Raw genomic sequence first — 57,671 nt, 5'->3', positions numbered from 1 at the left:
TGCAGTAGTCATTCCTAATGTTTTAAAAAGATTTGCTATCTCTACAGTACTTTTAACTTTAGAGTTTCATACTGCAGCTAGGAGAAACACATGATAGGTAATTTTATTTTTGCACTATTCATTATAATTATCGGATTATTTTTTGGTAGATACTTAAGAGCTCTTTTAGATAAAGGGAAAATACAGTCAGCAACAAAAACACATGAAATGTTAAAATTATGTACAATGACTGCATTATTGGTCGTGAATCCGGTAATTATATTAGGGGCATTTTGGAATGTACAGCTAGACGAAGTCCGTCTTCTTACAGTACCTCTGTTAGGTGTCCTTACTCTGGGCCTCGGTGGTGTACTGGCTGTTTTAGCATCAAGAATGCTTAAACTGAAAAAAGCTCAGGAAGGATCTATGTTTGCATCAGGAACCTTTTCTAACTTAGGAAGCTTTGGCAACTTGTTTTGCTTCGTATTGTTAGGAGAAGCTAGTCTTGTTTTTGTTGCCATGTTCCGATTATTTGAGGAATTAGTTTATTATACGATTGGTTTTCCGATAGCTGAAACATATGGAGAAAAAAAGGAACAAGGGAAAAGAATATCACATATAAAAAGAATCGTCACAAATCCTTTAATAATTGTAACTTTTTTAACGATTGTTGTTGGAACTATGTTGAATCTATCACCGTTCGATAGACCTGACTATTATTCATCAATCATAAATGTTTTAGTTCCTATTTTTACGATATTGTTAATTGTACCTACTGGTTTTAATATGAAAATTAGTGCTGTAAAAGGTTATTTAAAGGAAAGCTTTATAATTACAGCTATAAAATATGCAATTATCCCAGTTACAATTACGTCCATCGCTTTACTTTTCGGTCTAAAGGATATATATGATGGCATCGTTTTAAAGGTCATTATCATTTTGTCTGCAATGCCTCCAGGCTTTACATCATTAGTACCGCCACAATTGTATAAACTTGATATAGATTTAGCAAATTCTAGTTGGCTACTTAATACAATCATATTCTTTTTTATTTTGCCAATTCTTTATTTTATTGTCATGCTGCTCTAATAGTTCAGTATCATATGATAGTATAGTAATGAAAGAAATTATTATTCGCTTTAATGAAGATGTAGGAAGGGTTTGGTCATGTTTAAGAAGGACAAATATTTATTACAAAATTACAATAAAACAGATTTAACACATGATGTTATTTCTGGATTAACACTATTCGTCATGCTAATTCCACAGGGGATGGCTTATGCTATGTTAGCGGGCCTTCCTCCAGTGATGGGATTATATGCTTCCACTATACCATTGTTTATCTATGCTTTCTTTGCCTCCTCTCGGCATCTATCTGTTGGACCAGTGGCCATTACATCGTTACTCGTCTATTCAGGTGTATCTGTATATGCCTCCCCCCGATCGGAGGAATTTATTAGTCTAGCCATCACACTAGCACTCATGGTAGGAGTAATTCAATTGCTATTAGGTGTCTTTAAGGTAGGCTTTGTTACAAAGTTCATTTCTCACGCTGTCATGAGTGCCTATACCTCTGCGGCAGCAATTGTAATAGGGCTAAGTCAATTAAAGCATTTTTTAGGAATTGATTTAGGTAGCTATTTACATATTCACATGTTATTTTACGAATTGTTTGGAAAAATAAATGAACTTCACCTTATAACTCTTCTAGTTGGTGCAGGAAGCATCATCCTTCTTATCACACTTAAAAAATTAACTCCAAGTATACCACCGGGTTTAACAGTAATTATTGTATCCATTATTTCAGTATATTTCTTTCAATTAGATCAGACTGGACTCCAAATTGTAGGGAATGTCCCTCAAGGGTTTCCATCCCTAACACTTCCTTCGATTACAATAGAGGCAGTTCAACAATTATGGCCAATTGCCTTAACGATTGCCCTCCTTGGATTTATGGAATCACTAGCTATCGGAAAAGCAATTGCAGATAAAGAAAACTATTGTATACACCCCAATCATGAGTTTAAAGCATTAGGATTAGCGAATATAACAGCCTCCTTAGTACATGCATTACCGATTAATGGGAGCTTCTCTCGGAGTGCAGTAAATTATCAAACTGGAGGACATACACAGCTTGCTTCTGTATTTACTGGAATGTTAGTTATCTTGACATTGCTTTTCTTTACATCATTTTTTTATTATCTACCAAATGCTGTTTTAGCTTCCATCATTATTATGGCAGTATATAAACTAGTGAATGTAAAGCAAGTGGTGCATTTATTTAAAATTAAACCAACAGATGGCTGGTGTTGGGTTGTAACATTTGTCTCGACATTATTTATTGGCATGCAATGGGGTATACTCATTGGTATTATTTTGTCCCTTCTATTTTTATTAAAAAGAAGTTCTAAGCCAAATGTGGTGGAGTTAGGATACATAGAAAAGGAAAATGTTTTTCGGGATGTTAAGAGATTCCCACAGGCAAAAACGGTAGATGAATTTATGATGATCAGAATTGATGCTAGTATTCATTTTGCTAATATAGGATATTTAGAAAACAAGATAGCAGTATTTATTCAACAAAAGCCTGCTATTAAATGGGTTGTCTTAGATATGTCAGGAGTGAATGATATTGATACTATCTCAATTGAGGTCCTAGAAAAAATAATGAATAAATATAAGAAGGCAAAGGAGATAACCTTTTTATTTTGTAATATGAAAGGTCCAGTCAGGGAAACAGTAAAAAAAAGCAGGCTGGGACGAAAAGTATAAGGATATCATTTTTGGAGAAACAATGGAACAAGTGTTGAAGGATAATCGATTACTAAAAACAAAGGGTTCTATATTCACAAATAATAAAATTTTGTCATGGCATAGTAAAGGAAGCACGGAATGACGGGAATGTAATCTCCCAAAAAGATTGTAAAAAGGTTTCTATTATAGTACTCTATTATGGTACTTAAAGAAAAATAAAATTGAAAAGATTGGTTACTTTAACGTTAGAGGTGATAATATGTGTGGTTTCGTGGGCTCTTTTGGAGGAGCACTTCCTACTGATGAATCCCTTGAGAAAATTACTACGATGATTACACATCGTGGACCGGATGCAGTAGGTTATTATAAGGATGATTATATAAAGCTAGGCTTTCGCCGTTTAAGTATTATTGATATAGAAAACGGTCATCAGCCATTATCATATGAAAATCACCGTTACATTATCATATTTAATGGTGAAATTTATAATCACGTTGAAATACGGGAACGTTTAAAAAAAGAAGGACTATCCTTTGAAACGGAATCTGATACAGAAACAATCCTAGCATTGTATAGTATTATGAAAGAGGATGCTGTTAAAGAGCTTAGAGGAATGTTTGCTTTTGTCATTTGGGACAAGGTGGAACAAGAAATCTTCGCAGCAAGGGATTATTTTGGTATTAAGCCGTTCTTTTACAGTATTATAAATGATACGCTATTTATGGCCTCTGAGGCAAAGTCCTTGTATGATAAAACAGAAAAGCTGGAAGTAAATGTTGAGCATCTGCAGCATTATTTAACCTTCCAATATTATCCTGAGCCAAATACTGTAGTTAAATCGATTAAAAAATTGGAGCCAGGTCATTATATTAAGCAAAAGTGGAATGAAAAAATGGTGATTAAGCCATATTGGAAACCAACTTTTGCACCTTCTAATGATTCTTATAATAAACAAAAGGAAAAAATCCTCGATGTTTTAAGAGACTCTGTTAAAATTCACATGAGAAGTGATGTGCCAGTTGGTTCATTTTTATCTGGAGGAATAGATTCTACAGCGATTGTTGCGTTAGCTAGAGAGGTTAATCCTAAAATTAAAACATTTAGTGTTGGATTTGAGCAAGATGGTTTTAGTGAAATTGATGTAGCGAAAGAAACTGCAGAAAGTTTAAATGTAGAAAACATTGAATATGTCATTACCCCAGAGGAATATTTAAAGGAACTGCCAAAGATTATATGGCATATGGACGAACCAATGGCTGATCCAGCAGCTGTACCACTCTATTTTGTGGCACGGGAAGCAAGTAAGCATGTAACAGTTGTTTTATCTGGTGAAGGATCGGACGAGCTATTTGGGGGATATAATATATATCGTGAACCACAATCATTAAAGCCATTTTCCTATGTTCCAAGTGTAGGAAAAAAAATGCTTCATTCGATTGCAAGGCAATTACCTGAAGGAATGAAAGGTAAAAGCTTTATTGAACGAGGAAGTACGCCTTTAGAGGAACGGTATTTTGGGAATGCAAAAATAATGTCTGAGGAGGAAAAAGCATCCTTCTTATATACGTATGACAAAAATGATCCATCAACGAATAAGACGAAGGCTTTTTATGATCAAATAACTACTTACGATGATGTAACGAAAATGCAGTATATTGACATAAATACGTGGCTTAGAGGAGATATTTTAGTAAAAGCAGATAAAATGACGATGGCCCATTCCTTAGAGCTTCGTGTTCCATTTTTAGATAAAGAAGTATTTCGAGTAGCAAGCCAGCTTCAAACAGATCATAAGATTAGTCATGGTACAACGAAATACATCCTACGAGATGCGTTAAAAGAAGTAGTACCTGAACATATTTTCATGAGAAAGAAGCTAGGTTTTCCAGTTCCAATTCGCCATTGGTTAAAAAATGAATGGTACGAATGGGCTGAGAAATTGATTAAAAATAGTGAAACGGATTACTTGTTTAACAAAAACTATTTATTAAATATGCTAGAAGGACACCGACAAAATAAAGGTGACTATAGCCGAAAGCTTTGGACCGTGTTTATCTTTATGATTTGGCACCAAATCTATATTGAAGGTAAAAGTCCATTTTCAGAATCAAAAACAAAAAAGGAAGAAACACCTATATCTTCCACATTGTAACAAAATATATAACAAAGGCAGCCTCTACCATGAGGCTGCCTACTTTAATCTAAAATAAAAATTGCTTGTTGTCCCATTTGATTCCATGCATCAATGAAAGACTTTTTGTCAATCTTTCTATTCTTATTTTCACCTAAAGGATCATTAAAATAAATAGACTTTTCATCAAAGCCAGTTACTACAACAGAGTGTAAGCGATATGTGATATCAAGTTCACCATTAGGAGTAATCCACGTTTCAAATTCACTCTCAGGTAATTCTTGATACCATGTATTAATGATAATCCAAACAGGCCGTCCTTTGGAAACTTGGGCTAGCACATGGTCGAAAGTTCCTCCTGTAATGTTTACAACTTTCTCTCCTAAATACTCTTTAGCCAGTTGTTCAATGGGTTTATGGTATACACCATAACCAGGGTTGTTTAAGTCATACATATCTCCAACAAAGCCTTTATACGGGTCTCCAAAATAAATCTCACCATTTTTTACTTCATAAGGAGTTTTGTCTTTTTTTATTTCCTCAGCTAATGCCATTTTATCTGTATTAACATTATAATATTGTAACAGCATGGCTAAGCTAGTAACCTCGCATCCTCTTGGGAGCTCAGGTAATTGGTTTATAAATGGTGCATCTAATAAAACTTTTTTTGCTCTTCTCATATTTGAATTCCAAATGATATTTCCTTTTTCTAAATAATGTATGGATGCAGCTACTTCTTCCTCAGTTAAAAAATCAACAGCGTCCCGATACAATGAAAAATCGTTTATTATTACATTACTTTCGTCTACTACAAGAAATGCCTCTCTATCCTTATTTTCTTCATCTAGCTCCTCAGAGTATACGAGCTGATTTGTGAATAGTGAAAAATCAATGACAAGGTCATTTTCAGAAACATAGTAAAAAATGGCAATGGAGGTTAACATACTAGTTGTAAACAAAAAAACTAGTAAACTTCTAATGACTAAACCTTTTTTACTAGATAGAAAATAATAGATAATAAAAAATAAAGTAAATGTAAGAAAAGCTAAAAGAAATCCATACAATGGAGTCACAGAAAGTACCTCCTAACCAGTGTTCTAAATAGTGGAATAAATCTAGTTAACTATATTTTATCATGAAATCTCCCCCTATCCTAGACGACTTTCTACTATTTACACATCGAATCTCATAGGTCTATCGCCCATACATGTCAGAGAAAAGAAAAATAGTGCAGGTTTTAAGCTGCACTATTTTTCTTTTGGTTCATATGGAGTAATTTCTTTAAAAATATATGTCTTCGTTGTATTTATACGTGGGTTAAAATGCTCGAAAGCTTTTATTGGGTGGACGTGTTCCATATTCATAGAAAAGAGCTTGTCCCTTTCTAAAATAATACTGTAGATGTATTGGTCTACATCATAGCCAGTAGAATCGTCCTTTATTTGGTTGTAACCTGATACGACTGTTCGTTTAATTGTTGGCAAATATTTAAAGAAGAAGCTGGCTAAATTAAGTGCTGTTCCTCCAACTAGAATGGCGTAGTTTTCTCTTTGTTCCCGTTGTGTTTTTGTTTCTACCTTTAAACGGCCAGTTTTTAAGATTTTTGCCTTGTTTAAAGGGATTTCGTCTATAGTCGGTAGGTCAATATCTATATATATTTCATCACTTGTTGTAATGTTAAAGTCCACATCCGTTTCTATTGGAAAGTCAAGTTCATCTAAAAATAGACTAACCCAATCCTCCATGGCAGCCGTATCACCTTCTAGTGTTTTTTTTACTAATTCTTTACGATAAAGTTTTTCATCCGAAATGGCTGTCTGTTCTCGTTCAAAATTTCTTAATTCTTTCGTATATATGTTATTAGAGAGGGTTTCGACTTCTTTAACGAATGCTTTTTTTGGGGATGGAAGAAATAATTTAACTTTTTGAATGATATTTAATTTGTTTTTATTCATGGTATAAGTTTCATTATAAATCTGTTTACTAGATGGTTCAGGTACATTGGATGTAACAGATTCTTCTGCTAGTTCGTATAAGTTATCTTCAGCAGAAAATAACTGATGATGTAAATCCAACAAACGTTCAGTTTGAATATTTATTTCCCTAGCTTTATCATGATACATTTTTCCTAAATCATTTTTATAGGTTCTACGGACTTCTTTTTCTTCTAGTGCAGACAGTGGTCTTCCGTCTTCTGTAAAAAAGATGAAATCGTTCTCGTTACTATTCCAGTCTATAGTAAGAGATTGTTGTCCCTTAGAATGTTGAGTTCTTCCTGTTTGTTTTGATGAAGTAGCTGATTTTCTATTGGAACTAGCCTTATCTAATCGTGTGCGATAAGATAGACCACTTCCTGGAACACCCGTATTACCATAAATTCCTCTACGACCAACTGTTACAGTTGCACCACGACGGCCGATAGAGGAACTTACCCTACGTTTACTAAAATTTAATCGGACACCAGGAGCAACTCTTACTCGTTTTTGAAAACGAAAGCTCAATACAATTCCTCCTTTATCTTTTCGTACAACACAAAAAGGTCCACTTTATATTAAAAGAAACGACAAGTGAACCTTTTTATACTGTTACATTTTCCTTTTGTTTCCATGTAAAAAGCCATTTAAATAGGCTAATAGTTTACTACGTGTAATAATACCAAGAAAGGATCCTTCATTACTTTCTACACATATAAATGGATGATTAATAGAGAATGATAGTACCTTTTCAAACCGTTCTGTATCTTTTACACGGGCAATATCGGAAGTCATTACATCTGATACCAATGTTTTCTGTAAACGTTCTGGTTCAATTTTTTCAATTCCTAAAATAGAATCAAGAATTTGAGCTTTACTAATTAATCCATGAAGTCTAAAGCTAGTATCCAATACAGGAATAGCTGTATAACCTGACTTAATTAAAATCAATAAAGCATGTTCAATGTTGTTGTTTGGCTGGACATGTGCGACCTTCTCCACAGAAATAATAAAATTCATAATGGAACTGTCTAAAATGTTCATGTCATCAAGTTTTTGCATAGGCATGCACACTTTCTTTTGTAAGATTGGGTTACCAAAAAATAATAATTTTATCCAATACAATTTCTCTCCACTTACTATGGTAGTTCGAACTTGAAAAAATGTCAATGGACTCTGAAAGCGCTTACAATAATATTTTTATGTCATTTCCTTAAAAACAGTGTTTGTCCATTGTTTATGTTTTTTAAACTTCACCCATACTAAGGTTGAGGTGAGGATTATGCATAGTAAGCAAACAGTAAAGTATATTTGTGAACAATATCCATCAGGAAATTGCTATTATTTCAAGCAAGAAATGATAACGACGGAATCCTGGGACGATGTGTCATCCTTACAATGGGGTAGAAAAAGGCCAATAACTCAAAAAACCTTCGAAAAACGAAAACAAGAAGGATACCGAATAATCGAAACGTTCATACAACAGGAGCCCGCAGTTGTTCTTCCTTTTAGAAAACTTACATAAATTAATTAATAAACCACACCAATAATTTTTCTTCATAATCTTCAATAAAGGATATCTACACTCATTTATCGAAGGTTTTAAAAGCAAAGAGAAAAGGCATGGTGGAGGTTGGTATGCATGGATAAATGGCAAACGAAGGATGGTTTAAAAGATCTTACGACTGCCCTTGTAGAATTTGGGAGTGTTACAGGTTCCAGTGAAGAAATAGAGATTATGGAATTTGTAGAAAAGGAGCTTCAATCCCTTCTTTATTTTCAAAAAAATAAAGATTTCTTGCAAACATACTTTACGGATGACGGAAGAAAATTTGTCTCAGCCCTGGTGAAATCGAAAACAGTAACGAAGAAAACAGTCATTTTAATAGGGCACTTAGATATAGTGGATATTGACGATTACGGGCAATTAAAACATTTAGCATTTCGCCCTAAGGAATTAACAAAACAAATGATAAAACAAAAGAAAGAACTACCAATATCTGTCCAAAATGATTTAGATTTTAATATAGATGACTGGTTGTTTGGACGTGGTGTAATGGACATGAAAGCAGGAGTTGCTGTGTCTATGTCTATAATTGAAGCAGCTACGAAAGAAGAATTTGATGGGAATATATTATTTCTCGCTGTACCAGATGAAGAAGTTGATTCGGTAGGTATGAGGTCTGCGGTTCCTATATTAGTGGAATTGGCAAATAAGTACAACCTACAATATAATGTTATTTGGAATACAGAGCCTATGTTCGGGAAATATCCTGGAGATGAACAGCTTTATATTTACCAAGGATCACTTGGGAAAATTATGCCTGGCTTTTATTGTTTTGGAAAAGAAACCCATGTAGCACAGCCTTTTTCTGGATTGAACGGAAATTTCATGGCCTCTTATATTACTAAAGAGCTCGAACTAAACCCTACTTTTTCAGAAAAAATAGGGGAAGAAAAAACACCACCTCCTAGTACTCTTTTACAAAAGGATTTAAAAGAGGGATATTCTGTCCAAATTCCTCATGAAGCTGTTGCTATCTATAACATAATGACGATGAAAAAAAGTGTAGAGGACATAACGGAGGAATTAGTTGATTTAGCAAAAAATGCTGCCAAAAACGTAGCTAAGGCTTACAGAGAAAGGGAAATATCATTTTCTGATCACCATGAACCAAAGGAGCTAGCTATTTCGGTTATGACTTTTCAAGAGCTTATGGAGGTGGCTGTGAAAAAACTAGGAGAGACTGAGGTGGAAAACCTCCTATCATCAGCTATTAACACTCATAGTTCAGGAGATGATCGAGAATTGTCTTTTCAAGCTATTCGCGAAATAGCGGCTGTGTGTAAAGAGTTAGGACCGATGATTATATTGTTTTATGCACCACCCTTTTATCCTCCGGTTTCATCCGTAGACAATAAAGTAGTGGATCATTTAACAAAATCGTTAATAAAGGTAGCCAACGACGAGTTTGACATACACCTCCAAAGCCTTCAGTACTTTCCAGGCTTATCAGATTTAAGCTATACTTCTTTGCATGAGGAAACATCTTCATTTATCTCTCTAATTAGCAATATGCCCGTTTGGCAGCAAACATATGAATTGCCTTTTGAAGCAATGAAGCAATTAAATGCTCCCGTAATTAATTTTGGACCACTAGGAAAGGATGCACACAGCTGGACGGAACGTTTAAATCTTAGTTTTTCCTTTGAAAGATTGCCTTATATGATAAAGGAAGGAATTAATCATGTGTTTTCAGATTAACATTGTGAAAAGAAATAGAAGAGGAGTATGAGGGAGAATGAGAGAGAATGAAGGAGATTGAACTAGGGGGAAATGAAGCAGGTACAGTTGAAGCAGGTACAAAAGTAACCGGTTCAATCCGGGAGAATGAGGGAGAATGAGAGAGCTTGAACTAGGGAAAATTAAACCGGATAAGTAGAAAAACCTATTATTCAAATTCCACTTGCATGAGAGGTCTACCCTGAAAATACGAAAGAAGACTCGATATTGTTTCCGCAAATAATGGAAAATCAAAAATGCAGGAAGAATGAAGCCGCTTTTGTTCCCACAAATGGTGGAAAATCAAAAATGCGGGAAGAATGAAGCCGCTTTTGTTCCCACAAACGGTGGAAAAACGAGTATGCGGTGAGAATGAAGCCGCTAGATAGAAATATTTTCATCTCCCATGGTGCAAATCTTCACTTGCATCGGCGGTCTACCCTGAAAATATAAACGGTTAAGCAGTGGAAGGCGGCGACTCCAGCGACAAGATTATGCTTCACGAATCCACTACGAGTTGTCACTACTGATGAAGCTTTAGAGAAACACTTGCACAGGTAGAGAAATAAGCTTTTTAGACTAGCAAAGTATTATCTTGATGTTTCACTATGGTGTATCTTCATTAACTCCTTCTTGCCAAAAGGATCCAGGCTTTTTCTCAATTTTTGTCTTTAGAAGGTGTGAAACTGGAACAATGGAAACATTTTTCTCTTCAAAATGGGGTAATGCATCATTAATTCCATGAAAGGTATCTATTCCTTTAACACCTACATGACCAATAGCAATTGCAGAGCCACGACTTTTGGCTATATTACATAAGTGGAGCATTTGCTTATATACATGATCTCTAGAAGAGAAGCTATCGTCTAAAAAGGAGTCTCTTACGGCAAAAGGTATGTCTAGCTCCTTTGCAATTGTCGGAAGAACCGAATCACCACTGGTGCCACTATCAATGACATATAAGTTATGTTCCTTCGCTACTTCCAATATTGCTCGAACAATTCGTTCATTTCCTACAATTTTAGAACCCATATGATTATTTAATCCTTTTGCATTTGGAACGTCCTCAATCGCTTTTCTTACACGTCTTTTTACTTCCTGTGTATCTAAATCTGATGTTATTGGTAAAGGACCTAACCACGACTTCTTTCCTTTCTTAGGTTCAAGAGGAAGGTGAATCATTACCTCTAGACCAAGGGTATTAGCTAAATTTGCTTGTTCGGTAGATCCATCTAAAAAAGGCATGATTGCAACCGTAATTGGAATATCTGCCTCAAAGAATTTCTTGACTCCCCCTGTATTTCCCCCAAAATCATCAATAATAATTGCTGCTTTCCCTTCCTTCTCTATTTCTTCAGCAAAAGTAATGGAGGGAATGCAATAAACAATTAGTAGATAAAAAAACAACAGAGCAATAAGAAGAATATTTATAGAAGGGTGAAAGCATCTGTTCCTTGTAATAGTATTTACAATAGGTAACTTTTTAAATAAGACAAACATGTATATACCTCCATCTGTAGTTGGTGTATTTTTAGTATGTCTTATAATAAAGGACTAATGAGTAAATTGATCTAATTTTTTTTAGATAGAAGAGCAGTGTAGACTTACCAATGACGATATTTTTGTAATGAAGTAATAAGGAAAGTCTAGAAAAACAGAAAAGTAGCCAAGAAAAAACTTTTCTTAGCTACTTTTTACCTTAAGGATGTATGAATTTTTAATAGCATTGCTTACACAACAATAAAATCTACCTACTTAATAATTCTTATTTCCGCATTCTAAAGGCAGCATTTAACTGACCGCGTAGCATTTTTTCTCTAATATCCGCTTGCTTCATTTCCTCGCGACGGATTTCAAATGTTTGCATACCATCTTCAATTTTGTTGGCAATTTCCACTAATCTTTCAACGTCATGGAAGGAATACTTCCTTGTGCCACCCTTACTCCGTTCTGGAAAAACTAACTTTCGTTCTTCATAGTAACGAATTTGACGTTCAGATAAGCCTGTTAATTCACTTGTGATCCCAATACTAATAACTTTTTTTTCTTTATATGTTGACAAAGGAAATCCCTTCCTTCTTACAAATATTTTGTGATTAGTAATACTATATCACGATTTTTTTTTAGGATGATAAAACTTGTAAGATAATCTGACAAGGGATTATTTCTAATAATCAATATTTTCTAAAACTTTACTGGTGTGGAGCAAAGTAAAGTCACGTATCTTTTTGATTGAACTGATTTTCTATCAATGCTTTTAATTCACGTACTTCTTGGCGTAATTCTACAACTTCCTTATGGGTATTTTCTTCCTCTTCGTCTGCAGATTCTGTTTTCTCTACATTATTAACAATGACTCCAATAAATAAGTTGAAAATAACAAATGTTCCTACGAGTACAAATGCTACAAAATATACCCAAGACCATGGTAGTTGTTCAAAAATAGGTCGCATAACCTCACTGGCCCATGATTCTAATGTAACAACCTGAAAAAGAGTAAGTAATGATAGCTCTAATGATCCAAAGTATTCAGGTGCTACTTCACGGAAGAGCATTGTTCCTGTGACAGCAAAAATATAGAAAATAATACTCATTAGAAGCATAATATTGCCTAATGCTGGTATGGTCATTAATAAGGCATCTACAAGACGTCTTAAGGATGGGATGACTGATATGGCCCGGAAAACACGGAGTACCCGTAATATTCTAAGGACAGTAACAAAGTGTGCTCCAGCAAAGATATGCCCAGCTGATACGATTAGAATATCAAACCAGTTCCAACTACTTTTAAAAAAATCCTTTATATTTGGGGATGCAAAAAGACGTAGTAATATCTCAATGGAGAAAATCCATAAAAGAGTCACATCAATTCTGAAGAAAAGCATAGAATTCCCTTCATATATGGAAGGGTAGGTTTCTAAACCAACGATAACAGCATTAAACATAATTAAAAATATAATAATTCGTGAGAAGTATCGATGATTTACTATGAGTTGAAGCTTCTTTTTCCAAGAAGGTATATTCGTATCTTTTGTCATATTACGTGCCTCCACTATTTCAGCATTTCCTAATTAAATAAAGATATAAAATCGATTTTTGTCATTCTGTGAACTTTTCTTTACTCCTCTATTATTCTACTAAAAAGTTAAGTAAGAATAAATAAATCCCCCTCTCCAACTTATTCCAGGAGAAGGGGAATGGTAAATAGTGGTGAATATCTGATATAAGATCTTAAGCGCCTTGTTGCTCTGCTTGTTTTTTTAATATTTGCTGACAAACATTGTATGCACTTGAAAAGGAGAGTTCTGAAAGCTGTCCAGTTCCTTGACACCAATCTCCAGCAAAATAAGCATTCTTGATTCCGGGGAAGGATGTTGGTAATCCTCGCTGGTTCATTGTCCATTTAATTGCTTGAACAACAGCTACCTTTGATACACGAGGAACGACTAATTCCTTTCGCCATCCATCAAAGTGTTTATCATAAAAGTCTTCAATCCTATTCTTTATGTGTTCATGTGATTGAGTACTGTCCACTTCATTTGCTTTTAGATAAGCTACTGCTTGGAGCAACTGGCCTCCTGGAGGAGCAGCTTCCATATCATAATAGGATATGTCTGATATAAATATTTGTCGGTCTTTATCGAAAATATATGTGTATGGTGATTCAATTCTTCTTTTTAAGCCAACATCGTAAAACATGACGTAAGTTGGTTCATAAGAATTATAACTTTCTAAATCAGATTGTAGTGGCGTACTGTTAAATAAAACCTTCAACTCATCTGGTGGTATGGCAAAAATAAAATCATCTGCAACGAATGTATGTTTACTGGTGTGTATTTTTGTTACGGTCGATTTCTCTGTAGTAATACCAGTCACTTTCGTTTTAGTAATAATTTCACCATTATTTTGTTCTATTACACGGACAAATTCGTCGATGAGTTTTCTCCAGCCACCCTGAATATAGCTGACTGGAATATTCGTTTTAAAAAGACGTTTATAATACCCAAAAAAAACATCTGAAGGGATGCTCTCTGGTTCACCTGTAAAAAAGTTAGAGGATGCTAGGTTTAACATCATTTCCTTTACAGCTGGACTCACTTTTTTTCGATCGAGCCACTGTTGTATAGATAAGGTAGGGTCTCCTTTTTCAAAACCAAGCATGGTAAATAAAACGTGGTATGCAAAACGAAATTTATCCATACCCTTTAAAAGCTTTGTTTGCAAGAGGCCGCCAATATTTGAAGGGACAACAGAAACTTCTTCCCCTAAGTCATATTTGGCTTTCATCTGTGTGAATTCTGACCAATAAAGCTTTAGGTTTAATTCTTTCTCCATTAATGCTAAATAAGATTTGTCTCTACCGTAAATAGCGTGTGCCCCAAAATTGAATTGGAACCCTTTCATGTTGATGGTCATAGCACGACCACCGAGCTTACCTCGTTCTATAACTGCAACTTTTTTCCCGCTATGCGAAAGATAAGCAGCAGCTGATAACCCGGCTAAGCCACCTCCGACGATAATGACGTCGTATTGGCTTTTTTTCATATTCATACCTCCTAAATTAGGTGGAAAAGGTTAAGAGTAGTATTAATTAAGTAAGAAAACACTATCAAATAATGGTTTAATTATAGCCTATTCTTACTAGAATGAAAAGGTATGATTATTATACTCAGGTGTGAATTCTGAAAATTCAATAAATTATTAACGTTTATTATAATTCATTAACTCTTGAGGGTTCTTTAAATCCTTAAGTTCTCCTAGCTCAAAAGAACGTTCCCAGGCTCTTAATATACAGGAGATAAGGGATTGTTGTACATTATTTGCTTCTAGAACTTGAAACCCAGCTTCCGTTGTTCCACCTGGGCTCATGATCTGTTTATATAGTTGAGCTGGCTGTTGATCACTGTCTTGTACTCGTATACTTGCTCCCAATAATGTTTGAGAAACGAGCTTTTTGGCTAAGGCTGGTTCAATTCCCATGTTTTCAGCTGCCATTTCCATAGCCTCCATTAAATAATAAATGTAAGCAGGTCCACTTCCTGTTAGAGCAGTTGCAGCGTCCATTTGATGTTCTGCAATAACTGCTGTTTCACCTACTCCTTGAAAAAGTCCTTCAACTTTCTTAGCTATTTCAGAACTTACTTCTTTTCCAAAGGCAATTGTAGTCATAGATGCTCCAACAGATGCGGAGGTATTAGGCATCGTTCGGATGACAGGAATCTTTTCTTTCTCCACTTCTTTTTCAATAGCATCTGTAGACACTCCTGCCATAACAGAAATAATTGGAGTATTCTTTGTAAAGGAGGATAAATACGGTTGAATAGCACTTTTCCAATCCTTTGGCTTACATGCAAGAATAATAAATGTATCTTCCTTAATAAGTTCCTTTTCGGATCTTGTTGTTTGTATTCCATAAAATTCTTTTAGTTCATTAAGTCTACGATCATTTGAACGATTCGTGACAGTAATTTGTTCCCCTGTTAAGTGGTTATTTTTCAACCACCCGCTAATTAATGCTTCTGCCATAGCTCCGGCACCGATAAAGCTTATTTGTAGTTGTTTCATGTAGTGATGGCCTACCTTTCTATTTGAAATTTGGTTATTGTTTATAAAATAGCATTTTCAGTCTATATAAAAGAAATGATTCCAATCTATAGTGGTATTAAATGTCCCTAATTATGAAAGTGTTCATCGCATCTGTCAATACTTTATTAAATAAAAATTTTTATCTTCGACCAGTTTACCCCCATTCGTTATAATAAACAATAGATATGAATAGTGAAATAGAGAGGAAAGTGTGTAATGAATAAATTGCAAGGATTAAACGTGGTTATAACTGGAGCATCAAGTGGAATAGGGGAACAGCTTTCTTATGAAGTTGCGAAGAGGGGCGGTACCCCCATTATGCTAGCTCGATCGTATGATAAGCTAGTGGATCTTGCTGATCAAATTGAGAAGGAAACGGACGTAAAACCGATTGTATATAGGGTGGATGTTGCAGAGGAAGAATCGGTAAAGGGCGTGTTTGCAAAAGTAGAAAAAGAAAATGGCCCTATTGACGTCCTAATTAATAATGCCGGCTTTGGAGTTTTCGAACCTGCTCACGAATCTTCCTTAGGAGATGTGAAATTAATGTTCAATGTAAATGTTTTTGGGGCAATAGGATGTACACAGGCAGTATTACCATCTATGATGAACAGAAAAAAAGGACACATAATATTTGTAGCTTCTCAGGCAGGTAAACTGGCAACACCAAAATCCAGTGCCTATTCAGCTACTAAGCATGCTGTTTTAGGCTATGCAAATAGTTTACGAATGGAGATGCAGGAAGAAAGCATTTATGTAAGTGTTGTAAATCCTGGACCAGTTAAGACGCAATTTTTTGACTTGGCAGATCGTACAGGAGACTATAAGAAAAGTGTAGCAAGATTCATGATTACTGCAGAAGAAGTTGCCAAAAAAACAGTGAATCTAATTGAAAAACCAAAGAGGGAACTTAATTTACCAGCTTGGATGAATGTTGGGACGAAATTTTATCAAGTATTTCCAAGTCTAGTAGAAAAAATAGCAGGGAACCAGCTTCGAAAAAAATAACGAATTAAGAAAAGCGCAAGGTACCCCAATTCCGCCTAAGTACAGCCTACGTCCTGTAGGCAACGGCGTAATATCAACATCCTGTCTCCCAGACAATGTTAGAAAAAAATTTATAAATTCCTTTAAAAAAAAGAGGAGAAGTCTTTAATTGGTAAGATTAAAGACTTCTCCTTATATGGGGGGCTTTCTACGAAAGAAATTTATTATTTATGATGTTATTTTAAACAACACCTTGAGATATCATTGCATCTGCTACCTTTTTAAAGCCAGCAATGTTAGCCCCAAGAACGAGGTTACCAGGTGCATTATAATTTTCAGCAGCTTCCATACTTTCTTTATAGATATTTTTCATAATATCTTTAAGCTTCGCATCAACCTCTTCAAAGCTCCAAGATAATCTTGCACTATTTTGAGCCATTTCTAAAGCAGAAACAGATACACCACCTGCGTTAGCTGCTTTTGCCGGTCCAAAAAGAACGTTATTTTCTTGGAATACGGAGATAGCTTCTAATGTTGACGGCATATTTGCACCTTCACCAACAGCTACTACACCATTTGAAACAAGCGTTTTTGCTGAATTTTCATCAATTTCATTTTGTGTTGCACACGGTAGAGCAATATCACAAGGAATAGACCAAATACCAGAGAATTCCTCCACGTACTTTGCATGTGGATGAATCTCAACGTATTCCTTAATTCGTTTTCTCTCCACTTCCTTCAGTTGCTTGACAGTTTCTAAATTAATACCCTTTTCGTCGTAAATATATCCACTAGAGTCACTACATGCTACTACTTTAGCACCTAGCTCCATAGCTTTTTCCATAGCATAAATAGATACATTTCCAGAACCAGACACGACCACAGTGCTGTCCTTAAAGCTACGACCTTTATCCTTCAACATTTCTTCTACAAAGTAAACAGTCCCGTACCCAGTTGCCTCCGTACGAACGAGGCTTCCACCGTATCCGACACCTTTTCCTGTTAAAACACCAGCTTCATATCCACCACGAAGTCTTTTGTATTGGCCGAACATATAGCCAATTTCTCGACTACCTACACCAATGTCCCCAGCAGGAACATCCTTATCTGGACCAATATAATTACAAAGCTCTGTCATAAAGCTTTGGGTAAAACGCATAATTTCTCCGTCAGATTTCCCTTTTGGATCGAAATCAGATCCACCTTTTCCTCCACCAATAGGCTGACCTGTTAAGGCATTTTTAAAGATTTGTTCGAAGCCTAGAAACTTAATGATACTTGCATTAACAGATGGATGGAATCTTAGTCCCCCTTTGTAAGGACCAATTGCACTGTTATACTGGACTCTGAATCCTCTGTTAACTTTTACGTTACCTTTATCATCTACCCATGGTACTCTAAAAGAAATGATTCTTTCCGGTTCAACAATTCTTTCAAGAATTCCTTGACTAATATATTGAGGTTCTTTTGCAAGAATAGGAATTAAGGATTCAAATACTTCCTTCACCGCTTGTAAAAATTCATTTTCGTTTTGATTACGTTTTTTGACAGTTTCAAAAACCTCATTAACATAATCTCTTGCAAATTGTGTTTCTGTTGTATTTACTTCTTTTACTATCGGCATCAAATTTCCCCTTTCAAATTTACAAATGTTACGTCCTATTGTTAGATTTTGTCCTATGTTGTATTTTATAATTATTTAATGATCTAAACAATATAAAAAATAGATAGTAATAATGCCGAAATGAGATTGATTTAGGAGGTAGCAGATGGAACTAAGGCAAATTAAGTACTTTATGGAGGTTGCAAAGCGTGAACATGTGACTGAAGCTGCAGATGCACTTCATGTAGCTCAGTCTGCAGTTAGTAGGCAAATCTATAATTTAGAGTCGGAACTAGGGGTTGATTTGTTTATTCGAGAAGGTCGTAGTGTAAGGTTGACTCCCATGGGACGTATTTTTTTGGAACGGATGAAGCAGGCCATGAATGTGATTGATGATGCGAAACGTGAAGTGGAGGAATATTTAGATCCAGAGAGGGGGACGGTCCGAATTGCTTTTCCTATTAGTATGGCAGCATATACGTTGCCAACTGCAATTTCGGCATTTAGAGAACAATACCCTCATGCAAAATTTCAGCTTAAACAATCTCTTTATTATGATTTAATTGATCGAGTCATCAGAGGGGATTATAATATGGCACTTATAGGTCCTGTTCCTAAGGAGAGGAAAAAAGTAAATTGTAGCATCTTATTCACGGAAAATGTGGTTGCTTTATTACCTCTCAATCATCCCTTATCGGACCGCCATTCAATTAGATTAAGTGAATTAAAGGATGATTCCTTTATCTTGCTACCAGAGGGGTTTGTCTTTAGAGATATAGTCGTAAATGCATGTAGTAGGGTAGGTTTTAAGCCACAAGTATCATTTGAGGGAGATGATATCGATGCTTTGAAAGGTTTAGTTTCTGCTGGTTTAGGTATTGCTCTTATGCCGGAAATGACACTAGTAGATAACTTACCTCGTTCTACAGTTAAAATTCCAATTATTGAACCGAATGTGACGAGAACAGTTGGTGTAATTACTCCTAGTGAACGCCAGCTTCTTCCTACAGAGAAGCTTTTTTATGATTTCCTTAAAAAGTTTTTTTCCAAGCTAGATCGCTTTCAAAATTAAGTTTCATTTTAAACGCTATCTAAGTATCTTTTAACATAGACCTCTATGCAAGCGAAGTGAAACTTGCCCCATGTGGGATGAAAATAAGCATTTTTGTCTATACTTCGTTGAACTTTTATACCGCGTATTTTCATGGTAGATGAAAGAAAGAGTCGGCCATTGTTCCTGCAATAGGATAAACAGCTTTTACAGGAACATAGGAAGAAAAAAGCAAATTTGCAGGCACATAGAAGGCGCCAATGATCCTGCTGCATTCCACTCCTGACCCAATACTTATTTTCAGTCAATTTGAAAAGGAGTTAATTTCCAGTTGATCAAAGACTATATTTTTCATATAATAAGCCTACATAAATAGAACGTATGTTCTTTTTTGGGGGCGGGAATATGGAATTATCCTACGATTCTTTACCGAAGCGTACCATTTTGTGCATTGATATGAAAAGTTTTTACGCTAGTTGTGCAGCGGTCTCCTTAGGACTAGACCCTTTAAGGTGTCATTTGGCGGTTGTGGGAGATCGAAATCGTCAAGGGAGTGTAATTCTTGCAGCAACTCCAGCATTAAAAAAAGATTTTGGTATAAAAACAGGGAATCGTCTTTTTGAAGTTCCTGATGACTCAAGAATCCATTTAGTAAATGCAACCATGGCTACTTATCTATCTGTATCTGTTCAAGTAACAGAGCTGTTTCATCAGTACGTCCCACTGGAAGCAATTCATACGTACAGTGTAGATGAAAGTTTTTTAGATATTCGTGGAACAGAAAGGTTATGGGGAACGGAGTGGGATTTGGCGAAAAAAATCCAAAGAGATTTGCGTAATCGCTTTGGCCTTTCCTGTGCTATTGGTATAGGACCTAACATGTTGATGTCAAAGGTATGTCTTGATATTGAAGCAAAAACTAGGAGCTCAGGAATTGCCAAATGGACTTATGATGATGTGGAAAGGAAACTTTGGCCCATTATGCCATTACAAAAAATGTGGGGAATTGGTTCACAGGTGGAGAAACGACTTCACCGTATGGGAATATTTACAATTGGACACCTAGCACGCTATCCATTAAAAAGCTTAGAAAAAGCCTTTGGCATCATGGGAAATCAGCTCTATTATCACGCATGGGGTATTGATTTTTCTGAGGTAGGTGCACCTATATTAAGCGGTCAAATTAGCTATGGAAAGAGTCAAATTTTATTTGAGGATTATCATGATCCAGTAAAAATTAAACGGGTCATTTTAGAAATGTGTGAGGAGGTTGCGGCACGAACGCGAAAAGCTCATAAGGTAGGACAAACAGTGTGTTTGGGAATTGGATATAGTAAGAATGCTAGCCACGGGGGCTTTTCCCGTCAGTTAACGATGGTAGAGCCTACCAATATTACGATGGAAATTTATAGAGCTTCCATGGAGATTTTTGATAAATATTATGATGGAAACGTTGTTCGCCGTATTTCTGTAGCACTTGCAAACATTTATAGTGATGAATCCATGCAGCTAAATTTGTTTGATGAAAGTCGTCCAAAGCAACGAGAGCTAGGCTATGTCATGGATAATATTCGTAACAAATATGGGACTAATGCCATATTGCGAGCAGTCTCCTATGCAGAAGGAGGAACAGCAAGACACCGCAATACTCTCGTAGGAGGACATAAGAAATAATTAGTCATCATTTGTGGTGAAAAAAATGAAAAAGTAATAAAAGGAGGAGCCCCCTTATTTAGGAGCTCCTATTCGTCATACTCAAATTCTGATGCTACATTGATTTCCGTAATGTCATGAAGGGAAAGGGTTGTTTTTTCATGAGCTAGATTTAAAAGGGTAATCGTTCGGTGTAGTTGATCGATTCGGTGCACAAATCCTTCAACATTCTCCTCGATTCCATCCTTAATGGTTGTTACGGATAAAATCATTTCATGATGATATGCTTTTGCTAAAAGTCTGCTCCATTCTTCGAGCTGTTGTCCATCAAAATGTGGAGTTGATTTTTTTTCGTGCTTTTTAGCCATTTCCTTTAATTGTTGGACGTGCTCAGGAAGCATCATGGAAGTCCATTTTATAACTCCGCGATCACGATTCATTGATATGTCACCTCACGTTATTTCTACACATGTCAGTATCTTTTTGAGAACACATGTTCTATTTTATCTGAAAAGTGACGGTGAAACAAGTGAGAAAGAAATAAAAGGTTTTTCAGGATTTTTGCTACGGATAACTGTAAAACAATAGTCACAATTCAGGTGTCAAAAAAGTCTTGAGAAGGTGTATAGTTAGTGCTGTAATTAGTAAATTACGTGATTAATTTCACAAAATAATTTATTACTAAGAAGGAGCGTTTGTCATGATCGTTAAAGACTTAGTAGAGACGAGAGAATTGATGATCGAAGAAACAGGGGACGATGTTGTTGTTGTTTATGAACGATTTGATAATGTAGATTGTCACTGTGAAGGAAAGAATGTAGAAACAATCGAATGTGACCCAGAAGAAGTGGTACAAATTTTAACTGGATGCATGGATGATTCATTAACAAGTGTAAAAAAGTATCAAGTAGGTGAACAATTTTCATCTTTAGATGAAATTATTAAAGATATTCAAAGTAACTATGGTCATCTTTTAAAAGACTGTGCTTCACTTACAGCCGCTTTAAAATAATCTTACTTCTTCATTACAAGGTAAAGATAGATTGATGTAGGGAAAAACATGATTTTCTTCGGGAAATCATGTTTTTTTGTGCAAAGGTAATTTATAAATTTTTTTCTAACGTTGTCTAGGAGACAGGATGTCGATGATTTAACCTTTGCCCACAGGACGTGGGCGTTCTTAGGTTAAATTGAGGCGCTATCGGCTCGAGGTCAAATAACCTGCCCGGATTAAAAATATAAGATCGCACTTTTTATCGGCCAGAACATTTGCATATCGGTGATGAGACAGGATGTGGATATTACGCCGTTGCCTACAGGACGTAGGCTATACTTAGGCGTAATTGGGGCGCCTTGCGCTTTTCTTATTTTCGAGTGTGAAGATTCTTTGGAAAAAAGGTCTGCAGTTTGGAAGGGGTGGTAACACCCATACGAGAAATAGTAGTAATACCCTACACAAAAAGTTTAAAGAAAACTGCGACGAACACTAAGCACATTGCGTCTCAATATAGAATACGTCCTAGAAGAGGGGGGATGGTGATGCCCGACATGTCTCATGATAGAAAAAAAGAGGAGATTTCCGATTGGTATTTTACACATAGTGATGCCATATTAAAATTTATTTTACTAATAGTTCGAGACTACCAGCAAGCGGAGGATTTAACCCAAGAAACCTTTGTGAAGGCGTATAAGCACTATGAGTCATTTAAAGGGACATCAACACCGAAGACGTGGCTCTTTTCAGTAGCTCATAACGTAACGGTAGATTATTTAAGAAGGAACAAACCGATTGTATTATTTAAAGATTTTTTTGGTTCGTACTCAGTAGATAAAAATCCTTTACCTGAAGACATTGTTGAAATAAAGGAAGAATCAAAGGAATTATATGATGCCATTAGTAATCTTAAATACTCTTATCGTAAGATTATTATTTTAAGGAAAATGAAAGAATTCTCCACTCGTGAAGCTGGTGAAATCTTAAATTGGTCAGAGAGTAAAGTGAAGTCCACATTATCGAGAGCAATGGTAGCTTTAGAGAAGGAGCTAAATAAAGGGGGGAATTCAAATGAAGCCATTTCAAAGACAGCTAAAAGATCATGACATAAAGAAATTAGACAATGACATCGTGTGGAAAAATGAACGTCAGCACCATGTGCATTCGAAAGTCATGAATGATATCCATGACATAGGGAGTAAGAAAAAAGGAAAGGTCTCTTATTTATACGCAGCTAGTATTGCCTTATTTCTTATGTTTGTTTTCGTAGGCTACTCTTTAATTACGCAAGAGGAAAGAAGCTTATCACCAGAAAATTCCCTTCCTATTTTAGATCGAGAACGTGAAGAAATTGATGAGAATCTCCCTGAAAAAAACGATCATTTCCTTACTTATAATGGTACGTATGATGAAACGAATGAATATTATTCCATAGGACTAACGGATGAAAGGTATCGGTATTTAATTCAAGGAAGCGTTCCAAATGTTAACATAGATGTGGTACAGCAGATTAATTTTAATGCAACAGAAGAGATGAATCAGGAATTTATTTTCACCTATGGATTAAGAACTGCATGGTCGGGTCTCCATATGGAAGACTTTCGTGTAATAGATGATCATCTTCAATTAGACTTTTATGAAGAAGGATTACTTGAATTTAGAGGTTCTACAGGTGTAAGAATGGGGGTGTTTAGTGTAGATGCTTTTGCTGCAAACTTTCGTTGGCAAGCAGATCATTACACCGCCTATGGTGACGGAGTTCCCTTTTACCATTCTGGGGAAGATTTTCATTTAGAAAACCGTCAGATTCAATCAAACCGTTTTTTCTTTCCTGTCACAACAGATAAAAGTATATTTCTAGCACAGGAAATACATGTACATGAAAGTGAAGAGGAATTGTTCGATGCCTTTTTCTCTGAGCATAGAGCCCCTGATGGTGACCAGGAGCTAATGGTCAATTTGTCTATGCTTTCTTTTAACTATGTTGAAAGAAATGAGGAGCAAACGATTATTTATTTAGAAGGGGACATGGAGGAGGTTAATGAACAAAATGAAAAGATAAAGGAAGAAAGTATGAAAAAGTTAATTGCTCATGGTGTTGGAATGAATATTTTATGGAATCCAGAGTTGCTCCAGATTAGTGATGAGGAAGTAAAAATTATGTTGAATAATGAAGTGATTTTCGAAGGAATGCTTTCAAATATTCGCTTTAACATGATTGATTGGCTAGAAGATAATAGTAAACAAGAGGAAAAGATCATAGCAACGATAGGTAATGTCATGACCTTTGAAGGGAATATGAACGAAGATCTAAAAGATATATTAACAAATGAACAATTAATGATAGAAGTAGCAACGATTGAAGGAGTTCAAGAAGATCCAATTATAGAATTTCATTATAATGATTCGATCTATAAGCTGTATGAGAGTGTGAATATAATCATGATAGATGACTACTACTATGAGGTAATTGGAGAGCAAACTTATACCGACTTATTGTCATTAACCTTTGCTACCTTAGACGATCTAAAGACTATGCAGCTACACGGAAATGATTATGTTCTTCGTTTTTCAGATCATGATCAGGAAGTTGAACTGACTAATGAGGAGAGAGAGCTTCTTGAGGAGTCTTTTTCATTAGCAGAGGAACATGATTCTCAGTTTTATGGCTTTCCATACCCAGGTGCCAGTATTTTAGTAGATTCTATCCTAAATATTGAGTTATATGAGGATAAGGAAATATGGATTTGGATGGACGGATTCCTTTCAAAAAGCTTTCAAATAGATAGTGCAGTATACGAATTACTCCAAGCAAATTATCGAGACATGTTTGAACGGAGAGGGATCTTCGACTCATATGAACTAAGCGTAACACTTCCCGAGTATGATAACGAAGTGATAATGGATAACTGGAATTATCGGAATGATTCCCTCTTAAGGCTTTTCGATTTTGAAAGCGAACAGGTAAACGGGAATAATATTGAGATTTTGAAGGAAATGGATAAAATTGAAATTAAACTAGATAACGATCTAAATCGGATGATTATTATATATGAAAACGACTACTGGCTATATGATGGAACGTATTATATACAAGAAAATATATTTGAAACGTTTGTGAATAACATGTTAGCTGGATAAAAAGTTATGTTTTACAACGAAGGGGGAGGACTCAGGCGTATCCATTAAATGGGATAGAGACAAGAAAGAAGGTCGTGTATTCACTTGGCATACAAGATAAGTACAGAACTCAGTATAATTATTGAGGCAGTACACAACTTATATTCGTATAATAAGCTATTTTTTGTGTTAATTTCGTTGTATCATAGGCTATAATAAATGTGAAAAATGAGAAAGTGTTTAAAGGGGAGAAGTTGTGTGATTAAAGTTTTGTTCGTATGTTTAGGGAATATATGTCGGTCTCCAATGGCGGAAGCAATTTTTCGTCAAAAAGTAAAAGAGGCTGGTTTAGAAAATGAAATTATAGTTGATTCCGCTGGTACTGGAAGTTGGCATATAGGCAATCGCCCCCATGAAGGTACATTAGCTATTTTAGAGGAAAATAATGTGAGACATGAAGGGATTATTGCGAGACAAGTGGAGTCAAAAGATTTAACAGAGTATGATTATATTATTGCAATGGATGCTTCAAATTTAGGGAATTTAAATAAATTAAAAGGAATGGCAACGAATACAGGTGAGATTTTACGTTTATTAGATTTTACACCTTCCAAAGGGATCCAGGATGTGCCTGATCCGTATTTTACTGGAGATTTTGATGAAGTATATGATTTAGTAGCTGATGGCTGTGATAAGTTACTTGAGTACGTTAAGAGTAAAATGTAAAACAGAATACACGAAAAACAGGACATTCTTCATGAATGTCCTGTTTTTTTGGTATATAAAGGTGTTATTTTCATTTGCATACTATCAAACAAATGTTTGATCAATCATTTTTTTGTTCGTTTAAAAGAACAGGAAGGGCCTGAAAGTGAATTCTTTATAGAGAATAAAAAGTGAAATTCTAAGATATCATAAGGTATTTGAAGATATTTAGAGTATTTTTGTTCTTAATATGGAATTTAACGAAAAAATGAAGGTTTTCATCATGTTTTATTTTTCTTATACTGAACTTGTTAGTTCGATAAAACGAATAAATACCTTTGTTTTGTTCTTTATAAAGATTTGAAAACATTGGAATTTTTTAAAAGACCTAACAAATTTTAAAAATACAACAAGGATATTTGCTCCATTAGATTCTTTTTGGTTGATATCTTTGCAGTAGCAAAGGTTCACATAAAATACATACCCGTTAAGGGTGAAAGGGAGGAATTATTTTGAGTATTAAGAAGAAACTTGGAATGGGAATTATGTCAGCCACATTAGGATTAGCGTTAATTGGAGGAGGAACATTCGCCTATTTTAGTGATCAAGCTGTACAAACGAACACATTTGCTTCAGGGACAATTGACTTAGAAGTAGATCCAACTGTCCAAGTTCCAATGGAAAACATTAAACCCGGTGATTGGATGCCAAGAAGCTTTGAACTTCAAAATAATGGTTCTTTAGACATTAAATATGTAGACCTTAACACAGAATACACAGTAAGAGATGAAGATGGAGACGTAGTAGTACCTGGACTTGCTGATGCATATGCTGAACAGCTTTATGTACAGTTTTTGAATAACACAACTGGTGATGAAGATTACGAAGTGTTATTTGAAGTATCTTTATATGATTTAGCTAATTTAACACCAGAAGACTTAGCTACAAAAATTGATATTGAAACTGTTATGACACAACCAGGTGTAATCTGGCTTCCAATTATTGGATGGGTTGGACCGCCTCAATATGAAGATATTCCTGAAGAAGTAACTGGTATTGCTGCTGGTGACACAGCTGACTTCGATGTTCAGTTCCGATTCAATGATACTGGTGAAAGACAAAATGAGCTTCAAGGTTTAAATTTAGATCTTACTTGGACGTTTGAAGGATTCCAAACTGATGGTGAAGAAAGATAAATTAGTTTTAAAAGGAAAGGTGAGTTTTACTCACCTTTCCACCTATTTATTTTTTATCATAAATACACAAAATTTTTTGTACATTTATGATAGAAAGTAAATAAATATAACCATTTATGGGGTGTATACATAGAGGAGGAATGAATGGTGAGAAGTTCACGATTCAAAATGTATCGAAGAAAGTACAGCAAGTTAGTTATCTGCACCAAATTATTAATCATTTGGTATGCACTAGTAGTATCCATGTCGTTATTAACCTCCGGAACAGAAGCATATTATAGTAATTACTCAGAAACAAAAACAATTATTTCTTCAGCTGAGTATTGGTGGGATAAAAGTAATTTAGACTTTATCAATGAAGATGACCAGCAAATTAACGAATGTAATCCTATTATTATCACTTTATTAAAAAATGTTGGAGCAGACATGACAGGTGAAACGGAATATGAAGTATATTTTGTTGAAGATGGAGACCCTCAACAAAACGGTACGATCATACACAGTGGTGAATTTGATCCTCTTGATGAAGGGGCTGTAACAGAATTAATGTTAGAAGTTGAAGAAGATGGAATTTACCAATTTAAGGTGTATCAACGTAAAGGGTACAATCATGATTATGATAATAGAACAGAAATTTGGAGTGAAAAGGTATACGTAACTTGTAGTATTGAAACGATTGATTCAATAGAGGTTGAAGAAGACATCGAACAGTCTCAGAATGATTCATCAGAAAGTAAAGAACAAAAAGAGGAAGAGGTAGATACTTCTTCAGAATCTAGAGATGATGAACAAATGATAGATGAAAAGCAAGAAGAACAGAATAAGAAAGAGGAAAATAAAGAGACAGAAGCTGATCAAGAATTAGAAGAGAAGGCTGAAAAGAAAGAAAATAAGAAACATGAAGATAAGCAGGTTGAAATTGTAGATGAAGATAATGAACATTCAGAACAGGATAAACAGGAAGAGAAAAAGGAAAAACAAGAAAAGGAACAGGAGGGTGAATAATCGATGAAGCATTGGAAAGTAGTAAGAAAAATAGCAGGTGGATTAATAAGTTTTACTCTATATGTTTCTCTCATATTCATGGCTTTTGTCGTTATCACTACACAAGCTTCTGGTGGTGAGCCTGAACTGTTTGGATATCAAATAAAGACGGTCCTATCTGGATCCATGGAGCCTGAATTTAAAACAGGATCAATCATCGCAGTAAAGCCTGGAGGAGATATGACAAGGTTTCAAGAAGGTGATGTCATTACCTTCATGCAAGAACGTGACATTTTAATTACACATAGAGTCGTGGATGTTATTCATAGTGGCGACAATGTCATGTATGAAACAAAGGGTGATAATAATGCTGCAGCGGACAGAGATTTGGTTTTATCTGATAATATTGTAGCGGAATATTCGGGATTTACAATTCCTTATGCAGGGTATTTAGCAAGCTTTGCTCAATCTAGAGAAGGTAGCGCACTTTTGTTAATTGTCCCAGGGTTAATCCTATTACTATATGCAGGAATTACGATTTGGCAAGGAGTTAGCCAATTAGAAAGTGATAAAAAAGCACTGAAAAGATTAGAGAGGGAAGAAGAGCTAAAAGAGCTGTCTAAACATTTATAAATAAAAAAGATGGTGAAATAATCCACAGAAGGTGATAATATGCAAAACAAAATTAGATTAATATTTGTTTTAGGCAGTGGTTTAGCAGTATTTCTTTTATTTTTCTTGAGTGTACAATATAGTAAAAATACTTTTGCAGATGATGAACCTATTTCAATTTCCACAACTCCAGATAGTATTTTATTTTCTGTTTCGAATATGAAGCCAGGGGATTGGGCGCAAAGAGAGTTAACTATTCAAAATAGAGGAGAACAAGATTTTGTTTATAATATGGAAGTAGAACTAACTAGTGGATCAGAAAAGCTGTTCAACGGTCTAACACTAGAAATAAATGATGCTAATGGTCTTTTATTTGAAGGTAGTTTAGAAGAATTTAACGGTATAGAATCGAGACTTCTTAGAACATTGCATGAGGAAGTGCTCAATATGCTAGTGAAGTTTCCTTCCCACCTAGGAAATGAATATCAAGGACTAGAAGTGGAGGTTGAATTCTTATATTTTGTAGAAGAGTTTATTTCAGATGATTCACAAGATACTCAGGTTGGGGGAGGACAATATATTCCTCCAATAATAATTGATAGTGATACATTTGAATTCGACCCTGACGAAGAAAATGTCATTCTTCCGTCTACTGCAACAAACTCATTTAATTACCTTTTCATTGGTATTATCACTTTCTTAACTGGTGTATCATTCTATCTATTTCATCGAAGAAAAAAGATTTTTTCCTAATAGGTATTTTGAAAAAATTTGAAAAGTTATTAAAAAAGAGGCTATCCTAAAGGTCATTTAAATAATGACTTATAGAGGGGTAGCCTTTTTTTTCTTGGCAAAATACATCTAGGAATTGGGATTTCCATTACACAAAAATAGATCGAGTGTAACAGACAGCGACTGCAGTTTAAAAGTAATGGATAAAGAGGAAAAGAAATTATTTTTGTGATTCTATAATTGTAAACGCTACCAGAGGCACATTGGACATGGGCTATTGAATAGCATAGTAAAAAGTGAAATACATGACTAATCTATTTTTGAAATGAGGGATCATTTTTTATGTGTGGAATCACTGGTTGGGTGGACTTCCATCGCCCTTTAAAAAATGAACACGAGACGATTGAGAAAATGGCAAAAACGTTAAATCGTAGAGGTCCAGATAAGACGAATAGTTGGATGGGCGAAAATGTATCCTTTGGACATACACGACTAATTGTGGTGGATCCGTCAGGTGGAGCTCAGCCAATGGTTCGGAAGCATGAAGGGCATACATTTACAATCTGCTACAATGGTGAGCTATATAATACGGAGGATATTAGACAAGAGCTTTTACAACAAGGGTATACATTTGAGTCTCATTCTGATACAGAGGTTTTACTAGTAGCATACATTCATTGGCGGGAGCAGTGTGTAGATAAATTAAATGGTATTTATGCCTTTGCCATTTGGGATGAGGAAAAAGAGCACGTATTTTTAGTTCGAGATCGATTAGGGGTAAAACCGCTGTTTATTTATAAGCATGGGGAAGGAATGCTCTTTGGTTCAGAAATGAAAGCAATTTTAGAACACCCTGAAGTGAAAGCGGAAATTGGTGAGGGTGGATTACAAGAAGTATTTGGTTTAAGTCCTTCACGAACACCAGGTCATGGAATATATGAAGGAATGGAAGAGCTTCGCCCAGCTCATTGGATGCGTATATGTAAGGGCGGAGTAGAAAAAAGAAGATACTGGCAAGTAAAAAGTAAACCGCACACGGACTCTCTCGAGGAGACCGCAGAAATGGTAAGAACCTTGTTCATTGATACTGTTCAACGACAGCTTGTTGCGGATGTACCAGTTTGTACATTCTTATCAGGAGGAGTAGATTCCAGTGCCATTACAGCTGTGGCATCAAATTACTTCGAAAAAGAAAATAGAGGGACATTAAAAACATACTCTATTGACTACGATGAGAATGAGCAATATTTTGAAGCAAGCAAGTTTCAGCCTAACTCAGATGGGCCATGGATTGAAAAAATGCGTAAAGCTTTTCAAACAGAGCATCATCCGTGTGTTATTACAAATGAAGATTTATTTGATTATTTAAGAGGGGCAACATTAGCGCGAGATCTACCTGGCATGGCTGATATTGATTCATCTCTATTATGGTTTTGTGAACAAATAAAAACGGATGTAACGGTGGGACTTTCTGGGGAATGTGCGGATGAAATTTTCGGTGGCTACCCTTGGTTTCATGATGAAAGTATGATGAATCAACCTACTTTTCCATGGATGAGTTCTGTAACTGAACGTCAAGGAATGCTAAAGCCTACTTGGAAGGACCGATTACAGCTAACGGATTATGTGGAACAACGGTATCGGGAAACGCTAGAAGAAGTTCCGCACCTTGATGGAGAAGAAGGTATTGACAAAAAGCGTCGCGAGCTATTTTATATTAATATGATTTGGTTTATGACCACCCTATTAGATAGAAAGGACCGTATGAGTATGTCAGCAAGCTTAGAGGTCCGAGTACCATTCGCAGATCATCGTCTCGTTGAATACGTATGGAATATACCTTGGGACATGAAAATGCATGGAGGAAGAGAAAAAGGAATTTTACGAAAAGCACTAGAAGGGGTATTACCAAACGAAGTTCTATATCGAAAGAAGAGCCCTTATCCGAAAACGCACCATCCTGTATACACAAGGTTAGTAACGGAAGGCTTAGAGAAAATCATTAATGACGGCGATTCTCCATTATTTGAATTTTTTGATCGAAATGCGTTGCAGCAGCTAGTTGAAACGAAGGGTGCCTCCTTTAAACGGCCGTATTTCGGTCAGTTAATGACAGGGACACAGTTAATTGCCCACCTTATCCAAGTTCACATTTGGCTTTCAGAATATGGAGTGAAAATAAAAGGATAAAGTTATAAGGACGCCTATCAAATTCCTCATTTGATAGGTGTTTTTAATGATGAAATGTAGAGTTATGTAAATAAAAAAGTGCTGAATCTTCTGATATAATTTAATTAGTAAGACAACCTTAAAAAGAGGTGATTTAGTTGGTCAAAAAATGGAACAATAAAAGTGTTCTAGTAACAGGTGCAGCAAACGGAATAGGAAAGGCTCTAGCAGAAGGGTATAGCAACATTGGCGCCCATGTTTATCTAATCGACACTGATGAGAAGGTAGGAAAAAAACTTGAAGCATCCATATTGGACAAGGGGCAAGAGGCAACGTTTATAAAAGGGGATGTATCAAAGGAACAAGATGTACTCCATGTAATGGATTACCTGAAGCAACGTGGAGAGTCGCTTCATGTGATTATCAATAATGCAGGAGTTTCAAAGTTTGCACCTATTGATGAAGTATCCTTTTCAGATTGGGAAAAGATTATACATACTAATTTAAGTAGTGTATTTCTATTTTCAAAATACGGTTCACGATTCATGAATGAAGGTGGATCCATCGTTAATATTGCTTCTACAAGAGCAACGATGTCTGAACCTCATTCGGAAGCTTACGCTGCTTCGAAAGGAGGAATTGTGGCACTTACACATGCGTTAGCTGCAAGCTTAGCAGAAAAGAAAATTAGAGTGAATGCCATTAGTCCTGGTTGGATTATGACTGGTGATTATGATTCCTTAAGAAAGGTGGATCATGATCAGCATTTATCAAAGAGAGTCGGGAAGCCAGAAGATATTTTTAGAGCATGTTTATATTTAACAGACCCAGAAAACGATTTTGTGACAGGGGAAAATATAGTGGTGGATGGTGGCATGACTCGAAAAATGATTTATCATCATTAATAATGGTGTAGCACAAGTGATCAATCGTTTATTTTAATAGTGAACGGAAAAAGGCTAGTGAGGTAAATAACCATCCTCACTAGCCTTTTCATTTATTATTTTATGCTGCAGTATTCGTTTTTACTTTTTCTCTCTCTTGTGCAGTTACTTTTACATTCTTTAGCCAGTAAGCTCCAAAGAATACACCAATTAGTACATAACCGATGGCAAATTCACTTGCTGCTCCAAAGCTAAGCTGAGGTGCATGCATGAGTCCAATAAAGCTTAAGAAGGCAGCAATGAATGAGAAAATAGCAGCTTTATGGAATTCATGGTCAATTAAAAATACGGTAATAGCACCAAAAATGATTGCTGTAAACATTGCTCCTTGACCTAATGGAACAATTCCTTCAGAAAGATTTGCAATCATTTCTGGATTGTTTCCATTGAAACGAGTCATAAGGTAGTTTGCAAAGTAAGGTAGCATAGCGATTGCAACTGCAATATAGTATTTTTTCTCGTTTGTAGCAAAAGCCGATGAAACCATGGAAATACCCACGTAAACTAAGATTGGGGCAACGACAGCTACAGGGATAATAGCTGATAATGCTGCGATAATACCGAACATAGCAGCAATGAAAAATACACCAGCATTTAATATACTATAACCACGACCAGCACCCATCCATTTCGATCCAACAGATGCAATATACACAGTAGTTGGGAACATACCACCGAATACAGCACCTAGCATTGTACCTACACCGTCAACAGCTTGACATTCACGAACATCGTAAGAGTCTCCTTCAGCAGACATTGCTTCAACGTTATTCATCGTTTCCACAGCATTATAAATCGTAATTGGTAAAATGACAGCAAGTAATGCAATCATCGTACCGAATAAAAATTGGAATCCTTCGAACACAGCTAGTGAAGGTAATATTGGGTAAAAACCAAGATTGCTTAATCCTTCGTTAATGGCAGATACATCTGCGTAACCTAGACCAAAAGCTAGAACTGTACCGATGACGATGGCAAACAAGGATGCAGGAATTTTAAAAGGTAATGCGACTTTCCCAACTATCCCTAGTAAAATGACAGCTAGAACGAAAAGACCGACAACAGGCATCTCTAATGTCATAAAAAGCATTTCCCCGGCAATAAATGCTAGGGCTACCCCAGCAAGTGCTCCAAGCATTGCTGCACGAGGTAAATTTCGTTGTATCCAGTTTCCAGAAAAGCTTGCTAAAACTTCAATCACACCACTTAGAAAAGCGGCAGCTAATGCAATTCTCCAAGCAAGCTCAGGATCTCCTGTTAATGCGTTTGCTGGAACTAACACCCCAAATAAGAATACGAACATAACAGGAGTACTAATTCCATAGGATAAAGCAGTGACATTTGTACGATTTTCTTTTTTAGCTAGTCGATTTGCCATGTAAGCATAGTATAAATTACCAAAGATAACAGCAACAGCGGCTCCAGGAATTACCTTTCCAAATACAATACTTGCTGGAAACCCTAAACCGAGCATTGTTACCGCAATAATAACAAAGTTAGCTAAGTTGTTTTGAAATAGTGCAAAAAATGCATCTGTATCTTCTTTTTTAAACCATGGATAGTGAACAGTTTTTTCTGACATGATTCATAATCTCCTTTTTTGCCTTTGCTTAAGATCCTTTAAGCATAAACATTAATTTATGTTGGTTTTTAAAAATCAATAACTTCTATCGAATCCAATTTGTTTATTGTGAAACTGTTTTTGAATTTTCGTTTACAAATGTAACTTTATTATTTTCTAAAGAAGCGATTCGTGCTAAAGATTCAACACGATAACCATTTTCTAACAGTTTTTCACGACCAGGTTGAAATGATTTTTCAATAACGATTCCAATTCCTGCAATGGAAGCATTTCCTTGTTTAACAATGTCAATTAAACCTAGAGCAGCTTGACCATTTGCGAGAAAATCATCAATGATTAATACGTTATCATGCTCATTAATAAATTCCTTCGATATAGAAATTTCACTATTTTGTTGTTTTGTAAAAGAGTACACATTCGCTGTATACATATGATCAACCATCGTTAATGACTTTCTTTTTCGTGCAAAAACTAATTCACAATCCATTGCTAAAGAGGTCATTAATGCAGGAGCAATGCCTGAAGATTCTAAAGTAACAATCTTAGTTATTTTTTCATCCTGAAAGGTTTCAGCAAATGAATTTCCGATTTCTTTCATCAATTTTGGATCAATAGCATGATTTAAAAATGCATCCACTTTTAACACACCATCAGAAAGAACGGTCCCGTATTTTAAAATATAATCTTCAAGTAATTTCACGATTAAGTCCTCCTAAAAAAATTAGTATTCTAGATTAGTAATAGATCATAAATATAAAAAAACTCGAGACGAACGTTCACAGCATGTTGAATACAAGTGAACAATCGGCTCGAGTTTTTTAAACATAAAATGGAAAATATACTAGAATAGCAGAATTTATCAGCCCAATAGTAGATCCATTCGAGTCATTCACTCGTAGTCAAACAATTTACGGTCGTTTGGTAGAAACGCGTGAGCCCTATTCTCACAGTTATACGAGAGTCATGTATGAAATTATATTTAAGAACGAGATTGATTATAGCATAAATAATAAAGCTAGGAAATACTTTTTTCCGAACTTAATGAAAGGTTTTTTTAAAAACGTTCGTAATTTCCTTTAAATACCTTATATTTATCTCATAATTATAGTAATTTAGTGAAAATTCATAAAAAAACAAACCTCCTATGTTTTAATTAGAGGTTTGGTTTCAACAGTAAGCATTAATTTAGCAAAAGAATTATTTATCTATTGAAGCTAGGATATACATATGGTGTGCTTGGCTCTTCTACTTCTCTTAAAATACTATTTGTTACTATCGGAATTTGAAAGCCCATGTATTCTCCTTTTATTATTTCTCCACGGGCATATACCCACGTATCCATATCAAACTGATCTGCTTCGCTTGATTCAACCAATGTACCATACACTCCAGCATCTGCAGTACAACAGGTCATAGCAAAGCGTGCAACGACAATTTCGTTATCGTCGAAATCATCTTCTCTAAATACAAATCCAACAATTTCAATTTCTTTTCCTATAAAACGATCTAAGTATAGATCTAACACAGTCATAACATCTAGATAGTTTTCTTCTGTAACAGTAATAATATCCTCATGTTCTAGTTCTGCTGCAAACTGACTATAAAAATCGTTAAACCAATCTTGATCATATAAATCTTCAATTTGATAGTGCTCAATATCGTCTTCTTCACTTCCAAGGCCTTGGCTTTCATAATAGGCTTCTGGATCTTCTAAAAAGGCTTCGGCACGTGATAAGTTATTTACTTCTTCATCTACGAGATCATTATTAGCTTCCTCATCATAAACCTGAGATGAAGCAACATCATCATCTTCAATGATCTCACTAGATTGTGCAGAAGCTGGCGTTATCGTTAAGCCAGATCCATATTGTATTCCTCGGTTAGCTGCAAAATCGCTATTCAATGCTCTGTCAGGTAAAATAAATCCAAATAAAATTGGTAGAATAAATATACTGTATATCCCCAATTTAACTAAAGGAGGACCTTTAATTTGATGATCGTGATCACAATTGCAATGGTGGTCATGCTCATCCTTCTTTGATGTACTTCGAAAAATTTGAATGATACCTAATATAAAGAAGGTTACCATAGCGAAATAAACAAAAGGATGCATCGTTGGAGCAATATAGTAGATTAGATTTCCTGATAAGACAAGTCCGAGCATAAGCAAGGCAAAACCTATTAAAATAATTCCTTTTATATATGCATGGAATGAATGATCATATGTTTTTTTCATGAAAGGTCCCTCCTATAAAATTAAACCAAATAGAACCATAACTGCAGTGAATACAATGAAAGTGACCGTAATCATAAAGGTGATTACAAATCTAGCTTTAAAGAAAGCAAATAGCATAAAAGTATTCTTTAAATCTAGCATAGGTCCGTATGTTAAAAAGGCTACTTTAGACATGTCAGTAAATTGGTTACCGAAGGATGCAGCAACAAAGGCGTCAGCTTCTGAGCATAAGGATAATAAATAGGCAAAAGTCATCATCACAATGGTAGATGAATAAGGGTTTGTTCCGATAGTTTCTAAGATGGAACGATCTAAGAACGTTTGGAAAAGGGCAGCAATAAAAGCACCCATAATTAAATATTTACCCATCATGAAAAATTCGTCAACTGCATGATATAACGTTTGGCGAATTCTTGAAATAAAAGTTGGCTTTTCATGACCATGATGATGAACGTGATGCTCATGTGTATGAGGAATATCCCCTCGCAATTGCTGTGTATTTTTCCGGAAAATAAAGTAAAGTATTGCACCGATTATGATAGATAAAACAAATGCTAGTCCCATACGTGAATATAGGATTACATTTGTCTGCTCCCCTCTGAATGCATAATAAGTGGAAGCGAACACAATTGGATTTAATATAGGTGCTGCAACTAAAAATACTACGCCAACATGAAGTGGCATTCCCTTTTTAATTAGTCGACGAACAACAGGGACAATAGCACATTCACATAATGGCAAAATAGCACCAAGCATAGCTGCAGGAAGTAATGCTGCCATTGCATTCTTTGGGAGAAAACGCTGAATAGTTTCCTCTGAAACATAAATTTGTATTAAGGAGGAAACGAAAACACCTAATAAAATAAAGGGTATTGCCTCAAGTACAATACTTAAAAAAATTGTATTTACATTAATCCAATTACTGGATATATCATTTATTTGTTGATTATCATTTAAAATGTCGCTTATAAGAAATAAAATCAGAAACAGTAACAACAATAGGAAACCTAGTAAATCTCCGAAAATTTTCTTGTTTGTTTTCATGTTGGTATCTCCTACTAAAATATATTCATTTTCGATCTTTATTAGACTAATAGATATATAACATAATTGATAGATTAACGCTAATTAGTGTATCAGAGAATAAAGAGTTGGTAAATTGCCGTAAATAAATTGTTACACAAATGAAAAACGCCTGTGAACAAATTCAGACGTTTTCTCATAATTTTACACTATTTTATTGTAAAAGTAACTGGAAAAACTTTATACGTTTGATTATTCAACTTCCATAATCGTATTTGGATCAATTAAAGTAAACACAAGAATAGCAACAACAAAACAGTAGATAGCAAAATAAATTAATTTACTCTTCTTTAAGAAGTTAATAAGCCAAATGATACCTATCAATGAAAAAACAAAGGTCACAATAAAGGCTACAATCATATTAAATGTTCCAAGATTTCCAATCATTCCACTAGAGAAATCATCAAGAGCTAGCACTGTGGATCCTAATATAACGGGAATTGCTAATAAGAAGGAATATCTAACAGCTGTTTCACGGTTTAAACCAGCTAATAATGCTACAACTAAAGTAGCTCCTGAACGGGATATTCCTGGAAAAACAGCAATCGTTTGTCCTAGACCAACGAGAACGGAGTCCCCAAATGTCATTGACCCTTCTGTTTTATTTCCAGTTTTATGAAAACGTTCAATGAAAATAAGGGATAGACCAGTGACAATTAATGCTCCTGCAATAAAGGGAGGTGTTTTTATTGAGCTTGATGTCATATCTGTTAAAATTTTTCCAAGAACACCTGTAATTGCAGTGGCAATTAAAATGTAAATTCCAAAATAAAATTGTGTTCGATCGTCTGAACTTCGTTTTGCAATAAAACGAAAAAAGCCCACGATAACATTTAAAAGATCCTTCCAAAAATAAATCATAACAGCTAGTACGGAAGCGAGATGTAGAAATATTTCAAAAGATAATCCAGGGAAGGTATACCCGAATACCATTTGGGTAATGACAATATGTGCTGTACTAGAAATAGGTAAAAACTCTGTAATACCTTGGACAATCCCAAATATGATAGCTTCTATTAACGTCAAAAAAAATCTTCCTTTCTTATGTAGCGATATTATTATTTAAAATAAGGTATGGACTGCTTAACACTGCTTCCAATTCTATCAAATTTTTTTATAATGTGGAATGCTTTTAAAAAGCTTTTACAAAAATTTAATATCCTATTGTGTTGTTGCTAATCCATTTAATGAGTTGTGTAAACCTCTTATAATAGGTAGCCTTGTAAAAGAAAGAGGGCGTCTCCAAAAGCTCATACCTATGGACGCCCTTAAAATAACTTACTATTTAATAATTATTCACGATGCTGCTTGTATTCCCATTCTTTTGTAAGGCTTTGTAAGTATTTTCTTTTCTCTTCAGACAACGGAGAAACGTTAGCTGCCGATACATTTTCTAATAACTGATCTAGTTTACTTGCACCTGGTATAGCTGTAGCAACAACTGGATGATCAATAGTATAACGGAGAGCCATTTGTTGCAAGGACAGGTTATTTTTTTCAGCCTCTTTTATCAATTGATCCAATGTAGACTTTAGTTCATCTTCAGCATATTGTAAATATCCATCACTAGAAAGCTTTCTTTCAAAATTATTTGCAAGGAATCCCTTTGCTACAGGTCCTCGAGCAATGACGGATACGTTATGTTTTTCGATAAGGTCAAGCCATTCCTCCGGTCGGCGATCCAATAGACTATACTGCATCATAATACTAGAAATGTTAGACTTTTCAAGATACGTTTTTATCACATTTGGACGAATGGAGGAAATACCATAATAGCGAATGTTACCTTCCTGTACTAATTCTTCAAATGCCTCTATTGTTTCTTCAATAGGGTCATCCATCGTTCCTCCGTGTAATTGATACAGATCTATATAATCTGTACCTAGTCGTTGTAACGATTTCTTAACAGCTGTTTTTAAATATCCTTTCGTAGGATTCCAACGCCAACCGTCAATCCCTTCTCCCCATTCGTTTCCGCCTTTGGTGGCAAGAATAACGTCTTTCCTTTTATCTTTCAACGCTTTACCAACAGACTCTTCGTTCATTCCTTTTTCGTATAAATCTGCTGTATCGAAAAAATTTATTCCTTTTGAGATAGCTTCATGAATCATTTTTTCGTTACTTATTTGGTCACCTTTTAACGACATACAACCAAATCCAATTTCTGATACATATAGATTGGAGTGCCCCAATTTATTTTGCTTCATATTCTATTCTCCTCTCAACTTTAAAGGTTTATAACAAGATAGTACCAATCTTAAGAGAAACTCTCAAATACTTAGTTATTTCATTCTACCTAAACGAATATAGTAATTTAAATGGGGGGAGATAATGTGCTATTAGAAGAACGAGTACAGGTTACTGAAATTATAGAGGAAACAGACGAGATTATACGAATGAAGACAAGTGGTGGAATAGGGAAAGCGATTTTATATCGAAAGCTACATCCAAAGGTAATACCAGGAGACTGGGTAAACGTAAATATAACTGCAGCAGTATTGGGATTAGGCACAGGAGGATGGGATATTGTACGATCTGTTGTTGATAAAACGATGGTAGGTGAATCAGTAAAGAAAAAACACGGCCATATTATGAAACCAAGGTACTTAAGCGACCAACATAGTTTATTAACGGTAGAGTCACCAGAAAGTAAACATCACTCTTTATTTCAAAAGAAGTTAATGCTTGAGGGGAGAAAAGTATTCTTATGTGAATTACATAGCATGCTACCCATTGTTTATTTCCTTATGAAAATTATCAAAGAAAAGGAACCTCTTGTAGTTATTTTTAGCGATGAGGCTTCTTTGCCATTAGCTATGAGTCGCCACCTTTCCTATTTAAATAAACAATCTTCTTTTTTTTCAATAAGTACTGGGCAAGCATTTGGAGCTCAAGAGGAGTCAATTAATATTGTTACTGCCCTGCAATATATTAATGAAGTATTTGGTGAAGGAATGGTTTTAATTACGCTTGGACCAGGTGTTGTAGGAAGTAACTCTCACTATGGATATAGTGGCTTAGCTCAGGGGAATTGGGCTAATATGGTTGGTGCTTTAGGTGGTAAACCAGTTTGGATTCCGAGGATGTCAGGAGCTGATTCCAGAGAAAGGCACCAAGGTATTAGTCACCATACACTAACACCTTTAACTGAATTGACCTTGACAGAAAGTGTAGTGCCTATTCCGGTTGGTAATTATTCAGATAAATGGTTGAAAGAAAGTAGAGATTTCTTATCAGAAATTGATTATATTGATTTGCAAACTATATCAGAAGAGAAGCTCACTCCATATTTAGAGGAAGTTCAACGTTTATCTCCTTTCCCATTAACATCTATGGGGCGTACGATAGATAAGGATCCTCTTTTTTTCTTAGGAATTGCCGCAGCTGTCCAATGGTATTTTGATAGTGAGCACCATTCCTGTAAAGTGTGATATTGCTTCGACTGTTCCTTTAAAAAGTCCCGTATTTCCCATGACTTACCGGATAAAACCATCCCATTCCGTCGATGATAACACTTCATGTCCATCCTCCTCGTGAAAATAAGTCCATACTTTGATATGCTTATCATTATGAAAAAGGGAAGAATAAAAGAACTGGAGGAATGTAATGATGGAACGATTTACAGAAAAAACAATCAAAAAGGATTTAATTTATAAGGGGCGTATTATTGATTTATCCTTACATGAAGTGACATTACCAAACGGTGGGACGAGCAAACGGGAAATCGTAAATCATCCTGGGGCAGTAGCGGTGATAGCGGTGACAGAGGAAAATAAATTAATTTTAGTCAACCAATATAGAAAGCCGTTAGAAAAAGTAATTGCCGAAATACCAGCAGGTAAATTAGAAAAAGGAGAAGACCCACTAGAATGTGCCAAAAGGGAATTGGAGGAGGAGACTGGATTTATTGCTAATAAATGGACAGATTTAAGCTCTTTTTACACCAGTCCAGGATTTGCTGATGAATTGATCTATTTATTTTTGGCAGAAGAGTTAAGTGAAGGGACGGAAAATTTGGACGAAGATGAATTTGTAGAATGCTTTGAGGTCACACTAGACGAAGCAGAAAGACTAATTAAAAATCAATCTATCCACGATGCAAAAACGATAATAGCATTACAATATTTATTGCTGCAAAAAAAGTAGTTAAGGACCGGTGAATGGTATGCAAGAAGATAATTGGAAGGAATATTACACGGACTTACATATTCATATTGGACAAACAAAGTCAGGAAAACCAGTGAAAATTACTGCGTCTAAAAATTTAACTTTAGAACGTATTTTAGAAGAAGCTTCGTACAAAAAAGGTATGGAAATCATTGGTGTTATTGACTCTCATTCACCAGAAATATTACTTGAAATAAAAGAATTAATTGATAAGGGCCTTGCTTTTGAATATGTAGATGGGGGAGTGTGCTATCAGAATAAGGTGACAATAATCCTTGGATGTGAGTTAGAAATATATGATGAATCCTCTCAAGGACCTATTCATATTTTATGTTATTTTCCAACGTTAGAAATAATGAAGTATTTTTCCCAATGGTGTAAACAAAGAGTGAAAAATATACAGCTAAGCTCACAACGGATTTATACAACAGGTATAGAGCTTCAAAAAGTAGTGAAAGGGCTTGGAGGATGGTTCATACCTGCTCATGTATTTACACCGTTCAAAAGCTTGTATGGTAAAGGGGTTCACGTATCTTTACAAGAGGTTTTTGATCCAGCACTTATCGATGGTATCGAGCTTGGACTAAGTTCAGATACAGAGATGGGGGACAAGCTTATAGAATTAAAAAATTACACCTTTCTATCTAATTCAGATGCCCATTCAGCCAGTAAAATTGGAAGAGAACACCAGATATTAAGGTTAGCTAACCCAACATTTCGAGAAATAGGAAAGGCAATAATGAATGAAGATGGTCGAAAAATCACAAAAAATATAGGGCTACACCCAAAGTTAGGGAAATATTATCAAACGATCTGTCAAGTTTGCTCTTCTTATGTAGATAAGAATAATATTTGTGAAAAAGGTCATCAAGGCCAAATTATTCGTGGAGTTTACGATAGAATAATGGAGCTATCAGAAAAACAGTATCAGCTATTTGGAGAAAAACAGGCTGGTAGTAATAATCGCCCGCCATATGTTCATCAAGTTCCATTAGAATTTATTCCTGGATGTGGCTCCAAAACGATTGAAAAGCTTCTTTCTCTTTTTAAAACGGAAATGAAAATCATTCATGAAATAGAGGAAGAAGAATTATTAAAAGTTGTCCCAAAGAAAATGGCAAATCAAATAATCCAAGCGAGGTTAGGTAAACTATCGTTAAAAGAAGGGGGAGGAGGTACGTATGGAAAACTAATATAATTTAATCTATGTTTTATGTCATAGAATACTTCATAGATTCATAGACTTTGGTATAAGCAAAAAGTTAAGGTACTAGTTTTAACTGGTGACTATTGAATTGGTAGAAATCAATCAATAGAATCTTAATCCAAACTTATACATGCTAACTTTTCTATGAAACGAGGCGAAGTATCTATGAAACGTATGGGTGTAGTTAAGAGATCTTTTATAAATCATATAGAAGAAAACCGTTCTATTTATATGTTTACAATTGTATTACTAGTCATGGGTGTAATCTTTGGCGCTATTATTGTAAATAGCTTGAGCTTCTCTCAAAAGAATGATTTATACGCATATTTATCTTTATTTTTTAGAGAAGTAGAACAAGGGGAGTTTGCTAGTTCATCGGCCATATTTATTCAAACATTCATTCATTATAGTAAATATATTGGAGTAATGTGGGTATTAGGTTTAACAGTCATTGGTTTACCGATTGTCTTTATACTATTATTTATAAAGGGTTTAGTTGTTGGTTTTACAGTTGGCTTTTTAGTCAATCAAATGGGCTTTGATGGCTTTCTTGTATCATTTTTAGCAATTCTACCTCAAAACATTATTTTAATACCTGTTTTTGTAATGGTTACTACAGTTGCTACTTCATTTTCTATTCGTATATGGAGACAAATAACTAGTAGAGGTTATGAACCGATTTTTCAATACTTTCTGTCTTATTCCGTCTTTTTATTGTTTATAGGAATATTAATCGCAATCGTTTCCGCTTATGAGGGATATGTATCACCAACTATTTTAAGGCTAGTATTTCAATGGATAGGTTAATAATATAAGATTAAATTGAATTAGTTATCAAAAGATAATCGTTATAAAAATAATTTTATAATAATTCTCGTTTGACACTCTTTTTTCCCAAAGAGTATAATAAAGAAAACTTGGCGATTGGCAAGCCGTAAGGTGACAATAGCGTCTTGGTTGAGCTTATACTAAGTCACTTAGTCCTTTAGTACATAGTATTAGCGGCTTTTTGGGGGGGAAATCATGGAGCAGAGAATTGAAAGAATAAAAAAACAATTACATTCACAAAGTTACAAGCTAACACCGCAAAGGGAAGCAACAGTTAGAGTCTTGCTAGAGCATGAAGAAGATCATTTAAGTGCTGAGAATGTTTATATGCTAGTGAAGGAAAAATCACCCGAAATTGGTTTAGCTACAGTCTATAGAACTTTAGAGCTCCTAAGCGAATTAAAAGTAGTTGATAAGATTAACTTTGGTGATGGAGTTTCTCGCTACGACCTTCGCCAAGAAGGAGCAGCTCACTTTCATCATCACCTTGTTTGTATTGAATGCGGTTCAGTGGATGAAATTCAAGAGGATTTACTAGAAGATGTTGAAAAAGTTGTTGAAAAAGAATGGAATTTTTATATAAAAGATCATAGATTAACTTTCCATGGCATTTGTTATCGCTGTCGTGATAAGAAAGAAGAATAAATGTAAAGACCTTGCTTTAAAAAAGTAAGGTTTTTTTGTTTTGTTACGATCTTTAATCAAATTTTTCGTAAAATTGCTTCAAGAAGGTATAGAACTTGTCTTCCCTGTCATATTCTTTACTAGAATCATTTTTATTTTGTAAAGGTGTGAGAAAAATGAATAGAATAAAAAGTATGATTGATGCTTTATGGATATTTTTTATATTTATTGGGTGCACGCTAATTTTTTATTATGGTATTCTATGGGTGAGTGATGAATATAGGGATTACCACCGCTACGATGAACCTAAGGGTAGAGCTGTTAAAGTGGTGCAACAGGACAATATAGAATCGATTTTTGAACAATCGATGGAGAGACTACATTTATTCTTAAGGCATGGAGAATAAGGAGAAAGAATTCCATTGATATAATTTTAGACTAGCTATTGAAACACTATAAGAGGATGTTCAAAAAGTCCGGGAAAAATATCTGTCGAATCTCTGCGTTGGCTTGCTTTTCCGTACCTCACGTATTAAAAGCATACGCTACGGTACTCAAAGCTTCGCCGCCTTGATCTTTCGACGCACAGGACGTGCTAGTGTCGGCGTTGCAACAGGACGTTGCATCTTTAGCCGACTCGGTTATTTTTATCCTCCTTTTTGAACACGCACTTTAAGTATGATAAAGGTGGAGATGGAATTGTGATAGAGGAAGTAGAATTATTTATTACATTTTTACAGGAAGAAAAAGGACTTTCAAAAAGCACAAAAGAAGCTTATTACAGAGATTTAAATCACTATTCCTCTTTCTTAGAAAAACTAGGTGTGTTAAAGGTCGATGACATATCAAAAATTGAGATTTTGCAGTACATCCAGCACATGAAAGATCAAGATAAAGCTGCAACGACAATTGCAAGAGCTTTATCTTCAATTCGTTCGTTTCACCAATTTTTATTTAGAAAGTCATTTTGTAAACAAGATCCATCTATACATATTAAAATTCCTAAAGTTGCAAAAAAATCGCCAGAAATCCTTACTCCGTCTGAGGTGGAGTCATTATTGTCAACCACAGTGAGAAACGTTTCATTGGATGATCGTAATAAGGCAATGCTAGAGGTTATATATGCAACGGGATTACGAGCTTCTGAATTATGCCAACTAACTGTATCTGACATTTATTTAAAAATGGGCTTTATTCGATGTAATGGAAATAAAGAAAGGAATATCCCATTAGGCAAAAGTGCCGTTCAATCTTTAGAAAAGTATATTCAAGAGGGAAGAGTTAACCTAATAAAAAATAATCAGCATGATTTCCTCTTTGTTAATCATCATGGTACACCCATAACAAGGCAAGGTTTTTGGAAAATATTGAAGACATTATCAAAAGCTGCAAATATAAAGAAGGATTTAACACCTCATACATTAAGACATTCCTTTGCTGCCCACCTTTTACAAAATGGTGCTGATATTAGACTTGTTCAAGAAATGTTAGGTCATGTAGATATTTCCTCAACGCAGTTATATGTTCAACATTCTAAACTTAAAATGAAAGAGGAGTACATACGATATCATCCAAGGGCATAGGTCTACCCTGAAAATATAACCGATTCGAATAAATATTGAACAAGCTTTTAAAGAAAACTAATCATTGTTAATGAATTTACAATTTTACGGATTATAAACCTTAATTCTAGGAGGGATTGAATAATGAACACTACTCGTTATAAACGAGTTTTTCTTATTGTAATGGATTCTGTAGGTATTGGTGAAGCTCCTGATGCGAAAGAATTTAACGATGAAGGTGCGGATACGTTAGGTCATATCGCGGAAAAAATGAATGGACTACATCTACCACACCTTGATCGATTAGGTCTAGCACATATAAAAGATTATCAAGGGGGAACTAAGGAAAATCCTCCTTTAGCACACTATGGCAAAATGGAGGAAGCATCAGTAGGAAAAGATACGATGACAGGCCACTGGGAAATTATGGGTCTATACATTGATCAGCCATTTCGAACATTTCCCGAAGGATTTCCACCAGAGCTTATAAAAGACCTTGAAAGGCGAACAGGTAGAAAAATAATTGGAAATAAACCAGCTTCAGGTACAGAAATATTAGTTGAACTAGGAGAAGAGCATATGAAGACTGGTTCACTTATAGTATATACATCTGCTGATTCTGTCCTTCAGATTGCAGCACATGAGGAGATCGTACCAATTGAAGAATTATATAACATATGTAAAATTGCTAGAGAAATAACTCTCGATGAAAAATACATGGTTGGTCGTGTAATTGCTCGACCATTTGTAGGAACTTCAGACAATTGGGAAAGGACAGCAAATCGTCATGACTATGCTTTAAAACCTTTTGGACGCACAGTCATGAATGAGTTAAAGGATAATGGATTTGAGTCTATTGCAATAGGGAAAATTACAGATATTTATGATGGGGAAGGTATTACAAAGACACTTCGTACCATCTCAAATATGGATGGGATGGATAAACTAAATCAATCAATGGAGATGGATTTTAATGGATTGAGCTTTGTAAACCTAGTGGATTTTGATGCGAAATTTGGTCACCGAAGAGACCCTATTGGATATGGAAATGCTTTAGAGGAATTTGATAGTCAACTTGCTACTATTATAGAAAACTTAAAAGAGGATGATCTGTTGATGATTACAGCAGACCATGGGAATGATCCTACTCATCAAGGTACAGACCATACGAGAGAGTACGTACCACTCCTTGTATATAGTAATGATATTAAAACCGCTAGACCTCTGGGAACACGGAAAACCTTTGCAGATATTGGTGCAACAATTGCAGATAACTTTCAAGTACCGTTACCAAAGTATGGAACGAGTTTTTTAAGCGAAATGGAATAGGGGAGAAGAATATATGTCTACATTAGAAAAGCTTAAACAAGCAGAGAAATACTTAAAGGAAAAGATTTCAAGAAAACCTAAAGTTGGGTTAATTCTAGGATCTGGATTAGGGGTATTAGCAGATGAAATTTCAGAAGCTATTGTTATTCCGTATCAGGACATACCTGGCTTTCCAACGTCAACTGTAGCTGGACATAAAGGTCAGTTAGTATTTGGTAATTTAGAAGGTACAGAGGTTGTTGCAATGCAAGGTCGATTTCATTATTACGAAGGTTATTCAATGGAACTTGTAACGATGCCTGTTCGTCTTATGAAATCCATTGGTGTGGAATCAGTCATTGTCACTAATGCAGCTGGTGGTGTGAACGAAGCATTTAAACCAGGAGATTTAATGCTTATCCAGGACCACATTAACATGTTCGGTACAAACCCACTTATTGGACCAAATGACGAAGAAGTTGGAGTTCGCTTCCCAGACATGTCAAAAGCATATACTCCAGAACTTTTTGAGATAGGAAAAGAAGTGAGTAATGAACTACGTATACCTGTAAAAGAAGGGGTATATGTAGGGAATACAGGACCAACTTATGAAACACCTGCAGAAATTAGAATGCTTCGTACATTAGGTGGGGACGCTGTTGGTATGTCTACTGTTCCAGAGGTTATAGTTGCAAGACACAGCGGATTAAAGGTGTTAGGTATATCTTGTATATCTAATATGGCTGCAGGAATTTTAGATCAACCATTAACACATGAAGAAGTAATGGAAACAACAGAAAGAGTTAAATCTCAATTTTTGAGCTTCGTTAAAGAAATAGTAAAGAGATTGTAATAGGAGGTAGTGAGATGAGATTAGAACAAATGATGGAAGCAGTAGAATTTATTAAAAACAAAGTTGATTTTACTCCACAAATAGGTATGATCCTAGGGTCCGGCCTAGGTGAATTGGCAGAGGATATTGAAGATCCAGTGGAAATTTCGTATAAAGATATTCCACATTTTCCTTCATCGACTGTTGTAGGTCATAAAGGTCAGCTTGTTATCGGGTATTTAGAAGGAAAGCGTGTGGTTGCCATGCAAGGACGTTTTCATTATTATGAGGGATATTCTATGCAGGAGGTGACCTTACCTGTAAGAGTAATGAAGCTTCTAGGCTGCGAAAGTTTAATTGTAACAAATGCTTGTGGTGGAATGAATGAAAAGTTTCAACCAGGAGACTTAATGTTAATTGAAGACCACATTAATTTTACAGGGGCAAACCCATTAATTGGTCATAATATTGATGAGTTAGGACCGAGGTTTCCAGACATGAGTCATGCATACACACCACAACTAAGAGAGCATGCACAAAAGGTTGTGGAAAATTTGGACTTTACATTACAACGGGGGGTATATGCCGGTGTAAGTGGTCCAACGTATATGTCCGCAGCAGAGCTAATTATGCTAAGGAAACTTGGGGGAGATGTTGTAGGTATGTCGACGGTCCCTGAAGTTATTATTGCGCGACACATGAACATGAATGTATTAGGGATTTCATGTATTACAGATATGGCCATAGGTGAAACAATTGAAGGAATTACTCATGAGGAAGTGATGGAGGTTGCAGAAAGAGCTAAGCCTCGTTTCAAAAGCCTTGTACGTTCTGTGCTGAAGGAAGGGAATGACCAGGTCTGGAGTATAGTCGAGGAGGTTTAGTACTATGAGAATGGTGGATCTCATTGAAAAGAAGAGAGATGGAAATCAGTATACAAAGGAAGAAATAGACTTTATTATTCAAGGCTATACAGATGAAACGATACCAGATTATCAAATGAGTGCATGGGCTATGGCTATTTATTTTCAAGGAATGGCTTCCGAAGAAACAGCATTCTTGACAGATGCCATTGTACGTTCGGGAGAAACAATTGATTTATCAGCTATACATGGCATAAAGGTAGACAAACATAGTACTGGTGGAGTTGGTGATACCACTACCATAGTTTTAGCACCATTAGTTGCTTGCTTAGGTGTTCCAGTTGCAAAAATGAGTGGACGGGGCTTAGGCCACACAGGGGGAACCATTGATAAGCTTGAGTCTATTCCTGGTTTTAGTGTGGAGTTAACTAATAACAAATTCATAGATTTAGTAAATAAAAATAAAGTAGCAGTAATTGGCCAAACAAAAAACTTAACTCCAGCTGATAAAAAGCTATATAGTTTACGTGATGTTACTGCAACGGTAAATTCTATTCCCCTTATTGCAAGTTCTATTATGAGTAAGAAGTTAGCTTCAGGTGCAGATGCTATTGTATTAGATGTTAAAACTGGAGCAGGTGCCTTCATGAAGGAGCTAGATGAAACGAAAAAACTAGCAGAAGCGATGGTTAATATAGGACGAGATCTAGGGAAAAAGACTTCAGCTATCATTTCTGATATGACTCAGCCACTAGGTTATGCTATTGGAAATGCTTTAGAAGTGAAAGAAGCTATAGATACTTTAAAAGGAGAAGGACCAGAAGATTTAACAGAGCTATGCTTAACATTAGGTAGTCATATGGTTGTTCTTGCTGAGAAGGCAAATAGCCTTGACGAAGCTCGTAAAAAATTAGTGCAAGCAATTACGTCAGGTGAAGCATTAGAACATTTAAAGATATTTATTGAAGCACAACAAGGTGACTCATCTGTAGTTGACAATCCAGAAAAACTCCCAGAAGCGAAATATAAAGTAAATATTAATGCAGAAAAGGAAGGTTATATTTCATCCATTGTTGCTGATAAAATAGGTACAGCAGCCATGATGATTGGTGCTGGAAGGGCTACGAAATCCTCCACAATTGATTTAGCGGTTGGGATAGAACTACGAAAGAAAATTGGAGATAAAGTATTTGATGGTGATTCACTAGCTGTTATTCACGGAAACGAAGTCCCATTAGATAGTTATATAAAAAGAATAAAGGAAGCTTTCATAATATCAGAAAAACAAGTAGATAAACCCCAGTTAATCTACGATATTATAGCAGAATAAATAAATCTAAGTGAAGGGATACCCTCTCACTTAGATTTATTTTTTTCCCTTTACCAGACGGTATATTCTTTCACTGTTAGGGCAGAATGGTAAAGAAAAAGAATGGAGGGATTGGTTTGAGAAAATCGTTCATTGTTTTTTTACTAGGTTTATACATTTTTATGGGGGGCGGGTTATCAGTAAATGCTGAAGAAGCAACTGTTGAACTTGCAGATCAAGCAACCTCAGCTATACTCATTGAAAGAGATACTGGAGAAGTGTTGTATGAGAAAAATAGTAAAGAGGAATTACCTCCTGCAAGTATGACGAAAGTAATGACAATGCTATTAATTATGGAAGCTATTGATTCAGGAAAGATTACTTGGGATGAGAAAGTAAGAACAAGTGAAAGAGCTGCCTCAATGGGTGGATCACAAATTTTCTTAGAACCTGGAGAAGAAATGACTGTTGAGGAAATGATGAAAGGTATTGCCATTGCTTCAGGAAATGATGCATCTGTTGCTATGGCTGAACATTTAGCAGGTTCTGAGGAGCAGTTTGTTCATTTGATGAATGAGAAAGCAAAGGAACTTGGATTAGAAAACACTAATTTTGTGAACTCAAATGGATTACCTGGGGAAAATCACTATTCATCTGCTTCAGATTTAGCGAAAATGGCTCAAGCACTCTTAAAGTATGAGGAAATTACAAAATACACAAGCTTGTATGAAGATTATCTACGTGAGGATTCAGAAGATAAGTTTTGGCTTGTTAACACAAATAAATTAGTAAAGTTTTATCCAGGTGTAGATGGATTAAAAACGGGATTCACTAGAGAGGCTAAATATTGTTTAACAGCAACGGCAAATAAAAAGGGAATGCGAATTATTGCTGTTGTCATGGGTGCACCTACACCGAAGGATCGAAACCGACAAATTACTGAAATGCTTGACTATGCATATAGTCAATATGAACTTCAACGACGATACGAACGTGGAGATTTGTTAGGAGAAGCAAAAGTAAGTAAAGGAAATACAGTGACTGTACCAGTGCAAGCAGCTGAAAATATATCATTATTATTGAAGAAAGGTGAGTCTCTAGATGGGGTAACAGAACGTCTAGATTTGACACAGCCTGTAGCTGCTCCAGTTAAAAAAGGAGATCCAATAGGAAAACTTTACATCGAGAAGAATGGAGATGTATTGACTGAAACGGTTGTTGTTGCACAAGAAGAAGTGGGGGAAGCCAGCTTGTGGACATTAATTAAACGAACTACGTCAATTCTCGTCGGTAAAAATGCTTTTTAATTCATCGTATTCCTTCTACTTTTGACGAAAGGACACTAGTTTTGTTTTTAGGAAGGAAACTTGTATGACAATCAAGAAACTTTAGGTCATGAAAGACCCAAATTTCCTCTGGGAGAGAGGGATCTGGAGTGAAGAACTTTATTTATGAGGGGTGAAAGTAATGAGTTTACTCATTGATTTGGAAAAAAGGGACAGCGTTCTCTGTGTCAGACTTGAAGGCGAGTTAGATCATCACACAGCAATGGAGCTTAGGGAACAGGTAGATACCGCATTAAAAAAACATCACCTTACACACGTACTACTTAATCTAGAACATTTATCTTTTATGGATAGTTCCGGATTAGGAGTAATTTTGGGACGCTATAAACTTGTTCAAACTCTAGGTGGAGAAATGGTTGTTTGCTCAATATCTCCACAAATTAAAAGACTTTTTGAAATGTCAGGATTATTTAAAATTGTACGTTTTGCATCAAATGAAACAGATGCATTATTAGTGTTGGGGGTGGCGTCATGAAAAATACAATGAAGCTAACCTTTTCAGCACTTAGTCAAAATGAATCTTTTGCAAGAGTAGCTGTTGGTTCTTTTGTTGCTCAGCTCGACCCAACAATGGATGAATTAACAGAAATAAAGACAGTTATTAGTGAAGCAGTAACAAATGCTATTATTCATGGTTACAATGAAGATGATAATGGCATGGTAGATCTGGAAGTAGAACTTGAAGAAGATACAGTTCGACTTACAATTAGAGATCGAGGGATTGGTATTCATGATTTAGATGAGGCTCGTCAACCTTTATATACTTCTAAGCCAGAATTAGAACGAAGTGGTATGGGCTTTACGATTATGGAAAACTTTATGGATGAAGTTGCGATCGAGTCTGAACCAATGGTAGGTACGACCATTAGTTTAGTAAAACGCCTGTCCAAGCAGCGTGCGCTATGCAATTAAAGGGCGGCTTATTATGGATGTAGAAGTAAAACAAACTAAAAAACAAACGTACCTTGACGACAAGGAAATAAAGCGTCTCATAAAAGAGGCTCAAGACGGAGATCAAGAGGCGAGAGACCGAATTGTTAATGTAAACACACGTCTAGTTTGGTCTGTAGTACAACGCTTTTTAAATAGAGGATATGAAGCAGACGATTTGTTTCAAATTGGTTGCATCGGTTTAATAAAATCCGTCGATAAATTTGATCTAAGCTATGACGTAAAATTTTCTACGTATGCTGTACCTATGATTATTGGTGAGATACAACGTTTTCTAAGAGACGACGGTACTGTTAAAGTAAGTCGATCTATTAAAGAGAGTGCCAATAAAATTAGGAAGATGAAAGAAGAGCTATCAAAAACTTACGGTCGCACCCCCACAGTAAATGAACTTGCTGAGAAACTAGAAATGACTCCTGAAGAAGTAGTCTTTGCTCAAGAGGCAAGTAGACAGCTAACTTCTATACATGAGACAGTCTATGAAAATGATGGTGATCCTATCACTTTACTAGACCAGATCTCTGATGACGGTGATCTGAAATGGTTTGATAAAATTGCCTTACGAGATGAGATTGATAAATTAGATGAACGAGAAAAGCTAATCGTTTATTTAAGGTACTATAAGGATCAAACTCAATCACAAGTAGCAGAACGATTAGGAATTTCACAGGTACAGGTTTCAAGACTCGAGAAAAAGATTCTTAAACAATTAAAGGAACAGCTTGGCTAAATGCTAAGCTGTTTTTTAGCTCCCTTGAAATATTTTGTAACAATCTCCTTTTATCCTCTATTAATTAGAAAACCAATATCAAATTAAAATCAATCCTCTTTAAGTTGCATTGTTTTCCTATATTTCCACATACTAAAAAATATTATAAAGAGAACTCCTGCTCCTGCATAACCTGCCGATTTTCCCGTAGGAGTCGCCGTCTATCACTACTGAAGTTTTTTACTTTCAGAGTGGCTTTTTTCTTAAAAGATAAGAATTTATTAATTTTTGACTATGAAAGGTGTCTAGGAGGTCAGGACGTCGATGATTTAACCGTTGCCCACAGGACGTGGGCGTTCTTAGGTTAAATTGATGCGCGATCACCTCGTGTCAAATAACCTGTCCGCATAAAAAGTAAAAAGCACTTTTTAACGGCCAGAACATTTGCATTTCGGTGGGAGACAGGATGTCGATATTACGCCGTTGCCTACAGGACGTAGGCTTTACTTAGGCGGAATTGGGGCGTCTTGCGCTTTTCTTAATCAAATCGTAGAAAAGAGGTTTTTCGATGGATAAAAAAGTGTATTTTCGATTGAAAAGCCGAAGTTGGTCGAAGCCAAAGCAGAAAATTTATTTAAAAGACATTGCACAAGTAATAACTGAAGGAGTGCAGGAAGAACAAATTAAAAATTTAGTAGTATGCTATTTAACCTCAGACGACAAATCATTAAAAGTGATTGACTCTATGTATATTGTGAAATTAATTCAACAATCTAATCAAAATGTGGATGTACAAGTCATTGGTCCGACGCAGACTGTCATTTATTTAAAACAAAAAAAATTAAAATCTAGACCATATTTATTTATAGCTGTATGGATGTTGTTGTTCATAGGAGCTGGTTTAGCTATTATGAATTTTCATGAAGATGTAAGCATGCAGGAGGTTCACATTAAGATTAATAAAGTAATTACCGGTGAAGAAGAAACACAACCTCTATGGCTTCAAATTCCATATTCAATAGGCTTAGGCTTAGGTATGATTTTGTTTTTTAATCATGTATTTCGAAAGAGAATAAATGAAGAGCCTAGCCCAATGGAAATCGAAATGTTCAATTATGAAGAGAATATGGACAGATATGTCTCAGTGTATGAAAACGAAGCTTGGAAAGATAAAAATGATTAGTACTTTTCTTTTAATTTTAATCGGATTATCAGGCGGTTTAGCGGTGGGAAGTGGCTTTGTTGCCTTTTTAACTGTTCTAGGAATCATTCCTAGACTAGCCTATTTAACTAAAACAGAGCAGTTACTTACGTTTTATGAATTCTCAGTTATTGTAGGCACGCTTACTGGAGTGTGGTTTAGCTTAGGGAGTCCAATTTTTTCGATATCTAATCTTATTCTCATAATAATTGGATTAGCATGTGGCATTTTCATTGGATTATTGGCAGCTGCATTAACGGAAGTATTAAATGTATTTCCAATTCTTGCAAAAAGAATTGGAATGAAAGACAAAATAAATTGGCTTTTATGGGCTATTGTTTTTGGGAAAATTATTGGTTCCCTGTATCATTGGATCTATTTCGTGAAACTTTAATAATCTCAAAAGCAACTAAACAAGGAGTTGTTTACACATGAAAAAGAAGAAGAGGGTTATATTAATCACTGATGGAGATGAATCTGCAAAGGAAGCAGTAAAAAGTGTAGCCCAATCACTTAATTGTCATCTCATTATGGAATCAGGAGGTAATCCAACGAAAGTAACAGGACAACAGTTAATAAAGCTTATAAAAGATGCTGAAAAAGAGCCGATTCTAGTATTATTTGACGATTGCGGATTTCCAGAGGAAGGGTACGGTGAAACGGCTTTAATGGAGGTTGTTGCATCCTCTGACATAAATGTTTTAGGAGCAATCGCAGTTGCATCACAGTCATTCTCCCACGAATGGACAAGAGTTGATGTAAGTATCGATAAAAATGGTGTAATCACAGAATATGGTGTAGACAAAGACGGGATTATGGATACGGAAATAGGACGAATTAGAGGCGATACGGTTTACGTATTAGATCAATTATCTCTTCCCTTTATAGTCGGGATTGGTGACATTGGCAAAATGGGTGGGCGTGATTCAGTAAAGCTTGGTGCTCCAATTACAAAGCAAGCAGTGGAATTAATCTTAGAAAGGAGTGGAAACCAATGAGTTCAAAAGTGAAAAAAATCGATGAAAATGATGTTTTTAGTCGTGATCTAAGGGAAAACGAAAAGCGAATCACCGAACGAATTGGTATTGGAACAAGCTTTGATGTAGGAGTTAGGAAATTATACATATTGGATAAAGAAGTTCATTTTTATTTTGTAAATGGTCTATGTGATATTCAATATGTTGTTGAATTGTTAAAAGAATTAATGTATTTGGATGCAAATGAAACAAAAGAGAATAGAGTAAAAGATCAAATTGAAAACCGCTTAACACATGTACAGGTTGAACATGTGGGTAATATGGGGGAAGCGCTTACCCATATGTTATCTGGTCTAGTTTTCATTTTAGTCGAGGGAGAATCTGATGCACTTGTTGTAGATGTGCGTAGTTATCCTGGTAGAGGACCAGAAGAGCCAGATACAGAAAGGGTAGTCCGTGGAAGTCGCGATGGCTATACGGAAAACATCATTGAAAATACGGCTTTAACCCGAAGAAGAATTCGTGATGAGAAGCTTCGTCATGAAATAATGAAAGTAGGGGCACGTTCAAAAACGGATATATGTATTAGTTATATTGATGGCGTTGCCGATCCTAACCTCGTTAATATCATTCGAAAAGAACTCGAGGCAATAGACATTGATGGGTTAACAATGGCAGATAAAGTTGTTGAAGAGTTTGTTGTAAAACAAGGAAATAATCCTTTTCCAATAGTGAGATATACAGAAAGACCAGATGTGGCAGCAACACATTTATTAGAGGGACACGTTCTCGTTATCGTGGATGCCTCTCCAAGTGTAATTATTTTTCCAACAACGTTCTTTCATCATGTTCAGCATGCGGAAGAATTTAGACAAGCCCCTTTTGTTGGAACATTTTTAAGATGGGTTCGCTTTGTTGGGATGTTATTCTCTTTATTTATACTTCCATTATGGCTATTAATGGTGATGCAACCTTCTTTGCTGCCAGAGACTTTAGATTTTATTGGACCAAATGAAACGACAAATATACCAGTATTTGCTCAGATCGTTATAGCCGAATTAGGGATAGAGCTATTAAGGATGGCTGCTATTCATACACCATCACCATTAGCGACAGCACTAGGTTTAGTTGCAGCCCTGCTGATTGGGGAGATTGCAATAGAAGTTGGGTTACTTGTACCTGAAGTTATACTTTATGTTGCTGTAGGGGCAATAGGAATGTTTGCAACACCAAGTTATGAGTTATCTTTAGCCCTAAAAATGTTACGATTAGCTCTAATTATTTTAGTAGCAATATTTAAAGCTCCAGGCTTTATAATAGGTACAACAATCTTCTTTATTTTTCTAGCATTAATCAAATCGTTAAATGTACCATATTTATGGCCGTTCTTACCATTTTATCCAAAAGCATTATTAGATATAGTAATACGACAAGGGGTACCAATGAAGCGACGTCGTCCTAGCATTGTAAAACCACAGGATCCCATTAAACAAGGACCTGCGTAGAAAAGGATTGAAACAAAATAAGAGATATGGTATTGTTGAAGGCGATAAATTAAGCTTTTATAGTAGAAAAAGCGTAGCGCATTTCACTACAATGTAGTGAAGCACTATCCGATAGATGACGATAGGAATAGATAGTTTACACGTCAAGGATAACGGAAGTGATTCGCCTCCGTTATCCTTTTAAGTTTTAAAACTTAAAATAGAGTATACCTCATCGTTAAACGTATGTTTTAAGGGAACGAGTAGATAAAGGTGCATAATGAAAAATGAGGGATGAGGAGAGAAGAAATATGGGGTTATATGGAACAAGTAAAGTAAATAATGTCGGCAATTTAGAAATTGGCGGAATTGATACAACACTGTTAGTGGAAAAATATGGGACACCGCTATATGTATATGATGTAGAAGATATTTGTGCTCGTGCTCAACAATTCAAGAGTGCATTTGAGACAAGAGGAATTAAAAACCAAGTTGCCTATGCAAGCAAAGCTTTTAGTTGTATTGCTATGGTGCAATTAGTGGATGACCTTGGCTTAAGTTTAGATGTTGTATCAGGTGGAGAGTTATACACAGCTTTGAAAGCAGGTTTTCCAGTGGGAAGAATTCATTTCCACGGCAATAATAAGTCTCCTGATGAACTAGAGATGGCTATAAAAGAAGGTATTGGCTGTATCGTTGTTGATAACTTTACAGAGCTTTCATGGTTAATGGCATTAACAGAATCCCTAAAAAAAGAAATGAAGGTGTTAATTCGTATTACACCAGGGGTGGAAGCACATACCCATGAATATATATCTACTGGACAGGAAGACTCAAAGTTTGGTTTTGATATTCAAAGTGGTCAGGCTTCAAAAGCCATTACACAAATTCAAAACCACCAATATATTCATTTAGAAGGGGTACATTCCCATATAGGATCGCAAAT

General features: G+C 35.5%; 54 protein-coding genes and 1 riboswitch (1 of these 55 cut by a window edge). Of the genes, 38 read left to right on the top strand and 16 right to left on the bottom strand.

Annotation, left to right across the window (positions count from 1 at the left end; all coding sequences use genetic code 11):
- Positions 1–90 precede the first annotated feature (90 nt).
- From QA612_RS09450 to asnB (QA612_RS09440), 3 genes are all read left to right on the top strand, one after another.
- Positions 91–1,068: an AEC family transporter gene (locus tag QA612_RS09450; protein WP_278283545.1), complete on the top strand. Its 978-nt coding sequence runs from the start codon at positions 91–93 to the stop codon at positions 1,066–1,068.
- 78 nt (positions 1,069–1,146) lie between these two features.
- Positions 1,147–2,751: a SulP family inorganic anion transporter gene (locus QA612_RS09445; RefSeq protein ID WP_278283544.1), complete on the top strand. Its 1,605-nt coding sequence runs from the start codon at positions 1,147–1,149 to the stop codon at positions 2,749–2,751.
- Positions 2,752–2,992: 241 nt separating this feature from the next.
- The gene (gene asnB / locus QA612_RS09440; protein ID WP_278283543.1) at positions 2,993–4,885 is read left to right on the top strand and encodes an asparagine synthase (glutamine-hydrolyzing); all 1,893 of its coding nucleotides are present in this window, start codon (positions 2,993–2,995) and stop codon (positions 4,883–4,885) included.
- 44 nt (positions 4,886–4,929) lie between these two features.
- On the opposite strand, the gene QA612_RS09435 is transcribed toward asnB (QA612_RS09440), so the two are convergent.
- From QA612_RS09435 to cbpB, 3 genes are all read right to left on the bottom strand, one after another.
- Positions 4,930–5,937, bottom strand: a complete 1,008-nt coding sequence (locus QA612_RS09435; RefSeq protein ID WP_278283542.1) for a C39 family peptidase — start codon at positions 5,935–5,937, stop codon at positions 4,930–4,932.
- A gap of 174 nt (positions 5,938–6,111) precedes the next feature.
- Positions 6,112–7,365, bottom strand: coding sequence for a DUF4236 domain-containing protein (locus QA612_RS09430; RefSeq protein ID WP_278283541.1), 1,254 nt, complete (start codon positions 7,363–7,365; stop codon positions 6,112–6,114).
- An 84-nt stretch (positions 7,366–7,449) separates the two neighbouring features.
- Positions 7,450–7,899, bottom strand: a complete 450-nt coding sequence (gene cbpB / locus QA612_RS09425) for a cyclic-di-AMP-binding protein CbpB (protein ID WP_278283540.1) — start codon at positions 7,897–7,899, stop codon at positions 7,450–7,452.
- A 220-nt stretch (positions 7,900–8,119) separates the two neighbouring features.
- On the opposite strand from cbpB, the gene QA612_RS09420 reads away from it, so the two are divergent.
- A complete protein-coding gene (locus tag QA612_RS09420; RefSeq protein ID WP_278283539.1) occupies positions 8,120–8,362 on the top strand; it encodes a hypothetical protein in 243 nt (80 codons plus the stop codon).
- Positions 8,363–8,479: 117 nt separating this feature from the next.
- On the top strand, positions 8,480–10,102 hold the full coding sequence (locus tag QA612_RS09415) for a M20/M25/M40 family metallo-hydrolase (RefSeq protein WP_278283538.1): 1,623 nt from the start codon (positions 8,480–8,482) through the stop codon (positions 10,100–10,102).
- Positions 10,103–10,726: 624 nt separating this feature from the next.
- Here QA612_RS09415 and QA612_RS09410 read toward each other — a convergent pair.
- The 5 genes from QA612_RS09410 to proC all read right to left on the bottom strand — a co-directional run bounded on the left by QA612_RS09410 (position 10,727) and on the right by proC (position 15,685).
- Positions 10,727–11,620, bottom strand: coding sequence for a divergent polysaccharide deacetylase family protein (locus tag QA612_RS09410; protein ID WP_278283537.1), 894 nt, complete (start codon positions 11,618–11,620; stop codon positions 10,727–10,729).
- 265 nt (positions 11,621–11,885) lie between these two features.
- Positions 11,886–12,182, bottom strand: a complete 297-nt coding sequence (locus QA612_RS09405; RefSeq protein WP_278283536.1) for a MerR family transcriptional regulator — start codon at positions 12,180–12,182, stop codon at positions 11,886–11,888.
- Positions 12,183–12,336: 154 nt separating this feature from the next.
- Positions 12,337–13,158: an ion transporter gene (locus tag QA612_RS09400; RefSeq protein WP_278283535.1), complete on the bottom strand. Its 822-nt coding sequence runs from the start codon at positions 13,156–13,158 to the stop codon at positions 12,337–12,339.
- A gap of 193 nt (positions 13,159–13,351) precedes the next feature.
- Positions 13,352–14,665 carry a phytoene desaturase family protein gene (locus tag QA612_RS09395; protein ID WP_278283534.1) on the bottom strand — a complete coding sequence of 438 codons (1,314 nt, stop codon included), beginning with the start codon at positions 14,663–14,665 and terminating at the stop codon, positions 13,352–13,354.
- Positions 14,666–14,821: 156 nt separating this feature from the next.
- Entirely contained in the window at positions 14,822–15,685 is an 864-nt protein-coding gene (proC, locus tag QA612_RS09390) for a pyrroline-5-carboxylate reductase (RefSeq protein WP_278283533.1), read from the bottom strand.
- 237 nt (positions 15,686–15,922) lie between these two features.
- On the opposite strand from proC, the gene QA612_RS09385 reads away from it, so the two are divergent.
- Positions 15,923–16,714: an SDR family NAD(P)-dependent oxidoreductase gene (locus QA612_RS09385; RefSeq protein WP_278283532.1), complete on the top strand. Its 792-nt coding sequence runs from the start codon at positions 15,923–15,925 to the stop codon at positions 16,712–16,714.
- Between the two features lie 220 nt (positions 16,715–16,934).
- Here QA612_RS09385 and gdhA read toward each other — a convergent pair whose 3' ends face one another.
- A complete protein-coding gene (gene gdhA / locus QA612_RS09380; RefSeq protein WP_278283531.1) occupies positions 16,935–18,317 on the bottom strand; it encodes an NADP-specific glutamate dehydrogenase in 1,383 nt (460 codons plus the stop codon).
- Between the two features lie 145 nt (positions 18,318–18,462).
- On the opposite strand from gdhA, the gene gltC reads away from it, so the two are divergent.
- Together gltC and QA612_RS09370 are read left to right on the top strand one after the other, a co-directional pair.
- Positions 18,463–19,368: a glutamate biosynthesis transcriptional regulator GltC gene (gltC, locus tag QA612_RS09375; RefSeq protein WP_278283530.1), complete on the top strand. Its 906-nt coding sequence runs from the start codon at positions 18,463–18,465 to the stop codon at positions 19,366–19,368.
- A gap of 384 nt (positions 19,369–19,752) precedes the next feature.
- The gene (locus tag QA612_RS09370) at positions 19,753–21,021 is read left to right on the top strand and encodes a Y-family DNA polymerase (RefSeq protein ID WP_278283529.1); all 1,269 of its coding nucleotides are present in this window, start codon (positions 19,753–19,755) and stop codon (positions 21,019–21,021) included.
- Positions 21,022–21,089: 68 nt separating this feature from the next.
- Here QA612_RS09370 and QA612_RS09365 read toward each other — a convergent pair whose 3' ends face one another.
- The gene (locus tag QA612_RS09365) at positions 21,090–21,440 is read right to left on the bottom strand and encodes a YolD-like family protein (RefSeq protein ID WP_278283528.1); all 351 of its coding nucleotides are present in this window, start codon (positions 21,438–21,440) and stop codon (positions 21,090–21,092) included.
- A gap of 260 nt (positions 21,441–21,700) precedes the next feature.
- Between QA612_RS09365 and QA612_RS09360 the strand changes: the two genes are divergently transcribed.
- The 10 genes from QA612_RS09360 (at position 21,701) to QA612_RS09315 (ending at position 32,417) form a co-directional block, all read left to right on the top strand.
- The gene (locus QA612_RS09360) at positions 21,701–22,012 is read left to right on the top strand and encodes a hypothetical protein (protein WP_278283527.1); all 312 of its coding nucleotides are present in this window, start codon (positions 21,701–21,703) and stop codon (positions 22,010–22,012) included.
- A gap of 527 nt (positions 22,013–22,539) precedes the next feature.
- On the top strand, positions 22,540–23,100 hold the full coding sequence (locus tag QA612_RS09355; RefSeq protein WP_347568866.1) for an RNA polymerase sigma factor: 561 nt from the start codon (positions 22,540–22,542) through the stop codon (positions 23,098–23,100).
- Positions 23,066–25,135 carry a hypothetical protein gene (locus tag QA612_RS09350; protein WP_278283526.1) on the top strand — a complete coding sequence of 690 codons (2,070 nt, stop codon included), beginning with the start codon at positions 23,066–23,068 and terminating at the stop codon, positions 25,133–25,135. The genes QA612_RS09355 and QA612_RS09350 overlap by 35 nt, the downstream gene beginning before the upstream one ends.
- Positions 25,136–25,372: 237 nt before the next feature.
- Positions 25,373–25,840 carry a low molecular weight protein-tyrosine-phosphatase gene (locus QA612_RS09345; RefSeq protein WP_278283525.1) on the top strand — a complete coding sequence of 156 codons (468 nt, stop codon included), beginning with the start codon at positions 25,373–25,375 and terminating at the stop codon, positions 25,838–25,840.
- 491 nt (positions 25,841–26,331) lie between these two features.
- Positions 26,332–27,015 carry a TasA family protein gene (locus QA612_RS09340; RefSeq protein ID WP_278283524.1) on the top strand — a complete coding sequence of 228 codons (684 nt, stop codon included), beginning with the start codon at positions 26,332–26,334 and terminating at the stop codon, positions 27,013–27,015.
- 144 nt (positions 27,016–27,159) lie between these two features.
- The gene (gene tapA, locus QA612_RS09335; protein WP_278283523.1) at positions 27,160–28,020 is read left to right on the top strand and encodes an amyloid fiber anchoring/assembly protein TapA; all 861 of its coding nucleotides are present in this window, start codon (positions 27,160–27,162) and stop codon (positions 28,018–28,020) included.
- A gap of 3 nt (positions 28,021–28,023) precedes the next feature.
- Positions 28,024–28,632, top strand: a complete 609-nt coding sequence (sipW, locus tag QA612_RS09330) for a signal peptidase I SipW (protein ID WP_278283522.1) — start codon at positions 28,024–28,026, stop codon at positions 28,630–28,632.
- A gap of 39 nt (positions 28,633–28,671) precedes the next feature.
- Positions 28,672–29,364: a TasA family protein gene (locus tag QA612_RS09325; RefSeq protein ID WP_278283521.1), complete on the top strand. Its 693-nt coding sequence runs from the start codon at positions 28,672–28,674 to the stop codon at positions 29,362–29,364.
- A 321-nt stretch (positions 29,365–29,685) separates the two neighbouring features.
- Complete coding sequence (gene asnB, locus QA612_RS09320) at positions 29,686–31,533, top strand: asparagine synthase (glutamine-hydrolyzing) (RefSeq protein ID WP_278283520.1); 1,848 nt, start codon at positions 29,686–29,688, stop codon at positions 31,531–31,533.
- A gap of 137 nt (positions 31,534–31,670) precedes the next feature.
- Entirely contained in the window at positions 31,671–32,417 is a 747-nt protein-coding gene (locus tag QA612_RS09315) for an SDR family oxidoreductase (protein WP_278283519.1), read from the top strand.
- 100 nt (positions 32,418–32,517) lie between these two features.
- On the opposite strand, the gene QA612_RS09310 is transcribed toward QA612_RS09315, so the two are convergent.
- From QA612_RS09310 to QA612_RS09285, 6 genes are all read right to left on the bottom strand, one after another.
- Positions 32,518–34,038: an NCS2 family permease gene (locus tag QA612_RS09310; RefSeq protein WP_278283518.1), complete on the bottom strand. Its 1,521-nt coding sequence runs from the start codon at positions 34,036–34,038 to the stop codon at positions 32,518–32,520.
- Positions 34,039–34,141: 103 nt separating this feature from the next.
- A complete protein-coding gene (locus tag QA612_RS09305; protein WP_278283517.1) occupies positions 34,142–34,738 on the bottom strand; it encodes a xanthine phosphoribosyltransferase in 597 nt (198 codons plus the stop codon).
- Between the two features lie 176 nt (positions 34,739–34,914).
- Positions 34,915–35,016: riboswitch (purine riboswitch) on the bottom strand.
- Positions 35,017–35,239: 223 nt separating this feature from the next.
- Positions 35,240–36,274 carry a TIGR03943 family putative permease subunit gene (locus QA612_RS09300; protein ID WP_278283516.1) on the bottom strand — a complete coding sequence of 345 codons (1,035 nt, stop codon included), beginning with the start codon at positions 36,272–36,274 and terminating at the stop codon, positions 35,240–35,242.
- A 12-nt stretch (positions 36,275–36,286) separates the two neighbouring features.
- Positions 36,287–37,318, bottom strand: a complete 1,032-nt coding sequence (locus QA612_RS09295; protein WP_278283515.1) for a permease — start codon at positions 37,316–37,318, stop codon at positions 36,287–36,289.
- Positions 37,319–37,549: 231 nt separating this feature from the next.
- Entirely contained in the window at positions 37,550–38,383 is an 834-nt protein-coding gene (uppP, locus tag QA612_RS09290) for an undecaprenyl-diphosphatase UppP (RefSeq protein WP_278283514.1), read from the bottom strand.
- A 266-nt stretch (positions 38,384–38,649) separates the two neighbouring features.
- Entirely contained in the window at positions 38,650–39,564 is a 915-nt protein-coding gene (locus QA612_RS09285) for an aldo/keto reductase (protein ID WP_278283513.1), read from the bottom strand.
- A gap of 126 nt (positions 39,565–39,690) precedes the next feature.
- On the opposite strand from QA612_RS09285, the gene QA612_RS09280 reads away from it, so the two are divergent.
- From QA612_RS09280 to lysA, 20 genes are all read left to right on the top strand, one after another.
- Positions 39,691–40,788 carry a DUF3866 family protein gene (locus tag QA612_RS09280; RefSeq protein WP_278283512.1) on the top strand — a complete coding sequence of 366 codons (1,098 nt, stop codon included), beginning with the start codon at positions 39,691–39,693 and terminating at the stop codon, positions 40,786–40,788.
- 178 nt (positions 40,789–40,966) lie between these two features.
- Complete coding sequence (locus QA612_RS09275; protein WP_278283560.1) at positions 40,967–41,503, top strand: NUDIX hydrolase; 537 nt, start codon at positions 40,967–40,969, stop codon at positions 41,501–41,503.
- Between the two features lie 19 nt (positions 41,504–41,522).
- Positions 41,523–42,722 (top strand): endonuclease Q family protein, encoded by a 1,200-nt coding sequence (locus QA612_RS09270; RefSeq protein ID WP_278283559.1) that lies wholly within the window; start codon positions 41,523–41,525, stop codon positions 42,720–42,722.
- A gap of 174 nt (positions 42,723–42,896) precedes the next feature.
- A complete protein-coding gene (spoIIM, locus tag QA612_RS09265) occupies positions 42,897–43,538 on the top strand; it encodes a stage II sporulation protein M (protein ID WP_278283511.1) in 642 nt (213 codons plus the stop codon).
- Between the two features lie 216 nt (positions 43,539–43,754).
- Positions 43,755–44,204: a ferric iron uptake transcriptional regulator gene (gene fur / locus QA612_RS09260; protein ID WP_278283510.1), complete on the top strand. Its 450-nt coding sequence runs from the start codon at positions 43,755–43,757 to the stop codon at positions 44,202–44,204.
- A 155-nt stretch (positions 44,205–44,359) separates the two neighbouring features.
- Positions 44,360–44,590: a YqzK family protein gene (locus QA612_RS09255; protein ID WP_278283509.1), complete on the top strand. Its 231-nt coding sequence runs from the start codon at positions 44,360–44,362 to the stop codon at positions 44,588–44,590.
- Positions 44,591–44,884: 294 nt separating this feature from the next.
- The gene (gene xerD, locus QA612_RS09250) at positions 44,885–45,766 is read left to right on the top strand and encodes a site-specific tyrosine recombinase XerD (protein ID WP_278283508.1); all 882 of its coding nucleotides are present in this window, start codon (positions 44,885–44,887) and stop codon (positions 45,764–45,766) included.
- A gap of 123 nt (positions 45,767–45,889) precedes the next feature.
- Positions 45,890–47,074 (top strand): phosphopentomutase, encoded by a 1,185-nt coding sequence (gene deoB, locus QA612_RS09245; protein ID WP_278283507.1) that lies wholly within the window; start codon positions 45,890–45,892, stop codon positions 47,072–47,074.
- A 13-nt stretch (positions 47,075–47,087) separates the two neighbouring features.
- On the top strand, positions 47,088–47,906 hold the full coding sequence (locus tag QA612_RS09240; protein ID WP_278283506.1) for a purine-nucleoside phosphorylase: 819 nt from the start codon (positions 47,088–47,090) through the stop codon (positions 47,904–47,906).
- A gap of 14 nt (positions 47,907–47,920) precedes the next feature.
- On the top strand, positions 47,921–48,769 hold the full coding sequence (locus QA612_RS09235) for a purine-nucleoside phosphorylase (protein WP_278283505.1): 849 nt from the start codon (positions 47,921–47,923) through the stop codon (positions 48,767–48,769).
- 4 nt (positions 48,770–48,773) lie between these two features.
- Entirely contained in the window at positions 48,774–50,078 is a 1,305-nt protein-coding gene (locus QA612_RS09230) for a pyrimidine-nucleoside phosphorylase (protein ID WP_278283504.1), read from the top strand.
- A gap of 116 nt (positions 50,079–50,194) precedes the next feature.
- On the top strand, positions 50,195–51,364 hold the full coding sequence (locus QA612_RS09225) for a D-alanyl-D-alanine carboxypeptidase family protein (protein WP_481804431.1): 1,170 nt from the start codon (positions 50,195–50,197) through the stop codon (positions 51,362–51,364).
- Between the two features lie 160 nt (positions 51,365–51,524).
- Entirely contained in the window at positions 51,525–51,878 is a 354-nt protein-coding gene (gene spoIIAA / locus QA612_RS09220; protein WP_278283503.1) for an anti-sigma F factor antagonist, read from the top strand.
- Complete coding sequence (gene spoIIAB, locus QA612_RS09215) at positions 51,875–52,315, top strand: anti-sigma F factor (protein WP_278283502.1); 441 nt, start codon at positions 51,875–51,877, stop codon at positions 52,313–52,315. The genes spoIIAA and spoIIAB overlap by 4 nt, the downstream gene beginning before the upstream one ends.
- Positions 52,316–52,328: 13 nt before the next feature.
- Positions 52,329–53,084 carry an RNA polymerase sporulation sigma factor SigF gene (sigF, locus tag QA612_RS09210; RefSeq protein WP_278283501.1) on the top strand — a complete coding sequence of 252 codons (756 nt, stop codon included), beginning with the start codon at positions 52,329–52,331 and terminating at the stop codon, positions 53,082–53,084.
- A gap of 547 nt (positions 53,085–53,631) precedes the next feature.
- On the top strand, positions 53,632–54,246 hold the full coding sequence (locus tag QA612_RS09205; RefSeq protein ID WP_278283500.1) for a stage V sporulation protein AA: 615 nt from the start codon (positions 53,632–53,634) through the stop codon (positions 54,244–54,246).
- On the top strand, positions 54,239–54,658 hold the full coding sequence (locus tag QA612_RS09200; RefSeq protein ID WP_278283499.1) for a stage V sporulation protein AB: 420 nt from the start codon (positions 54,239–54,241) through the stop codon (positions 54,656–54,658). The genes QA612_RS09205 and QA612_RS09200 overlap by 8 nt, the downstream gene beginning before the upstream one ends.
- A 37-nt stretch (positions 54,659–54,695) precedes the next feature.
- Positions 54,696–55,262, top strand: a complete 567-nt coding sequence (spoVAEA, locus tag QA612_RS09195) for a stage V sporulation protein SpoVABEA (protein WP_278283498.1) — start codon at positions 54,696–54,698, stop codon at positions 55,260–55,262.
- Positions 55,259–56,746, top strand: coding sequence for a spore germination protein (locus QA612_RS09190; protein WP_278283497.1), 1,488 nt, complete (start codon positions 55,259–55,261; stop codon positions 56,744–56,746). The genes spoVAEA and QA612_RS09190 overlap by 4 nt, the downstream gene beginning before the upstream one ends.
- Positions 56,747–57,036: 290 nt before the next feature.
- A protein-coding gene (gene lysA, locus QA612_RS09185; protein ID WP_278283496.1) for a diaminopimelate decarboxylase crosses the window boundary here: on the top strand, positions 57,037–57,671 show its 5' portion. The gene runs 715 nt beyond the window's last position; the window shows 635 of its 1,350 coding nt (coding positions 1–635); it begins with the start codon at positions 57,037–57,039; its stop codon lies beyond the right edge, outside the window.

This window comes from Evansella sp. AB-P1 (genome assembly GCF_029688925.1).
Classification (GTDB): Bacteria; Bacillota; Bacilli; order Bacillales; family Salisediminibacteriaceae; genus Evansella.
The sequence above is the reverse complement of the archived record's forward strand: the minus strand, read 5'-3'. Positions and strand labels throughout refer to the sequence as shown.

What these genes read in the sequence shown, in the direction of transcription:
- QA612_RS09450 (WP_278283545.1), top strand. Translation starts at nt 91, where the DNA reads ATGATAGGTAATTTTATTTTTGCACTATTCATTATAATTATCGGATTA.
- QA612_RS09445 (WP_278283544.1), top strand. Translation starts at nt 1,147, where the DNA reads ATGTTTAAGAAGGACAAATATTTATTACAAAATTACAATAAAACAGAT.
- asnB (WP_278283543.1), top strand. Translation starts at nt 2,993, where the DNA reads ATGTGTGGTTTCGTGGGCTCTTTTGGAGGAGCACTTCCTACTGATGAA.
- cbpB (WP_278283540.1), bottom strand. Translation starts at nt 7,899, where the DNA reads ATGCAAAAACTTGATGACATGAACATTTTAGACAGTTCCATTATGAAT.
- QA612_RS09420 (WP_278283539.1), top strand. Translation starts at nt 8,120, where the DNA reads ATGCATAGTAAGCAAACAGTAAAGTATATTTGTGAACAATATCCATCA.
- QA612_RS09415 (WP_278283538.1), top strand. Translation starts at nt 8,480, where the DNA reads ATGGATAAATGGCAAACGAAGGATGGTTTAAAAGATCTTACGACTGCC.
- QA612_RS09410 (WP_278283537.1), bottom strand. Translation starts at nt 11,620, where the DNA reads ATGTTTGTCTTATTTAAAAAGTTACCTATTGTAAATACTATTACAAGG.
- QA612_RS09400 (WP_278283535.1), bottom strand. Translation starts at nt 13,158, where the DNA reads ATGACAAAAGATACGAATATACCTTCTTGGAAAAAGAAGCTTCAACTC.
- QA612_RS09395 (WP_278283534.1), bottom strand. Translation starts at nt 14,665, where the DNA reads ATGAAAAAAAGCCAATACGACGTCATTATCGTCGGAGGTGGCTTAGCC.
- proC (WP_278283533.1), bottom strand. Translation starts at nt 15,685, where the DNA reads ATGAAACAACTACAAATAAGCTTTATCGGTGCCGGAGCTATGGCAGAA.
- QA612_RS09385 (WP_278283532.1), top strand. Translation starts at nt 15,923, where the DNA reads ATGAATAAATTGCAAGGATTAAACGTGGTTATAACTGGAGCATCAAGT.
- gdhA (WP_278283531.1), bottom strand. Translation starts at nt 18,317, where the DNA reads ATGCCGATAGTAAAAGAAGTAAATACAACAGAAACACAATTTGCAAGA.
- gltC (WP_278283530.1), top strand. Translation starts at nt 18,463, where the DNA reads ATGGAACTAAGGCAAATTAAGTACTTTATGGAGGTTGCAAAGCGTGAA.
- QA612_RS09370 (WP_278283529.1), top strand. Translation starts at nt 19,753, where the DNA reads ATGGAATTATCCTACGATTCTTTACCGAAGCGTACCATTTTGTGCATT.
- QA612_RS09365 (WP_278283528.1), bottom strand. Translation starts at nt 21,440, where the DNA reads ATGAATCGTGATCGCGGAGTTATAAAATGGACTTCCATGATGCTTCCT.
- QA612_RS09360 (WP_278283527.1), top strand. Translation starts at nt 21,701, where the DNA reads ATGATCGTTAAAGACTTAGTAGAGACGAGAGAATTGATGATCGAAGAA.
- QA612_RS09355 (WP_347568866.1), top strand. Translation starts at nt 22,540, where the DNA reads ATGCCCGACATGTCTCATGATAGAAAAAAAGAGGAGATTTCCGATTGG.
- QA612_RS09350 (WP_278283526.1), top strand. Translation starts at nt 23,066, where the DNA reads ATGAAGCCATTTCAAAGACAGCTAAAAGATCATGACATAAAGAAATTA.
- tapA (WP_278283523.1), top strand. Translation starts at nt 27,160, where the DNA reads ATGGTGAGAAGTTCACGATTCAAAATGTATCGAAGAAAGTACAGCAAG.
- sipW (WP_278283522.1), top strand. Translation starts at nt 28,024, where the DNA reads ATGAAGCATTGGAAAGTAGTAAGAAAAATAGCAGGTGGATTAATAAGT.
- QA612_RS09325 (WP_278283521.1), top strand. Translation starts at nt 28,672, where the DNA reads ATGCAAAACAAAATTAGATTAATATTTGTTTTAGGCAGTGGTTTAGCA.
- asnB (WP_278283520.1), top strand. Translation starts at nt 29,686, where the DNA reads ATGTGTGGAATCACTGGTTGGGTGGACTTCCATCGCCCTTTAAAAAAT.
- QA612_RS09310 (WP_278283518.1), bottom strand. Translation starts at nt 34,038, where the DNA reads ATGTCAGAAAAAACTGTTCACTATCCATGGTTTAAAAAAGAAGATACA.
- QA612_RS09300 (WP_278283516.1), bottom strand. Translation starts at nt 36,274, where the DNA reads ATGAAAAAAACATATGATCATTCATTCCATGCATATATAAAAGGAATT.
- QA612_RS09295 (WP_278283515.1), bottom strand. Translation starts at nt 37,318, where the DNA reads ATGAAAACAAACAAGAAAATTTTCGGAGATTTACTAGGTTTCCTATTG.
- QA612_RS09285 (WP_278283513.1), bottom strand. Translation starts at nt 39,564, where the DNA reads ATGAAGCAAAATAAATTGGGGCACTCCAATCTATATGTATCAGAAATT.
- QA612_RS09275 (WP_278283560.1), top strand. Translation starts at nt 40,967, where the DNA reads ATGGAACGATTTACAGAAAAAACAATCAAAAAGGATTTAATTTATAAG.
- QA612_RS09270 (WP_278283559.1), top strand. Translation starts at nt 41,523, where the DNA reads ATGCAAGAAGATAATTGGAAGGAATATTACACGGACTTACATATTCAT.
- spoIIM (WP_278283511.1), top strand. Translation starts at nt 42,897, where the DNA reads ATGAAACGTATGGGTGTAGTTAAGAGATCTTTTATAAATCATATAGAA.
- fur (WP_278283510.1), top strand. Translation starts at nt 43,755, where the DNA reads ATGGAGCAGAGAATTGAAAGAATAAAAAAACAATTACATTCACAAAGT.
- QA612_RS09255 (WP_278283509.1), top strand. Translation starts at nt 44,360, where the DNA reads ATGAATAGAATAAAAAGTATGATTGATGCTTTATGGATATTTTTTATA.
- deoB (WP_278283507.1), top strand. Translation starts at nt 45,890, where the DNA reads ATGAACACTACTCGTTATAAACGAGTTTTTCTTATTGTAATGGATTCT.
- QA612_RS09240 (WP_278283506.1), top strand. Translation starts at nt 47,088, where the DNA reads ATGTCTACATTAGAAAAGCTTAAACAAGCAGAGAAATACTTAAAGGAA.
- QA612_RS09235 (WP_278283505.1), top strand. Translation starts at nt 47,921, where the DNA reads ATGAGATTAGAACAAATGATGGAAGCAGTAGAATTTATTAAAAACAAA.
- QA612_RS09230 (WP_278283504.1), top strand. Translation starts at nt 48,774, where the DNA reads ATGAGAATGGTGGATCTCATTGAAAAGAAGAGAGATGGAAATCAGTAT.
- spoIIAA (WP_278283503.1), top strand. Translation starts at nt 51,525, where the DNA reads ATGAGTTTACTCATTGATTTGGAAAAAAGGGACAGCGTTCTCTGTGTC.
- spoIIAB (WP_278283502.1), top strand. Translation starts at nt 51,875, where the DNA reads ATGAAAAATACAATGAAGCTAACCTTTTCAGCACTTAGTCAAAATGAA.
- sigF (WP_278283501.1), top strand. Translation starts at nt 52,329, where the DNA reads ATGGATGTAGAAGTAAAACAAACTAAAAAACAAACGTACCTTGACGAC.
- QA612_RS09205 (WP_278283500.1), top strand. Translation starts at nt 53,632, where the DNA reads ATGGATAAAAAAGTGTATTTTCGATTGAAAAGCCGAAGTTGGTCGAAG.
- QA612_RS09200 (WP_278283499.1), top strand. Translation starts at nt 54,239, where the DNA reads ATGATTAGTACTTTTCTTTTAATTTTAATCGGATTATCAGGCGGTTTA.
- spoVAEA (WP_278283498.1), top strand. Translation starts at nt 54,696, where the DNA reads ATGAAAAAGAAGAAGAGGGTTATATTAATCACTGATGGAGATGAATCT.
- QA612_RS09190 (WP_278283497.1), top strand. Translation starts at nt 55,259, where the DNA reads ATGAGTTCAAAAGTGAAAAAAATCGATGAAAATGATGTTTTTAGTCGT.